At 72.4% G+C, this 56057-nt stretch carries 53 protein-coding genes and 1 pseudogene (1 of these 54 running past the window's edge); 32 read left to right on the top strand and 22 right to left on the bottom strand.

What is annotated here, in order from left to right; genetic code table 11:
• From eccCa to ACZ7IF_RS22845, 3 genes are all read left to right on the top strand, one after another.
• On the top strand, positions 1 to 1622 hold the 3' portion of the coding sequence (gene eccCa / locus ACZ7IF_RS22855; protein WP_470974122.1) for a type VII secretion protein EccCa. The gene continues 2389 nt to the left of window position 1, outside the view; only the last 1622 of its 4011 coding nucleotides appear in the window; its start codon lies off the left edge, out of view; its stop codon occupies positions 1620 to 1622.
• A gap of 4 nt (positions 1623 to 1626) precedes the next feature.
• Positions 1627 to 3039 carry a DUF6177 family protein gene (locus tag ACZ7IF_RS22850; RefSeq protein WP_470974119.1) on the top strand — a complete coding sequence of 471 codons (1413 nt, stop codon included), beginning with the start codon at positions 1627 to 1629 and terminating at the stop codon, positions 3037 to 3039.
• 151 nt (positions 3040 to 3190) lie between these two features.
• Positions 3191 to 3811 carry a hypothetical protein gene (locus ACZ7IF_RS22845; RefSeq protein WP_470974117.1) on the top strand — a complete coding sequence of 207 codons (621 nt, stop codon included), beginning with the start codon at positions 3191 to 3193 and terminating at the stop codon, positions 3809 to 3811.
• A gap of 28 nt (positions 3812 to 3839) precedes the next feature.
• Here ACZ7IF_RS22845 and ACZ7IF_RS22840 read toward each other — a convergent pair whose 3' ends face one another.
• Positions 3840 to 4517: a response regulator transcription factor gene (locus ACZ7IF_RS22840; RefSeq protein ID WP_470974114.1), complete on the bottom strand. Its 678-nt coding sequence runs from the start codon at positions 4515 to 4517 to the stop codon at positions 3840 to 3842.
• A 44-nt stretch (positions 4518 to 4561) separates the two neighbouring features.
• Complete coding sequence (locus ACZ7IF_RS22835) at positions 4562 to 5764, bottom strand: sensor histidine kinase (RefSeq protein WP_470974110.1); 1203 nt, start codon at positions 5762 to 5764, stop codon at positions 4562 to 4564.
• Between the two features lie 107 nt (positions 5765 to 5871).
• On the opposite strand from ACZ7IF_RS22835, the gene ACZ7IF_RS22830 reads away from it, so the two are divergent.
• A complete protein-coding gene (locus tag ACZ7IF_RS22830) occupies positions 5872 to 6864 on the top strand; it encodes an SAM-dependent methyltransferase (RefSeq protein ID WP_470974107.1) in 993 nt (330 codons plus the stop codon).
• 76 nt (positions 6865 to 6940) lie between these two features.
• Here ACZ7IF_RS22830 and ACZ7IF_RS22825 read toward each other — a convergent pair whose 3' ends face one another.
• Positions 6941 to 8491: a M28 family metallopeptidase gene (locus ACZ7IF_RS22825; RefSeq protein ID WP_470974104.1), complete on the bottom strand. Its 1551-nt coding sequence runs from the start codon at positions 8489 to 8491 to the stop codon at positions 6941 to 6943.
• A gap of 171 nt (positions 8492 to 8662) precedes the next feature.
• The gene (locus ACZ7IF_RS22820) at positions 8663 to 9787 is read right to left on the bottom strand and encodes a DUF5937 family protein (RefSeq protein WP_470974101.1); all 1125 of its coding nucleotides are present in this window, start codon (positions 9785 to 9787) and stop codon (positions 8663 to 8665) included.
• A 188-nt stretch (positions 9788 to 9975) separates the two neighbouring features.
• Here ACZ7IF_RS22820 and ACZ7IF_RS22815 point away from each other — a divergent pair, with 188 nt between their 5' ends.
• Entirely contained in the window at positions 9976 to 10185 is a 210-nt protein-coding gene (locus ACZ7IF_RS22815) for a hypothetical protein (protein ID WP_470974098.1), read from the top strand.
• Between the two features lie 572 nt (positions 10186 to 10757).
• Here ACZ7IF_RS22815 and ACZ7IF_RS22810 read toward each other — a convergent pair.
• Positions 10758 to 10976 (bottom strand): hypothetical protein, encoded by a 219-nt coding sequence (locus tag ACZ7IF_RS22810; protein ID WP_470974372.1) that lies wholly within the window; start codon positions 10974 to 10976, stop codon positions 10758 to 10760.
• Between the two features lie 868 nt (positions 10977 to 11844).
• Between ACZ7IF_RS22810 and ACZ7IF_RS22805 the strand changes: the two genes are divergently transcribed.
• Together ACZ7IF_RS22805 and ACZ7IF_RS22800 are read left to right on the top strand one after the other, a co-directional pair.
• Positions 11845 to 12453: a GNAT family N-acetyltransferase gene (locus ACZ7IF_RS22805; RefSeq protein ID WP_470974096.1), complete on the top strand. Its 609-nt coding sequence runs from the start codon at positions 11845 to 11847 to the stop codon at positions 12451 to 12453.
• Positions 12440 to 12577 (top strand): annotated as a pseudogene (locus ACZ7IF_RS22800) (NUDIX hydrolase); the annotation flags it as partial. The gene ACZ7IF_RS22805 and the pseudogene ACZ7IF_RS22800, both read left to right, overlap by 14 nt.
• A 112-nt stretch (positions 12578 to 12689) precedes the next feature.
• On the opposite strand, the gene ACZ7IF_RS22795 reads toward ACZ7IF_RS22800, so the two are convergent.
• From ACZ7IF_RS22795 to ACZ7IF_RS22785, 3 genes are all read right to left on the bottom strand, one after another.
• Positions 12690 to 13745 (bottom strand): hypothetical protein, encoded by a 1056-nt coding sequence (locus ACZ7IF_RS22795; RefSeq protein WP_470974093.1) that lies wholly within the window; start codon positions 13743 to 13745, stop codon positions 12690 to 12692.
• 357 nt (positions 13746 to 14102) lie between these two features.
• Positions 14103 to 14504 carry a hypothetical protein gene (locus ACZ7IF_RS22790; protein ID WP_470974090.1) on the bottom strand — a complete coding sequence of 134 codons (402 nt, stop codon included), beginning with the start codon at positions 14502 to 14504 and terminating at the stop codon, positions 14103 to 14105.
• 674 nt (positions 14505 to 15178) lie between these two features.
• Positions 15179 to 16312 (bottom strand): threonine aldolase family protein, encoded by a 1134-nt coding sequence (locus tag ACZ7IF_RS22785; RefSeq protein ID WP_470974087.1) that lies wholly within the window; start codon positions 16310 to 16312, stop codon positions 15179 to 15181.
• 135 nt (positions 16313 to 16447) lie between these two features.
• On the opposite strand from ACZ7IF_RS22785, the gene ACZ7IF_RS22780 reads away from it, so the two are divergent.
• From ACZ7IF_RS22780 to ACZ7IF_RS22725, 12 genes are all read left to right on the top strand, one after another.
• The gene (locus tag ACZ7IF_RS22780; RefSeq protein ID WP_470974084.1) at positions 16448 to 17362 is read left to right on the top strand and encodes a Rossmann-like and DUF2520 domain-containing protein; all 915 of its coding nucleotides are present in this window, start codon (positions 16448 to 16450) and stop codon (positions 17360 to 17362) included.
• Positions 17359 to 18366, top strand: coding sequence for a pantoate--beta-alanine ligase (panC, locus tag ACZ7IF_RS22775; protein ID WP_470974081.1), 1008 nt, complete (start codon positions 17359 to 17361; stop codon positions 18364 to 18366). Before ACZ7IF_RS22780 ends, panC begins: the two co-directional genes overlap by 4 nt.
• Positions 18363 to 20093, top strand: a complete 1731-nt coding sequence (locus ACZ7IF_RS22770; protein ID WP_470974078.1) for an L-aspartate oxidase — start codon at positions 18363 to 18365, stop codon at positions 20091 to 20093. Before panC ends, ACZ7IF_RS22770 begins: the two co-directional genes overlap by 4 nt.
• A gap of 2 nt (positions 20094 to 20095) precedes the next feature.
• Complete coding sequence (gene nadC / locus ACZ7IF_RS22765; protein ID WP_470974369.1) at positions 20096 to 21064, top strand: carboxylating nicotinate-nucleotide diphosphorylase; 969 nt, start codon at positions 20096 to 20098, stop codon at positions 21062 to 21064.
• A gap of 3 nt (positions 21065 to 21067) precedes the next feature.
• Positions 21068 to 21877, top strand: a complete 810-nt coding sequence (locus ACZ7IF_RS22760) for a type III pantothenate kinase (RefSeq protein ID WP_470974075.1) — start codon at positions 21068 to 21070, stop codon at positions 21875 to 21877.
• A 156-nt stretch (positions 21878 to 22033) separates the two neighbouring features.
• Positions 22034 to 22786: a GntR family transcriptional regulator gene (locus ACZ7IF_RS22755; protein ID WP_470974072.1), complete on the top strand. Its 753-nt coding sequence runs from the start codon at positions 22034 to 22036 to the stop codon at positions 22784 to 22786.
• Positions 22787 to 22923: 137 nt separating this feature from the next.
• Entirely contained in the window at positions 22924 to 23115 is a 192-nt protein-coding gene (locus ACZ7IF_RS22750; protein ID WP_405980117.1) for a DUF397 domain-containing protein, read from the top strand.
• Positions 23116 to 23234: 119 nt separating this feature from the next.
• A complete protein-coding gene (locus ACZ7IF_RS22745; RefSeq protein WP_470974366.1) occupies positions 23235 to 23819 on the top strand; it encodes a hypothetical protein in 585 nt (194 codons plus the stop codon).
• Between the two features lie 14 nt (positions 23820 to 23833).
• A complete protein-coding gene (locus tag ACZ7IF_RS22740; RefSeq protein ID WP_405980119.1) occupies positions 23834 to 24001 on the top strand; it encodes a hypothetical protein in 168 nt (55 codons plus the stop codon).
• An 81-nt stretch (positions 24002 to 24082) separates the two neighbouring features.
• Positions 24083 to 24562: a BlaI/MecI/CopY family transcriptional regulator gene (locus ACZ7IF_RS22735; RefSeq protein ID WP_470974069.1), complete on the top strand. Its 480-nt coding sequence runs from the start codon at positions 24083 to 24085 to the stop codon at positions 24560 to 24562.
• A gap of 9 nt (positions 24563 to 24571) precedes the next feature.
• Positions 24572 to 25105: an amino-acid N-acetyltransferase gene (locus ACZ7IF_RS22730; protein WP_470974066.1), complete on the top strand. Its 534-nt coding sequence runs from the start codon at positions 24572 to 24574 to the stop codon at positions 25103 to 25105.
• A gap of 165 nt (positions 25106 to 25270) precedes the next feature.
• On the top strand, positions 25271 to 25606 hold the full coding sequence (locus ACZ7IF_RS22725; protein ID WP_470974063.1) for a histone-like nucleoid-structuring protein Lsr2: 336 nt from the start codon (positions 25271 to 25273) through the stop codon (positions 25604 to 25606).
• Here the strand turns inward: ACZ7IF_RS22725 and ACZ7IF_RS22720 are convergent.
• The gene (locus tag ACZ7IF_RS22720) at positions 25585 to 26181 is read right to left on the bottom strand and encodes an SCO3374 family protein (protein WP_470974060.1); all 597 of its coding nucleotides are present in this window, start codon (positions 26179 to 26181) and stop codon (positions 25585 to 25587) included. The two genes, ACZ7IF_RS22725 and ACZ7IF_RS22720, sit on opposite strands and share 22 nt — an antisense overlap.
• Positions 26182 to 26632: 451 nt before the next feature.
• On the opposite strand from ACZ7IF_RS22720, the gene ACZ7IF_RS22715 reads away from it, so the two are divergent.
• Both ACZ7IF_RS22715 and ACZ7IF_RS22710 read left to right on the top strand, forming a co-directional pair.
• Positions 26633 to 29158, top strand: a complete 2526-nt coding sequence (locus ACZ7IF_RS22715; RefSeq protein ID WP_470974057.1) for an ATP-dependent Clp protease ATP-binding subunit — start codon at positions 26633 to 26635, stop codon at positions 29156 to 29158.
• A 413-nt stretch (positions 29159 to 29571) separates the two neighbouring features.
• Positions 29572 to 30186, top strand: a complete 615-nt coding sequence (locus tag ACZ7IF_RS22710; protein WP_470974054.1) for a M23 family metallopeptidase — start codon at positions 29572 to 29574, stop codon at positions 30184 to 30186.
• Between the two features lie 15 nt (positions 30187 to 30201).
• Here the strand turns inward: ACZ7IF_RS22710 and ACZ7IF_RS22705 are convergent, their stop codons facing one another.
• The 7 genes from ACZ7IF_RS22705 to ACZ7IF_RS22675 form a co-directional block, all read right to left on the bottom strand.
• Positions 30202 to 31308 carry a LamG domain-containing protein gene (locus tag ACZ7IF_RS22705; protein WP_470974051.1) on the bottom strand — a complete coding sequence of 369 codons (1107 nt, stop codon included), beginning with the start codon at positions 31306 to 31308 and terminating at the stop codon, positions 30202 to 30204.
• A 34-nt stretch (positions 31309 to 31342) separates the two neighbouring features.
• Complete coding sequence (cseC, locus tag ACZ7IF_RS22700) at positions 31343 to 32656, bottom strand: two-component system sensor histidine kinase CseC (RefSeq protein ID WP_470974048.1); 1314 nt, start codon at positions 32654 to 32656, stop codon at positions 31343 to 31345.
• Positions 32657 to 32666: 10 nt separating this feature from the next.
• Positions 32667 to 33380 (bottom strand): two-component system response regulator CseB, encoded by a 714-nt coding sequence (cseB, locus tag ACZ7IF_RS22695; protein ID WP_470974045.1) that lies wholly within the window; start codon positions 33378 to 33380, stop codon positions 32667 to 32669.
• Between the two features lie 34 nt (positions 33381 to 33414).
• Complete coding sequence (locus ACZ7IF_RS22690; protein ID WP_470974042.1) at positions 33415 to 34068, bottom strand: hypothetical protein; 654 nt, start codon at positions 34066 to 34068, stop codon at positions 33415 to 33417.
• 38 nt (positions 34069 to 34106) lie between these two features.
• Positions 34107 to 34667 carry a SigE family RNA polymerase sigma factor gene (locus ACZ7IF_RS22685; RefSeq protein ID WP_007264805.1) on the bottom strand — a complete coding sequence of 187 codons (561 nt, stop codon included), beginning with the start codon at positions 34665 to 34667 and terminating at the stop codon, positions 34107 to 34109.
• 224 nt (positions 34668 to 34891) lie between these two features.
• Positions 34892 to 35800, bottom strand: a complete 909-nt coding sequence (locus ACZ7IF_RS22680) for an HhH-GPD family protein (protein WP_470974039.1) — start codon at positions 35798 to 35800, stop codon at positions 34892 to 34894.
• Positions 35801 to 35823: 23 nt separating this feature from the next.
• Positions 35824 to 36444: a phosphatase PAP2 family protein gene (locus ACZ7IF_RS22675; RefSeq protein ID WP_470974037.1), complete on the bottom strand. Its 621-nt coding sequence runs from the start codon at positions 36442 to 36444 to the stop codon at positions 35824 to 35826.
• A gap of 160 nt (positions 36445 to 36604) precedes the next feature.
• Between ACZ7IF_RS22675 and ACZ7IF_RS22670 the strand changes: the two genes are divergently transcribed.
• Positions 36605 to 37402, top strand: a complete 798-nt coding sequence (locus ACZ7IF_RS22670) for a hypothetical protein (RefSeq protein WP_470974034.1) — start codon at positions 36605 to 36607, stop codon at positions 37400 to 37402.
• A 40-nt stretch (positions 37403 to 37442) separates the two neighbouring features.
• Here the strand turns inward: ACZ7IF_RS22670 and disA are convergent, their stop codons facing one another.
• Together disA and radA are read right to left on the bottom strand one after the other, a co-directional pair.
• Positions 37443 to 38567: a DNA integrity scanning diadenylate cyclase DisA gene (gene disA / locus ACZ7IF_RS22665; RefSeq protein ID WP_362474486.1), complete on the bottom strand. Its 1125-nt coding sequence runs from the start codon at positions 38565 to 38567 to the stop codon at positions 37443 to 37445.
• Positions 38568 to 38835: 268 nt separating this feature from the next.
• Positions 38836 to 40251: a DNA repair protein RadA gene (gene radA / locus ACZ7IF_RS22660; RefSeq protein WP_470974031.1), complete on the bottom strand. Its 1416-nt coding sequence runs from the start codon at positions 40249 to 40251 to the stop codon at positions 38836 to 38838.
• Between the two features lie 352 nt (positions 40252 to 40603).
• Here radA and ACZ7IF_RS22655 point away from each other — a divergent pair, with 352 nt between their 5' ends.
• Positions 40604 to 42325 carry a BACON domain-containing protein gene (locus ACZ7IF_RS22655; RefSeq protein ID WP_470974028.1) on the top strand — a complete coding sequence of 574 codons (1722 nt, stop codon included), beginning with the start codon at positions 40604 to 40606 and terminating at the stop codon, positions 42323 to 42325.
• Between the two features lie 16 nt (positions 42326 to 42341).
• On the opposite strand, the gene ACZ7IF_RS22650 is transcribed toward ACZ7IF_RS22655, so the two are convergent.
• A complete protein-coding gene (locus ACZ7IF_RS22650; RefSeq protein WP_470974025.1) occupies positions 42342 to 43169 on the bottom strand; it encodes a DUF3109 family protein in 828 nt (275 codons plus the stop codon).
• A 61-nt stretch (positions 43170 to 43230) separates the two neighbouring features.
• On the opposite strand from ACZ7IF_RS22650, the gene ACZ7IF_RS22645 reads away from it, so the two are divergent.
• Positions 43231 to 44157: a Ppx/GppA family phosphatase gene (locus ACZ7IF_RS22645; protein WP_470974022.1), complete on the top strand. Its 927-nt coding sequence runs from the start codon at positions 43231 to 43233 to the stop codon at positions 44155 to 44157.
• A 63-nt stretch (positions 44158 to 44220) separates the two neighbouring features.
• Here the strand turns inward: ACZ7IF_RS22645 and ACZ7IF_RS22640 are convergent, their stop codons facing one another.
• The gene (locus ACZ7IF_RS22640; protein WP_470974019.1) at positions 44221 to 44985 is read right to left on the bottom strand and encodes a hypothetical protein; all 765 of its coding nucleotides are present in this window, start codon (positions 44983 to 44985) and stop codon (positions 44221 to 44223) included.
• A gap of 66 nt (positions 44986 to 45051) precedes the next feature.
• Between ACZ7IF_RS22640 and ACZ7IF_RS22635 the strand changes: the two genes are divergently transcribed.
• From ACZ7IF_RS22635 to ilvD, 3 genes are all read left to right on the top strand, one after another.
• Positions 45052 to 45876: a sugar phosphate isomerase/epimerase family protein gene (locus tag ACZ7IF_RS22635; protein WP_007264795.1), complete on the top strand. Its 825-nt coding sequence runs from the start codon at positions 45052 to 45054 to the stop codon at positions 45874 to 45876.
• On the top strand, positions 45873 to 46490 hold the full coding sequence (locus ACZ7IF_RS22630; RefSeq protein WP_470974016.1) for a TetR/AcrR family transcriptional regulator: 618 nt from the start codon (positions 45873 to 45875) through the stop codon (positions 46488 to 46490). The genes ACZ7IF_RS22635 and ACZ7IF_RS22630 overlap by 4 nt, the downstream gene beginning before the upstream one ends.
• 133 nt (positions 46491 to 46623) lie before the next feature.
• A complete protein-coding gene (gene ilvD, locus ACZ7IF_RS22625; RefSeq protein ID WP_470974013.1) occupies positions 46624 to 48474 on the top strand; it encodes a dihydroxy-acid dehydratase in 1851 nt (616 codons plus the stop codon).
• 103 nt (positions 48475 to 48577) lie between these two features.
• On the opposite strand, the gene ACZ7IF_RS22620 is transcribed toward ilvD, so the two are convergent.
• Complete coding sequence (locus ACZ7IF_RS22620) at positions 48578 to 50689, bottom strand: protein kinase domain-containing protein (protein ID WP_470974010.1); 2112 nt, start codon at positions 50687 to 50689, stop codon at positions 48578 to 48580.
• Positions 50690 to 50795: 106 nt separating this feature from the next.
• Here ACZ7IF_RS22620 and ACZ7IF_RS22615 point away from each other — a divergent pair, with 106 nt between their 5' ends.
• The 5 genes from ACZ7IF_RS22615 (at position 50796) to proC (ending at position 54263) form a co-directional block, all read left to right on the top strand.
• The gene (locus ACZ7IF_RS22615) at positions 50796 to 51098 is read left to right on the top strand and encodes a peptidase (protein WP_470974007.1); all 303 of its coding nucleotides are present in this window, start codon (positions 50796 to 50798) and stop codon (positions 51096 to 51098) included.
• Positions 51099 to 51186: 88 nt separating this feature from the next.
• A complete protein-coding gene (locus ACZ7IF_RS22610) occupies positions 51187 to 51714 on the top strand; it encodes a hypothetical protein (RefSeq protein WP_470974004.1) in 528 nt (175 codons plus the stop codon).
• Positions 51715 to 51782: 68 nt separating this feature from the next.
• The gene (locus ACZ7IF_RS22605) at positions 51783 to 52628 is read left to right on the top strand and encodes an ABC transporter ATP-binding protein (protein WP_470974001.1); all 846 of its coding nucleotides are present in this window, start codon (positions 51783 to 51785) and stop codon (positions 52626 to 52628) included.
• Complete coding sequence (locus tag ACZ7IF_RS22600; protein ID WP_469113494.1) at positions 52625 to 53362, top strand: ABC transporter permease; 738 nt, start codon at positions 52625 to 52627, stop codon at positions 53360 to 53362. Before ACZ7IF_RS22605 ends, ACZ7IF_RS22600 begins: the two co-directional genes overlap by 4 nt.
• A 91-nt stretch (positions 53363 to 53453) precedes the next feature.
• Positions 53454 to 54263, top strand: coding sequence for a pyrroline-5-carboxylate reductase (gene proC / locus ACZ7IF_RS22595; RefSeq protein ID WP_470973999.1), 810 nt, complete (start codon positions 53454 to 53456; stop codon positions 54261 to 54263).
• Between the two features lie 48 nt (positions 54264 to 54311).
• On the opposite strand, the gene trpS is transcribed toward proC, so the two are convergent.
• Positions 54312 to 55310 (bottom strand): tryptophan--tRNA ligase, encoded by a 999-nt coding sequence (gene trpS, locus ACZ7IF_RS22590; protein WP_470973996.1) that lies wholly within the window; start codon positions 55308 to 55310, stop codon positions 54312 to 54314.
• Between the last annotated feature and the right edge of the window lie 747 nt (positions 55311 to 56057).

Here is a 56057-nt window from a genome sequence, read left to right as displayed (position 1 = left end):
AACGCGGACTCCAGCTCGGCACCGCCCGGCGCAGCCCGCTCAGGGTGCCGCTCGGCGTCCTCGACGACCCCGCCCGCCAGTGGCGCGGCCCCTGGGAGCTGGACCTGACCGTCGCCGGCGGGCACACCGCCGTCACCGGCGGCCCCCAGTCCGGCAAGACCACCCTGCTGCGCACCCTGGCCCTGTCGCTGGCGCTGACCCACACCCCGCAGGAGGTCGCCGTCTACGGCCTCGACCTCGCCGGGGGCGGCCTCGCCGCGCTCGCCGGGCTCCCGCACGTCGGCGGGATCGCCGGGCGCGCCGACCGGGAACGGGCCGCCCGTACGGTCGCCGAGGTACGGGCCATGCTCGCCACCCGCGAGGAGCTGTTCCGCGAGCACTCCATCGACTCCGTCGACCAGCTGCGCCGGCTGCGCTCCCAGGGCCGGCTCACCGAGCTCGCGTCCACCGACATCGTGCTGCTCGTCGACGGGTACGGGGCCCTGCGCGAAGAGTTCTCCGAGCTCGACGACGCCGTCACCGACCTGCTCAAGCGGGGCGGCGGCTACGGCATCCACGTCGTCGCGGGCATGCTCCGCTGGAACGACGTCCGGATCGCCAACCAGTCCCTCTTCGGCGGCCGCGTCGAACTGCGCCTGGGCGACCCCTCCGACTCGGCCATCGACCGCAAGCTGTCCGAGACGATCTCCCCGGACACCCCGGGCCGCGTCCTCACCGACGGCAAGCTCTTCGCGCAGACGGCCCTGCCGCGCATCGACTCCCGGGCCGGGAACACCGACCTGGCCACCGCCCTGGAGGAGGCCGCGGGCACCGTCCGCGCCACCTGGCACGGCGAACTGGCCTCCCCCGTACGGGTCCTGCCCGCGCGGCTGGCCGCCGACCGGCTGCCCACCGTCGACGAGGAGCCGTACCGGATCCCGGTCGGCGTGGACCAGGACGTCCTCGCCCCCGTGCTCCTCGACCTCTTCGGCCAGGACCAGCACCTGCTGATCCTCGGCGACAACGAGTGCGGCAAGACCAACCTGCTCGCCCTCGTCGCCCGCCAGCTCATCGCCCGCTACGGCGAGGAGGAACTGGTCTTCGCCGTCTACGACCCCCGTCGCGGGCTGCGCGGCGTGGTCCCCGAGCCCTACCGGGGCGGGTACGCGCACAACGCGAAGATCGCCACGGCCCTGTCCGTCGGCATCGCCAAGGAGCTCGACAAGCGACTCCCCGAGGACGGCATCGACCCCGACGCCGAACCGGGCGAGGGCCCCGGCTTCGCCGGTCCGCGCATCGTGGTCCTCGTCGACGACTACGACATCCTCACCACCGCCGGACAGCAGCCGCTCCAGGCGTTCGTCCCCTACCTGCCCTCCGCCCAGGACATCGGGCTGCACTTCGTGATCGCCCGGCGCGTCGCCGGCTCTTCCCGGGCCCTGTACGAGCCCCTGATGACCACCCTGCGCGAGTCCGGCACCACGGCCCTCGTGATGAACGGCGAACGCTCCGAAGGCCAGTTGTTCCCGCAGCTGTACGCGAGCGCCCAGCCGCCCGGCCGCGGCACGCTGGTCCGGCGCGGCCGCCCGCACCAGATCGTGCAGACCGCCCTCGCCGACTCCCCCAACCAGGAAGCGCCCTGACACCGTGACCAAGGACGTCATCGCCCTCACCGCCAAGATGCCCGACACCACCGCGCTGATGGTGGCCCTGACGGCGGGCGGCGCGGACCTCGACGCCCAGGCCGTCGGGGACGGCGCCGTCATCCAGCTCCTGGGCGCCGGCGGCCGGCCGCTGGTCTCGGTCGAGGCACCCGTGCTCGTGCAGGTCCCCGGCGAGGTGGAACGGCTCCTCGGAACGCCCTCGGCCACCCCCGTCTGGTGGACGGAGACCCGCGCCTCCACCGCCGTACCCGAGGCGGCCCCCCTCGCCGGGGCCGTCGCCGGACGCCTCGCCGAGGTGCTCGGCGGGGCCGTCTGGCCCGAGGGCGCGGGGCACGTGGCGGTGGTACCGGTCACCTCCGAGGCCTCGGCGGCCCCCGCGCCCGTCGGAGCGCTCCCGACCGTGGACGTGGTCACCGAATCCACCGCCGTGGTGCTCGCGGACCGGCCGGTGATCGGGCTGACGGCCTGGCTGTCGGACGTCCTGCGCACCACGGCCGGCTTCGGCGCGGCCCTGCACATCGTCACCCCCGACCACTGCCGGCTCAGCCTGCCGCTGCGCACCGCGCTGGCCGGGGCACCGAACCGGTGGGTGGTCCAGGACCCCGAGTCCGGGTACTACGACGGCCTGTCCGGTGCCGTGCTGGCCTGGCAGGACGGCACCTTCGCCCCCGCCCGCGACGAGGCGGGCAGGCCGCGCCCGGCCGCCGCGTTCCGGCGGGCCGAGGCGTCGGGGGAACGCCGGCTGACCGTGCAGTTCCGCACGGAACACCCCGCCGAGGAAGGGCTGCTGGTCGGCCGCTCGCTGGAGGCCGCCTGGCGCACCCTGACCGGAGGGCCGCCGGCGGGCTGGGGCACCGCCGAGCCGGTGAACCTGCCGTGGTCGCCGCGCCAGCTCACCGGCCTGGCCCGGGGCCGGGCGCCCGAGCCGACGCTGGTCACCGCCGTCGGGTCGCCGGAGCGGCCCGCGCTGGCCACCGTACGCGTGACCCGCACGGCCGCCGGGGTCGAGGAGGACATCACCCTGTCCCTGGGGTACGGGCCCTCCGAGGAGGTGCCGACGGCCGCGCTCGCGGAGCTGGCGGAGGAACTGGTCGCCGGGCACGGCCTGGTCAGCATGCTGGCCTCCGTCGGGCCCGGGCGGCGGGACCTGAGCCTGACCCCGCGGGTGGCCGTGCCGGCGGTGCCGGTGTCCTTCACCCTGGGCGCGGCCGGCGTCGCCGAGGCGACGCTGACCCAGGCGCGGCGGCCCCCGCTGGAGGTGAAGCCCGTCCAGGTGGGCCCGCAGCGCAGGCCCGGGCTGCACTACCCGCTGGGCGACGGGAGCGACCCGGCGGCGTGGGAGGCGCTGTCCACGCTGCTGACCCACCTGCGCACGGCGGTGCCGCCGCTCCCGTAGTCGGGGTGGCGGCGGGCCGGACGTGGGGTTGTGTACGGCAGCCGGGGTAACTCCGGGCTGACAATATGAATCTGACGGTTGCTCTGGGTAGTGCAGGTCCGGACGGACCCTCGACCCGGTCCGCGTCTCGCAACCGAAGGACAGCACGCCCATGAAGCTCTCCCGCGCCGCACGCGTCGCCGCCCCCGCCCTCGCCGCCCTGGCCCTCACCATGGCCCTCGCGGGCCCGGCCGCGGCCGACCCGGCACTCGTGTCGCGCAACGGCGGCCAGATCCTGTTCACCGCGCAGCCGGGGGAGACGAACACGGTCACCTTCGGCATCAACGGAGGGGCCCTGGAGGTGGTCGACTCCACGGCCGTCCTGATCCCGGGACCCGGTTGCGCCAGGTTCAACAACGACCTCCATATCGTTCGCTGCGGCCTGGCGGCCGGGGTGACCCGCATCCTGGCCTCGCTGGGCGACCGGGACGACACCGCCACCAACAACACGCCCGCAGCGAGCGACATGATCGGCGGGGAGGGCCAGGACCGCCTCATCGGCGGCAGCGGCCCCGACCGGCTCATGGACTCCGACGGCTGGAGCGCCTCACCCGGTACCACCCCCACCTTCGACGGCAAGGGCGGCAACGACACCGTCATCAGCCGCAACGGCGGCCTCGACCGGATCGACTGCGGAGAGAACACCGGCGACCTCGACTTCCTGCTGGCCGACTCCGCCCTCCTCGACTCCGTCGTCATCCCGAACAACTGCGAGTTCATCCAGCGCGGCTGACCCGCCCCCGGGGGCGGCCGCGGTGGGACTACCCCGCCCCGCCGCCCCCGGCGCGCACCAGCCCCGTCTCGTACGCCAGCACCACCACCTGCACCCGGTCGCGCAGGTCCAGCTTCGTCAGGATGCGGCCCACGTGCGTCTTGACCGTCGCCTCCGACAGCACCAGCCGGGCCGCGATCTCCCCGTTCGACAGCCCCTGCGCCACCAGCAGCATGACCTCGCGCTCGCGGTCCGTCAGCCGCTCGATCTCCTTGTTCTCCGGCTCCGCCGCCGTCGTCGGGAGCATCGGCGCGAACCGGTCCAGCAGCCGCCGCGTCGTCGAGGGGGCGACCACCGCGTCGCCGCTGTGCACCGACCGGATCGCGGCCAGCAGCTCCGCCGGCGGCACGTCCTTCAGCATGAAGCCGCTCGCGCCCGCCTTCAGGCCCGAGAACGCGTACTCGTCCAGGTCGAAGGTGGTCAGGATGATCACCTTCGGGTGCTCCTCCGGCTCACAGATGCGCCGCGTCGCCTCCACCCCGTCGAGCTTGGGCATGCGCACGTCCATCAGGACGACGTCGACCGCCGTGGCCCGCAGCACCTCCAGCGCCTCCAGGCCGTTGCCCGCCTCGGCGACGACCTCCATGTCCGGCTGGGCGGCCAGCACCATGCGGAAGCCGGTGCGCAGCAGCACCTGGTCGTCGACCAGCATCACTCGGATGGACATGCGTGAGTACCTCTACCTCTTCTTGAGCGGGGGCTGAGCGGGGGCTAACTCTTCTTGAGCGGGAGCAGGGCACTGATCCGGAAACCCCCGCCGGGGCGCGGGCCCGCGTCCAGGGTTCCTCCGACCATACCGATGCGCTCCCGCATGCCGATCAGACCGTGTCCGGCGCCGTCCGCGCCGCCGTCCTCGTACAGTTCGTGCGCCGCGCCCCGCCCGTCGTCCTCGACCAGCAGGCCGAGCCCGTCGTCGAAGTAGACCAGCCGCACGCTCGCCTTCGCGTCGGGGCCCCCGTGCTTGCGCGTGTTCGTCAGCGCCTCCTGCACGATCCGGTAAGCCGTCAGCTCCACCCCGCTGGGCAGCCTGCGCGGCGCGCCCTCCACCTCGAAGTCGACCGTCAGCCCGGCCGCCCGCACCTGCTCGACCAGCACCTCGATCTGCTCCACGTCGGGCTGCGGCACGTAGTCCTCGGACTCCTGCGGCTCGCCCGTGCGCAGCACGCCCAGCAGCCGGCGCATCTCGGCCAGCGCCTGGCGGCCGGTGCCGGAGATGGTCTGGAGGGCCTCCTTGGCCTGGTCGGGCGCCACGTCCATGACGTACGCGGCCCCGTCGGCCTGGACCACCATCACCGAGACGTTGTGCGCGACGACGTCGTGCAGCTCGCGGGCGATCCGGGCGCGCTCGGCGGCCACCGCCACCTTGGCCTGCGCCTCGCGCTCCTTCTCCAGCCGCTGGTTTCGTTCCACGAGCTGGGCGTAATAGGCGCGGCGGGTGCGCAGTGAGTCGCCCATCACCCAGGCGAGGGCGAAGGGGACCATCATGAAGAGGACGAAGAGGACCTCCTCCGTGACGCTCGCGCTCTTGTCGACGCCGAAGCGCAGGAAGTACAGCGGCGAGGCCAGCAGCCCCGAGACCAGCGCGGCGCGCGAGACCCAGCGCGGGACGTCGGCGGCGGCCACCGTGAACAGGACGACCAGCATCGCGACGTCGCAGAACTGCATCTCCTGCCCGATGGCCAGCTGGCAGACGCCGGCACCGGCCGTCAGCCAGAACATCGGCACGGTCCACCTGCGGCGCAGGGCCAGGGCGGCGGTGAGCGCGCTGACGACGGGCACGGTGGCCAGCCGCAGGGCGGTGCTCTGCCCCTCGGCCCCGGCCACGTTCATCATCGAGATCCCGAAGAAGAGGACAGCCCAGAAGCTGTCGACGCCCGTCGGGTGTCTGCGGATGAAGTCGTAGAGGCGCTGCACGTAACCCAGAGTAGGGAAAGGAGATAGGTGCTGGAGTCAACCACAGGTGCGATCCCTGCGCCGGGCGAGTACTCCCCAAGGTGGAGGGTCGCCTTAACCTGTGGGTGATGAGCGCTGAGGGTGAGGTCAGGGGGCCGGTCCGGTGGCGGGCCGCGATGGAGGCCGCGCTGTACGGGCCCGGCGGTTTCTACGTGCGGCCGGGCGGGCCGGGGCCCGCCGGGCACTTCCGGACCTCCGTGCACGCCTCCGCCCTGTACGCGGGGGCCGTGGCCCGGCTGCTGGAGTGGGTGGACGGGGCCCTGGGCCGGCCCGGGCGGCTCGACCTGGTCGACATGGGGGCCGGGCGGGGCGAACTGCTGGCCGGCGTCCTCGCCGCCCTGCCCGCGGAGACGGCGGCGCGGGTGCGCCCGTACGCGGTGGAGCGCGCGGCGGAGCCCCCGGGGCTGGACCCCCGCATCCGCTGGGTGGCCGAGCCGCCCGGGGGGACGACGGGGCTGCTGTTCGCGAACGAATGGCTGGACAACGTACCGCTGGAGATCGCCGAGGACGGACGGTACGTCCTGGTCGCCCCCGACGGTACGGAGACCCCCGGCGGACCCCTGGAGGACGCCGACCGGGCCTGGCTGGAGCGGTGGTGGCCCGGCGCGGCGGGGCCCGGCGGCGGCCGGGCGGAGATCGGCCGGGCCCGCGACGAGGCCTGGGCGGCGGCCGTCGCCACCCTGGACCGGGGCCTCGCGGTGGCCGTGGACTACGCGCACACCCGCGACGCCCGCCCCCCGTACGGCACCCTCACCGGCTTCCGCGGGGGCCGCGAGACCGCACCCGTCCCGGACGGCGGCTGCGACGTCACCGCGCACGTCGCGCTCGACGCCTGCGCGGGACCGGGCGCCGGCCTGCTCACCCAGCGCGCGGCCCTGACCGCCCTCGGCGTCTCGGGCGGCCGGCCGCCGCTGTCCCTGGCCTCGACCGACCCGGCGGGCTACGTCCGCGCCCTGTCGGCGGCCGGCGAGGCGGCGGAACTCACCGCGCGCGGGGGCCTGGGCGACTTCGGCTGGCTGGTCCAGCCGGTCGGCATCGGACCCTGGCCGGACACCCCCTAGGGCGGATCTTTCGGGTCACGCACGAGGGGCCGGCGTCCCTGACGGGACGCCGGCCCCTCGTGCGTGCCGCTGGTTCCTACTCCGTGACGTCGTGGTCGTGGCCCGGGCGCAGACCGCCGCCGTTGCCGGAGCCGGTGGACGGCTTCGGGGTGACCGGCTGCGACAGCGGGGCCAGGTCGAAGGCGTAGTGGCCGACCGCGTTCGCGATGACGTCGACGTTGATGTCGAGCGCCTTCTGGTCGATGTTGTCGATGTTGTCGCCCTTGCCGTGGTAGTTCACGTCGTAGGCGACGCCCGCCTGACCGCCGAACTTCGCGGCCTGCGCGGCGGTCTTGATGCCCTCGGCGCCCGTGTCCGTACCGCCCGAGGGGATGCCGGCCTCGATGAACGGGCCGTAGTCCGAGCGGCCGGTGAAGTCACTGCCCTCGTGCGGGATGTTCTGCGAGTCGAGGAAGTCGGTGATCCCCTTCTCCAGCTGCGCCGAACCCTCCGGGCCGGGGCCGGAGCCGACCTTGTCGGAGTCGTCGCCGTCGTAGACGAAGTACGCGGCGTTCGGCGAGGCGATCATGTCGAAGTTGAGGTAGAGCTTGATCTGCTTCTTCTGCTCGGGCGTCAGCGAGGCCACGTAGGCCTCCGAGCCGAGCAGGCCGAACTCCTCCGCCGACCACCAGGCGAACTTGACCTTGTTCTTGATCTTCGACTGGCTGCTCGCGAGGCGCTGCGCGACCTGGAGGATGCCCGCCGAGCCGGAGCCGTTGTCGTTGATGCCCGGACCGGCCGCGACCGAGTCCAGGTGCGCGCCGAGGAAGACGGTGTTGTTCGCGTCGCCGCCCTTGGTCTCCGCGACGACGTTGAACGTCTTGCGGTTCTCGCGCAGCTCGCGGACGTCCAGGGTGAGCGAGACGGGACCCGCGGCCGCCTCGGCGGCGAGCTTCTCGCCGTCCTCCTGGGAGATGCCGCCGGTGGGGACCTTGCCGGCGTTCGCGTCGCCGAGGGTGCCGTTGAGGGCGCCGGCGGTGTTGTTGTAGATGACCGCGCCGACCGCGCCGGCCGCCGCCGCGTTCGCCTGCTTCGCCGCGAAGGTGCAGCCGCCGCGCTTGACGAGGGCGATCTTGCCGGTGAAGGCGCCGGGCGCGAAGTCCGTGGCCTCGCAGCCGTTGGTGCCGTCGGCGTCGACGGGGGCGACGGCGACGGGGGCGGTGATGCCGCCCTCCGGGCCGCTGGCCGTGTACGTCATCAGCTTGAGCGGGACGTCGCGGCCGGTCGCGCCGTTGACCTTCAGCTTCTCGGAGATCGTCTCGACGTACACGAAGTCGAACTCGTGGCGGGAGACCTGGTACCCGGCGCCCTTCAGCACGGCCTCGACGTACTGCGCCGACTGGGCGTGGCCCTTGGAGCCGGCCACGCGGTTGCCGTTGTTGTAGTCGGCGATCGACTGGAAGACCTTGAGGTGGTTGTTGGCGCCCTTGCCCGTCGAGTCCTTGACCAGTTTCCTGGCCAGCGCGTCACCCCGGGCGGCGTCGCTCTGCGGGCTCGTCGCACCGGCCGGGCCGGCGAGGAGCAGCGGGGAGACGAGTGCCACGGCCGCGAGGGCGGCGGTCGCAGTGGCTATACGGCGAGAGGGCATGAAGGTCCTTTCACAGCAGGAAGCGCCTGTGGGGGAGTGGTGGACGCACGTTAGACACCAAGAGGCGGCCGTCGCCAGACTTTTCACTGCTTCCGGTTTGTGAAATCCGGATATCGGTCCCTCTGGGGAGGGGCGAAAACCGGCCACCGTCCGATCGTCGGGCAGATCCGCTCAGCGCAGGATTCCCTCGATGAAATCGGAACCTATCCGTGCGACAACGGACAGATCCAACTGATGCTGTACGTACCGCCCCTGACGCCGGGTGTGCATCAGGCCCGCCTTCTTCAGCACGGCCAGGTGCCGGGACACCTCCGGCGCGGATATCCCGTAGACGCGCGCCAGCTCGCTGGTCGTGTACGGGGCGCGCGCCAGACTGCGGCACAGCATCATCCGCATGGGGTGCGCCAACGCCTCCATCCGCCGCTGGAGCAGCTCCACCGAACCCGGCTCGGAAGCCAGTTCGGGCGAGTCCAGCGGGTAGTGCACCACCGGCCGCCAGCCCGGCGCGTGCAGCACCAGCAGGTGCGGCCAGCCGAAGTTCGTCGGGACGAAGAGCAGCCCCGGCCCGATCCGCGGATCGGTGGCCGTGGCCTGGCCGTTGACCATCTTGTCGGCGGTGATCACCGTCAGCCCCTCGTCGACGCTCAGCGCCGGGGACACCTCCCGCAGCACCGCCGGCAGCCCCTTGCGCCGCAGCACCTCCGCCTTGTGCCGGGCGTCCGCCGTCTGCCGCGGCTCTATGCGCCGCCAGGTCTCGGCGAAGAAGGCCTCGTCGCAGTCCTCCAGCAGCCGCCGCATCCACACGCGCACCCCCGCCGGGTCGTCCAGCAGCCGGATCGAGAACTCCAACTGCCGCGGCCCGCGCGCCGCCGCCGTCTCCAGCGCCTTCGCCCGCGCCGCCGCGTCCTTCAACGGGTGCGGCCCGCCGCCCTCGTTGTAGAGCGCCAGCCAGCAGTGCTCCAGCGCGGCCATCACGAACCGCTCGTCGTCCATCAGGTCGAGCACGTCCAGCTCCTCGGCCAGCGTCGCCCCGGGGCGGCCGCTACCGCCGGGGATGCCGGCGAAGGCCATGAAGATGTCCGAGAAGGAACTGCGCCACATGAATTCGGCCTCAAGGAGCCGGTCGGCGAGGCAGGGGTCGAGCGAGGCTGTGGTGGCCCTCGTCCAGGACTGCAGCCCCGGGTGATGGGCCGGCTGCGAGAGCGCGTGCAGGGTCATGCAGAGCTCGGCGAGCGGTGACGGCGCGAAGCCGATCTGCTCCGCGGGGAGCCCGGCGATGTCGATGGTGACGCTCATCGCCCCATTGTGGCCTCCCGCCCGGGCCGCGGGCGGGCCGGGGCAGGGCGGAGGGGTACGGGCGGCCGTGCGCCCGTACGAGGGGTTGCGAGAGGCCCGGGCGGGGCATCGCCGCAGGTGGGGGGCGTCGATTGACGGGGAACGTCAATCGGCGAGCGCGCCGCGCCCAACGGGGTGAGGGTGGATGCATGACAGCGATCGAGCAGTACCTCCTGGACACCTACCGCGCGGCCCAGCACGGCACCCCCGTGCCCCCGCCCCCGGGCCGCGACGACGTCGCCACCCTGCGCGCCCTCCGCACCCAAGCCCAGTTCACCGCCGTCCTGGACGGCCGCCCGGCCACCCACCCCTGGCTCCACGCCCTGACCCGCCGCCTCCACCGGCCGGGACCGTGCTGAGGGGTACGCCGCCTCGCGGTGCGGGCCCGCTGTCTCCCCCTCGACGGGTCGGGGGCGGGTAGGTGGTTGCCCACCCGCCCCCGTCTGCGGCTCCGGGGGCCGGGGGGCGGTGTCGTGCCTGGGCGGGATCAGAGCCGGTTTGGGGGCTTCCCGTCAGTCCCATCGTCCTTCCGTGTCGTGCCGGTCCCTCAAGAGCGCTCCCTGCGGTCGCGTCGCTGCGCGATGTCGCTTCGCTCCACTCTTGACCGACCGTCCCGCCCCGGAAAGACAAAGGACTGCCGGGAAGCCCCCAAAAGAACGGCACGGTCCAAGGGCAGGGGACGGGTCTCTCAGCGATGAGGCGAGGGGCCGGGCGCCGGCCTGCCGGGCATCCGGGCCCCTCGATGGCCTGGCCCAGCGTCGGGGGCCCGGCTGCCTGCACCAAAAGACGATCAGAGCGCCCTGCGGTGCCCCCAAGCGCACCAGATCGCTACACGCTCCTCGGATATCGGCGTCCGGCTGCCGTCCGGGGCTGATACCCGCACCAAAAGACGACCAGAGCAGCGCGGGGAGCGCACGGACGCGTCGGATCGCTACGCGCTTCTCGCATCTCGGCGGCCGTCGGCCGTCTGGGGCTGGTCATGGACGGGTTCGACGTTGGCGACGGCGGTGGTGAACTCGCGCCCCGACGCGCCTCGGATGTACGCCAGCTCCATCCAGTGCTCGATGCCGGTGTCGGAGACGTTCTGGTTGATCACCGCCATCAGCTCTCCCTCGACGCCGGAAGCGATGTCCCGGACGCGTCGTCGCAGGAGCCGATGGGGGACGTACGTTGGCCACGGACCTCATGACAGGAGCGATGCGGTCGCCCGCCAACCAGGTGCTGTTCGCGGCCAGAACTGCGAGGGGCTGGTTCTCGCAAGAGCGGGCAGCCCAGGAGATCAGCGAGGCCGGCGCCCAGGCACTGGGTCGGCGTGGATACACCATTAGGGTCCGCACCTATCGGGCCTGGGAGTCGAAGAGCCCGCCGTGGCCGCGCTCGGACCAGGCGACGGCGCTGCGCGCCGCATTCGGTGTGGGCCCGGAAGCACTCGGCTTCGCCGCGGCATCGGGGCTGGTGCCTGACAGCCCTGCGGGCGGTCAGGGGACGATCCCGCCCGTGGCACGCCGAACAGCACTCAGCGCGGGCGCGGCCGCCATAGGCCTGCCCTGGCTCCCCCCGTCATCCACCGCCGTCGCCACCCCGCACCGCGTCAGCCGTGCGAGGCCGATTTCCTTCAGGCGACAACCGCCGACCTCGACGTCATCGACCAGCAGGGCCAGGCCCGCGTGTATTCCTCCGAGGCCCTCAACACCGCCATGCTCGCGGGCAACGATGAACTTGCCACGAGGACCCTGTCGAACATGGCCCGTCAGTCAGTCGACTTGGATAAACCACGCGAGGCAGTCCGCTTCGCCCGTAACGCGGAGAGTTACGCAGCCAAATGGGCTGCCCCTCCCCGAGTGACGGCACTCCTCGCTGTCCGTGTCGCTCAGGGCTACGCCCGACTCGGGGACGAGGTCGCGTACCCGACGCCAGCTCGTGTTGGTCCGGGAGGGCCTACGCCCGCACCAAGGTACGCAACAGGCCGGGGAGACCATGGACCTGCTCACCACCCATGTCGCATGAACGGAGTTCCCATGCCTGCGCGGATGCTTCCCGAGATCACCTTTGCCCGCCACGCCCCCGACCAGGCCCGCTCCAGCACCGATCGGCTGCTGGCCGTCTACGCCGAGGTCTACGACGCCCCTCCCTACGCAGGCGACCCGTTCTTCTCGGTGGAGACCTATGACTCGCGCCTCCAGGCCGCTTACGGCATGGAGGGCTTCGAGGTGGTCACGGCGCACCTGCCGGACGGCACCATGGCCGGATACGTCCACGGCGTGACCCTGACCACGGACCGTGCCTGGTGGGATTGCCTCCTGCGGGAGGGGAAGGTCCCGGCGGACGCCGAGAAGGCCGCCGAAGCGGGTGACGTGTTCTGGCTGAGGGAGCTCATGGTCCTTCCCGCTCACGCCGGCAAGGGCATCGGCCGCGCCCTGCACGACGCGCTGGTCCGTGGCCGCCGGGAGCGCTGGACCACCCTGACCTGCATCATCGACAACGAGCCCGCCCGCTCCGCCTACCCCCGCTGGGGCTACGAAGTGATCGGCCGCATCAAGCACGCCCCCGAGTCCCCGGTCTACGACGCCATGGTCCTCGCTCCTGCGAGCAGCGAACCATCCAGGGAGAGCAATGCCCAGGCGTGACCATGAAGACGATCCCGGCGCCCCGCCGGCGAACAGCCTCGTGCCTGCCGCCTCCGCCGCTGTGGTGGACGAGGACGGCCGAGTCCTGCTTCAGCGCCGGACCGACAACGGGATGTGGGGAGTTCTCCATCTGCCTCCTGGTCCGCCCCACCGGCGGCACCCTCCGCACGTCGGACACTGGCGCGCGGGGCGCGGTCCAGTCGTCCGATGAGGGTGCCGAGAGGGGCCACGCCGCCTCAGTTCAGACAGCCGGGCACCGGCGGGGCGCTGGGGGTGCAGTTGGTGGTGAGGTTGTTCTCCACCGGAGTGGCGACGAGGGTCACGGTGCCGCCGGAGTTGAAGATGCCGCCGGGGGCGTTCCTCGCGTAGTTGTAAGTGACCGAGCTGTTCCTGATGGTGGCGGTGGCGGGGTCGGTGCCGCCGGGGGTGACGAAGTTGGCGATGCCGCCGCCCTGCCCGTTGTCGCCCACATGCCTGTTGGCGAAGACGGTGACCCTGTCCAGGGTCATCACGCTGTCCCGGTTCAGGATGCCGCCGCCGTGACCGTTGTCGCTGGCCGTGGTGTTGCCGCGCACGAGGGTGTCCGCGATGGTCGACGTCGCCCTGAAGAGGTGGAGGCCCCCGCCGTCGTCGCCGGCGGTGTTCTCGGTCACCGTGCTGGACGTGATGGTCACCGTGCCGCGCCCGTCGATGCCCCCGCCGCTGTCCCGGGCGGTGTTCCCGGTCACGGTGGTGTTCGAGAGGGTCGTGGTGCCGAGGGAGAACAGCCCGCCGCCGTTGTTGGCAGTGGAGACGTTGAAGCTGAGGGTGCTGTTGCGGAGGGTGAGTGTGCCGGAGCTGACGATGCCTCCGCCCGCTCCTGCCTGGGTGGTCGCGTTCCTGGTGACTTGTACCGAGTTGAGGGTGAGCCGTCCGCCGTCATTGGCGATTCCCCCGCCGCCCTCCCCGCCCGAGGCGTCCAGGCCGTCGCGGATCGTCAGGTTGTTGAGGGTGAGGTTCCCCCCGGATCCTTCGGCCTTCAGGATGCGGAAGCTCGCTGCCGAGACGCGTCTGATGGTGCTGCCGTTGCCGAGGACGTTGATCTCGCTGGTGACGATCGGCAGGCCGTTCTCGGGGTCGCCCGGGTCGCCTGCGGTCAGTGTGTAGGTGCACCCGGGCGAGAGGATGAGGACGGCAGGACCAGGGGTCGTGTTCGCCGTGGTGATGGCGTTCCTGAGGGCCGTCGGACTGCAGGTGACGAACTGCTGCGCGTGGGCGGGGACCGGTACGGCGACGACGGCTGCGCAGGCCATGGCCGCGGTGATGCCCGCAAAAGCTCCAAATTTCGGCATATACGGAAAATAAGCAAAACGGAAGAGTCGTCCCGGAGGTCCTCGGTCAACGCGCCGTACAGGTGCCCCGTGCGGAGCAGCCGGTCCCGGACGGGCTCCTGGTCCTCACGTGGTGTGGGTATCAGCCACGGACGGTCGTCGGACGCCGAGACGGAAGGAGCGCGTAGCGATCGGCTGCGCCTGGGTGCGCCGCAGGGCGGTCTGGTCGTCCTTTCGTGCGGGTAGAGCCGCCGCCCGGTCCCGAAGGAGGTAGAAGAGGCCCGGATCCGGGACGTGGCCCTCATTTCACCCGTTGCCGACACCGTTCAGGCGATGCGACTAAGGGCGTCTGGTCAGAATGCAGTGGGGATCGTCGTTGTCTTCGTCGCCCACTCGGGTCCAGAGCATCAGCGTCTGTCCTTGCCGCCAAACGGCAAGGGAATCTCTGACTTCATCCCCCTCGGGGCCTTTTTCGTCGAACGTCCGCGAGATGCCGGCCCCTGTCCTGCTGGTCCAGGTACCCGATCCCGACCGGGGTCCGTCCCAGTTCCAGTCCGAGGCGCCCATCCAGTCGCCGCACACCTGGTTGGCGATGAACGTTCCATCCGACTTCAGCGTCAGGGTGCCGCCGTAGGCGTCGGTCCACGTGGTCGCGAGCTCGGCCGGCTGCAGCGCGACGGATTCGCCCTGGGGCGGCGGCCGGTTCCAGATCCTGCCGCAGGCCGTGAGCGCGAGAGCCACGGCAAGGAGAACAAGCACGGACCGGCAGGAACGCAACACACTCCACCCCCAGCGTTTCTGCAGGTCGCGTACGCGACCGGGGAGATCAAGGACGTATGCCGCAGCCTGGCACAGTCTTTGAACACGTTCAAGTCCGAGTGGTCGCCGACGGCCGGCAGGCGCCGAGAAGACAGGAGCGCGTAGCGATCCGACGCGCCCATCCGTTTCCCGCGCTGCTCTGTTCGTCCTCTGGTGCGGGTATCAGCCCCGGACGGTCGCCGGACGCCGAGAGGACAGGAGCGCGTAGCGATCTGGTGCGCCTGGGGGCTCCGCAGGTCGCTCTGATCAACCTCTCGTGCGCATTGCCGCCCCCGCCCCGGAACCTCGGCTCTTGAGGGCCCGGATGCCCGGCCTGCCGACGCCCGGCCCCGTCGCCTGATCACTGAGAGAACCCGCCCCTCCTCCTCTGGACCGTGCCGTTCTCTTGGGGGTTTCCCGGCAGTCTTTCGGCTTTCCGGGGCGGGCCGGTCGGTCAAGGGTCGCCGAAGGCGATCACGCAGTGACGCGACCGAAGGGAGCGCCCTTGAGGGACCGGCCCGACACGGAAGGACGATGGGACTGACGGGAAACCCCCAAAGCTGCTCTGAGACCGCCCAAGGGGATCCCCCCCGCCGCCAGGCGGCGCGGCGTACCCCCTACACCCGCGCCAGGAACCCCGCCGTCGCCGCCCGGACGTCCGCCGGCGTCCACGTCAGGCCCGGCTCCGTGACCTCCAGCTCCGTCACCGCCAGGCCCGGCGGGCCCTCCGCCGTCCACCGCCGGAAGAGCACCGTGCCCGTTTCCTCCGCCAGGCGGGCGCCCACCTCCGTGAGGCGGTCCGCCTCGTACGGGAGCCACACCTGGAACTGGTGGGTGTGCGGCACCTCCGGGTGGATCCGGGACCACGGGAGGTCCGCCTCCGCGAAGGCCTCCCGCAGTGCCGCGGCGACGACCCGGGCCTGCTCCACGTACGCCGGCAGCCGCGGCAGCTCCCGTTCCAGCCCGGCCAGGGCCGCCAGGGCCTGGGGGAACTGGCGGAAGACCTGGCCCCCGTACCGGTGGCGCCACACCCGGGTCTCCTCCACGAAGTCCCGGGGTCCGGCCAGGCAGGCCCCGCTCAGCCCGCGCAGCGACTTGTAGAAGGAGACGTACACCGAGTCCGCGAGCTGCGCGATCTCCGGCAGCGGCCTGCCGAAGTGGACGGTGGACTCCCACAGCCGGGCCCCGTCGAAGTGGACGACCGCGTCCCGCTCCCGGGCGGCGTCCACCAGCTGCTCCAGCTCCTCCCACGCGGGCAGCAGGAACCCGGCGTCGCGCAGCGGCAGCTCCAGCATCAGCGTGCCGAAGGGCTCGGGGTGCTCCCGGACCTCCTGCGGGGTGGGATGGCGCGGCTCCGTCACCGGGTGGGTGGTCCGCAGTCCGGCCAGCGCCGTCAGGGCGCCGCCCTCCCACCGTTCCGGGTGGCTCATCGGGTGCAGGGCCACGACCGGGTTGCCGGTGCGCCCCGCCCAGCAGCGCAGCGCGATCTGCTGGGCCATCGTCCCCGAGGGGAAGAACGCCGCGTCCTCGGTACCGAGCAGCTCCGCGACCCGCCGCTCCAGGTCGGCGACGACCCCGTCGCCGTAGATGTCCGCCGGGGCGTCCAGGTCGTACGGGGCGCCGGCGAGCCCGGCCAGCAGCTCCCGGACCGTCTCCTCCCGCCCGCCGTGCGTGAGGGCCCGGCGGGCCCCTTTCCAGGCCGCCACGAGCCGCTTCGTCAGCTCCGCGTCATCGCTCATGCCCCTGATCATCGCCGACGCCCCCGCCCCGCAGGGCCCCCTTTCCGCACCCGGCGGGCCTGACCGGCACCAGGCCGCCGAAAGGGCCTAGCATGGCGACGTATCGTCCGGTACCCCTCGCGGACTGGAACGGAAGGCCCTCACCGCGTGAACTCATCCCAGGAACCGCGTCCCGCCCGGCTCACCATCGGAGTCGTCGGCGCGGGCCGTGTCGGCCCCGCGCTGGCCCGTGCGCTCCAGCAGGCCGGGCACCGCCCCGTCGCCGTGTCCGGGGTCTCCGACGCCTCCCGGCGCCGGGCCGAGCGGATGCTGCCGGACGTGCCGCTGGTGTCTGCGGCGCAGGTGCTGGAGCGGGCCGAGCTGGTGCTGCTCACCGTCCCCGACGACGCCCTGCCGGGCCTGGTGGAGGGCCTCGCGGAGACCGGCGCCGTGCGTCCCGGGCAGCTCCTCGTGCACACCTCGGGGCGTTACGGGGCCGCAGTGCTGGACCCCGCGCGGCGCGCGGGCGCGCTCCCGCTGGCGCTGCACCCCGCGATGACCTTCACCGGTACCGAGGTGGACGTGCAGCGCCTGGCCGGGTGCTCCTTCGGCGTGACCGCCCCCGAGGAGCTGCGGCTGGCGGCGGAGGCCCTGGTCATCGAGATGGGCGGGGAGCCCGAGTGGATCGCGGAGGAGAGCCGTCCGCTCTACCACGCGGCCCTCGCCCTGGGCGCCAACCACCTGGTCACCCTGGTCGCCCAGGCCATGGAGCTGCTGCGCACCGCGGGCGTCGAGCACCCGGACCGGATGCTCGGCCCGCTGCTCGGCGCGGCCCTGGACAACGCCCTGCGCTCCGGCGACGCCGCCCTCACCGGGCCCGTCGCCCGCGGTGACGCGGGCACCGTCGCCGCGCACGTCTCGGAGCTGCGCAGGCACGCTCCGGCCACCGTCGCCGGGTACCTCGCGATGGCCCGCACGACCGCGGACCGCGCGCTCGCGCACGGCCTGCTCAAGCCCGAACTGGCCGAGGACCTGCTCGGCGTGCTCGCGGACCCCGCCGACCCGAAGGATTCCGAGCGATGACCGGCCCGCTCCAGCTGCTGAACACCGCCGAAGAGCTCCACAAGCTCCCGCGCACCGGCCGCCGGGCCGTCGTGATGACGATGGGCGCCCTGCACGAGGGCCACGCCACGCTCATCCGCACGGCGCGCGAGGAGGTGGGACCGGACGGCCAGGTGGTGGTGACCGTCTTCGTCAACCCCCTCCAGTTCGGGGCGAACGAGGACCTCGACCGCTACCCGCGCACACTCGACGCCGACCTGCTGATCTCCGAAGGGGCGGGCGCCGACGCGGTGTTCGCGCCCTCCGCCGACGAGGTCTACCCGGGCGGCGACCCCCAGGTGCGGATCACCGCCGGACCGATGGGGGAGCGGCTCGAAGGCGCCACCCGCCCCGGCCACTTCGACGGCATGCTGACCGTCGTCGCCAAGCTGCTCCACCTCACCCGCCCCGACCTGGCCCTCTTCGGCCAGAAGGACGCCCAGCAACTTGCCCTGATCCGGCGCATGGTGACCGACCTGAACTTCCCGGTCGAGGTGGCCGGCGTACCCACGGTCCGGGAGGACGACGGGCTCGCCCTGTCCTCCCGCAACCGCTACCTCGGCCCGGTCGAGCGCCGTACCGCCCTGGCCCTGTCCCGCGCCCTGTTCGCGGGCCGCGACCGGCTCGCCGCGCAGGCCGCGCTGTGCGCCCGCGCGGAGGCGGCGCCCGCCAGCGACGAGCGCGCCACCGCCCTGGCCCGGCTCGGCGAGATCCGTGCCTCCGCCGACGCGCACGCCGTGTCGGCGGCGGCCGGCGGCGGCACCGGGCTGCCGGACGCCGTACGGGCCGCAGCCCGGCACGTGCTGGAGGAGGCGGGCCGGCACGAGCCGCCGCTGGTCCTGGACTACCTGGCCCTGGTGGACCCGGAGGACTTCACCGACGTCGGCCCCGACTTCACCGGACAGGCCGTGCTGGCCGTCGCGGCGAAGGTCGGCACGACCCGGCTGATCGACAACATCCCATTGGAGTTCGGAGCACACGCGTGAGCACCACAGGCAACCCAGGCACCGCCGGTACCGGCATACGGCTGCACGCCCCCGCCCCCGGCTGGGCCGTCGACGCGGACGTCGTGGTCGTCGGTTCGGGCGTCGCGGGCCTGACGGCGGCGCTGCGCTGCGCCGCCGCGGGCCGCCGTACGGTCGTGGTCACCAAGGCGCGGCTCGACGACGGCTCCACCCGCTGGGCGCAGGGCGGCATCGCGGCCGCCCTCGGCGAGGGCGACACCCCCGAGCAGCACCTGGACGACACGCTGGTCGCGGGCGCGGGCCTGTGCGACGAGGCGGCCGTACGGCTGCTGGTCACCGAGGGTCCCGACGCGGTGCGCCGGCTCATCGCCGCGGGCGCGGTGTTCGACACCTCCTCCGAGACCGGCGAGATAGAGCTGACCCGCGAGGGCGGCCACCACCGCCGCCGCATCGCGCACGCGGGCGGCGACGCGACCGGCGCGGAGATCTCCCGCGCCCTGGTCGAGGCCGTGCACGCGGCGGGCATCCGCACCGTCGAGAACGCGCTCGTCCTGGACCTGCTCCAGGACGCGGAGGGCCGCACGGCCGGCGTCACCCTGCACGTGATGGGCGAGGGCCAGCACGACGGCGTCGGCGCCGTCCACGCGCCCGCCGTGATCCTGGCGACCGGCGGCATGGGCCAGGTGTTCTCCGCGACGACCAACCCGGCCGTCTCCACGGGAGACGGGGTGGCCCTGGCGCTGCGCGCCGGCGCAGAGGTCTCGGACCTGGAGTTCGTCCAGTTCCACCCGACCGTGCTCTTCCTCGGCCCGGACGCCGAGGGCCAGCAGCCGCTGGTGTCGGAGGCGGTGCGCGGCGAGGGCGCGTACCTGGTCGACGCGGACGGGGTCCGCTTCATGGTGGGCCAGCACGAGCTCGCCGAGCTGGCGCCGCGGGACATCGTCGCCAAGGGCATCATGCGCCGCATGCAGGAGCAGGGCGCCCGGCACATGTACCTGGACGCGCGGCACTTCGGCGCCGAGATGTGGGAGAACCGGTTCCCCACGATCCTGGCGGCCTGCCGGGCCCACGGCATCGACCCGGTGACCGAGCCGATCCCGGTCGCCCCGGCCGCGCACTACGCCTCGGGCGGCGTACGCACCGACCTGCAGGGCCGTACCACCGTGCCCGGCCTGTACGCGTGCGGCGAGGTGGCCTGCACCGGCGTGCACGGCGCGAACCGGCTGGCCTCCAACTCCCTGCTGGAGGGCCTGGTCTTCGCCGAGCGGATCGCCGAGGACATCGCCGCCAACCCGCCCGTGGGCAGCGGCCCGGGCATACCGGTGCCCGCCACCGGTCCGCTCCAGCCGGCCGAGGCCCGGTACGAGGTCCAGCGCATCATGACGGACGGCGCGGGCGTGCTCCGCTCCGCCGGTTCCCTCGCGGCGGCCGCCGAGGCGCTGGAGACCCTGTACGCGACGGCCCTGGGCGAGCTGGAGAGCCGGGGCAAGACCGCCGTGCCGGGCGTGGAGACCTGGGAGGCGACCAACCTGCTGTGCGTGGCCCGCGTCCTGGTGGCCGCCGCCCAGCGGCGCGCCGAGACCCGCGGCTGCCACTGGCGCGAGGACCACCCCGACCGGGACGACGCCGACTGGCGCCGCCACCTCGTGGTGCGGCTCTCGCGCACCGAGCGGCGGGCGCTGGTCGTCACCCCCACCGACTCCGCGGACTTCCCGTCCGTACACCACCCCCTCAGCCTGGAGAAGTGACCGTGAGCACCCCCGAACTCCCCCTGATCGAGCAGAACGAAGGCGGCTGCGGCGACGACTGCGGCTGCGGCGACGGCGAGGAGAGCGGCCTCGACCCGGCGCTCGCCCAGCTGCTGGTTGACGCGGGCCTGGACCCGATCGAGGTCGAGGACATCGCGCACATGGCGCTGTCCGAGGACCTGGACGGCGGGGTCGACGTCACCACCGTGGCGACCGTTCCCGAAGAGGCCGAGGCCATCGCCGACTTCGTGGCCCGCGAGGCCGGCGTCGTGGCGGGCCTGCGCATCGCCGAGGCCGTGTTCTCCGTCGTCTGCACGGAGGCCTTCGAGGTCGAGCGGCACGCCGAGGACGGCGACAAGGTCGAGGCCGGCCAGCTGCTGCTGTCGGTGCGCTCCCGCACCCGCGACCTGCTGACCGCCGAGCGCAGCGCCCTGAACATCCTGTGCCGCCTGTCCGGCATCGCGACGGCCACCCGCCGCTGGGCGGACGTCCTGGAGGGCACCCAGGCCCGGGTCCGCGACACCCGCAAGACCACCCCGGGCCTGCGTTCGCTGGAGAAGTACGCGGTCCGCTGCGGCGGCGGCGTCAACCACCGCATGTCCCTGTCGGACGCGGCGCTGGTCAAGGACAACCACGTGGTGGCGGCGGGCGGTGTCGCGCAGGCCTTCAAGGCCGTCCGCGAGGCCTTCCCGGACGTGCCGGTGGAGGTCGAGGTCGACACGATGCACCAGGTCCGCGAGGTCGTGGACGCGGGCGCCGACCTGATCCTGCTGGACAACTTCACCGTCCCGGAGACGGAGGAGGCCGTGACCATCGTCGCGGGCCGCGCGGTCCTGGAGTCCTCGGGCCGGCTGTCCCTGGAGACGGCCCGCGCCTACGCGGAGACCGGCGTGGACTACCTGGCGGTCGGCGCGCTGACGCACTCCTCGCCGATCCTGGACATCGGCCTCGACCTGCGCGAGGCGGAGTAACCGATGCTGCTCACCATCGACGTGGGCAACACCCACACGGTCCTGGGCCTGTTCGACGGCGAGGAGATCGTCGAGCACTGGCGGGTCTCGACCGACCCGCGCCGCACGGCGGACGAGCTCGCCGTCCTGCTCCAGGGCCTGATGGGGATGCACCCGATGCTCGGCAGCGAGCTGGGTGACGGGATCCACGGCATCGCGATCTGCGCGACGGTGCCGTCGGTCCTGCACGAGCTGCGCGAGGTCACCCGCCGCTACTACGGCGACGTGCCGGCGGTGGTGGTGGAGCCCGGCGTCAAGACGGGCGTGCCGATCCTGATGGACAACCCGAAGGAGGTCGGCGCGGACCGCATCGTCAACGCGGCCGCGGCCGTGGAGCTGTACGGGGGCCCGGCGATCGTCGTCGACCTCGGTACGGCGACCACCTTCGACGCGGTCTCCACGCGGGGCGAGTACGTGGGCGGGGTGATCTCCCCGGGCATCGAGATCTCGATGGAGGCGCTCGGGATGCGCGGCGCCCTGCTGCGCAAGATCGAGCTGGCCCGGCCGCGCAACGTGATCGGCAAGTCCACGGTCGAGGCGATGCAGTCGGGCGTGGTCTACGGGTTCGCGGGCCAGGTCGACGGGATCGTGCACCGCATGGCCAAGGACCTGGTGGGCCCGGACGGCGACCCGGACGACGTCCGCGTCATCGCCACCGGCGGGCTGGCCCCGATCATCCTCGGGGAGACCACGGTGATCGACGAGCACGAGCCGTGGCTGACGCTGATCGGGCTGCGGCTCGTGTACGAGCGCAACGCGCCCAACTTCGAGTGACACGGCCGCCGGTGGGGTCCCGCGCACGCGGGGCCCCACCGTGCGGTAGCGGACCGTCATGCGGAATCCTCAGCTTGAACCTGATCGGTTAGCTTGTCGGCGTCGGACGCACACCCTCGCGAAGCGGCACAGCCGAGACGGCACAGGACGGCCCAAATGCCCCGTAAATCACCGTACTTGCAGGTGGTCGCATCACTCCGGACCCGCATCGAGGCGGGTGAGTGGGCGATCGGCGACAGACTCCCCTCGCGCGCCCGGTTCGCGGAGGAGTACTCCGTCGGGCAGGGCGTCACCCAGCGGGCCATGGAGCAGCTGATCATCGAGGGCTTCCTCGAAGGCCGCGCCGGCTCCGGCACCTACGTGCGCACCCCGCGCCGGCGCATGCGGATGCTCCGCACCCGCCGCCGCGTCCCCGGCTCCGGCAACACCTTCCGCTCCGAGGCCGCGGCGCACGGCATCGCCGCGTCCTGGGACTCCAAGACCCTCCCGCAGGTCCCGGCGCCCGAGCGGATCGCCGCCCGGCTGGCCATCGAGCCCGGCTCGCCCTGCGTGATGACCCGCTACGAGTTCATGGCCGACGGCAGCCCCGCCGAACTCTCCGAGTCCTGGGAGCCCCTGGCCATCACCTCCGGAACCCCGATCGTGCTCCCGGAAGTGGGCGAGCTGCGCGGCGCCGGGGTCGTGGCGCGAATGCGCTCCATCGGCATCACCGTCACCTCCGTGGTGGAGGTGCCCCGCCCCGCCCGGGCCAACCAGAACCAGGCCAACCTCCTCGGGATCAGCCTCGGCGCCATGATCACCGAGGTCGAGCGCACCTACCTCGACTCCGACGGCCGCCCCGTGGAGACCGCCGACCTGGTCATCCCCGACTCCCGCTACGAGATCGCGTACGCCTTCCCGGTGGAGTGACCAAGGGCGCGTATTGTGAACGGCCGTACTTTCCGACGGCCGGGTTTTTTTACCGGAACCGGCCGGAGTGTGCCTCTCGTGGAGATAGCGTCACGCTCGAGAAGCACCGCGACCTCGTCCACTGCGGAGGAGACACCATGACCGCGAACGCCCGACCCGACTGGCGCAAGTCGTCCTACTGCGGCGACGGCGACGCCTGCGTCTACGTGGCCGCCGCGCCCGGCACCCTGGTGCGCGTGGCCGACCGGGCCGACCCGGCGCACCTGGTGATGGCGACCACCCACGCCGCCTGGGCGGAATTCGTGAAGGCCGTCAAAGAGACCGGCTGAACCGCCCGGAGGGGGCGGCGTGGATTTCCGCCGCGCCGCAATCCCGCACCCTCAGGGGATTTTGTCCGATTAGCGCGTATCTTCGCCCCATGCCCACGCCCTACGGATCCCGCGGCGGCATGGCGTTCAGCGCCGCCGAGCTGCACGTGCTCAGGCGTTCCCTCGCCCACGCCCTCCAGTCCTCCACGGCCCCCCTGACCGCTTCCGAGGTCCAGGACTGCCTGCACCTCGCGGCGTCGGTGGACGACGCCGTCCTGGAGGCGGGCCGGCTCAGAGCCTTCCTGCTCGACGACCTCGCCCGCTACAGGGCCGCCCTCCCCGGGAGCCTGTCCGGCTATCTGGAGCTCCTCCAGGACGCCCTGGCCGCCGGGTACGAGCCCCGGCCCGACGACCTGGCCGCCCTGCGCGCCCTGCGGGCCAACCCGGTCGCGGGCGCCGTTCTGGAGCGGGCCCAGGCCGTCGCCGAGCGCTCCGTACGCCGCAGGCTCGCCACCGGGACCGCGCCCGCGGCCGCCCCGGCGCCGCGCACCCGGCTGCTGGCCCTGGCCGGCGGCAAGGAGCAGCCGGCCCCGCAGCCGACCCCGCCGTCGAAGCCCGCCCCGCAGCCGACCCCGCCGGCCCGCCCGGTGCCCACGCCGGGCGAGGTCTTCCCGCCGCGCCGCAAGCCGAGCCCGCCCCCGGCGGCCGGGCGCGCGGCGGTATAGCTACGCTGGGGGGCATGGACTACGTCTCCGCGCTCGTGCCCCCCTTCGTCATGGCCGCGTTCTTCATCGCACTCGTAGTGACGATCGTGAAGACCCAGGGCGGGGCCAACAAGGCCAAGGAAGACGCGGCCGTCGAAGCCGCGATCGCCCGCGCCGAGGCCGGCCAGCAGTCGCAGAAGTGAAGTAACCCCGGCCGGGGTTTTCCACCGCGCGTTGCGGCGAATAGTCGGGCAATTCGCCGCAATCGGCACTATTGTGCTGCTGTGCCTCGCCCCTTGGGAGAACTCGAAGACGCAGTGATGACGCGGGTGTGGCAGTGGAACCGCCCGGTCACCGTTCGGGAAGTCCTGGAAGACCTCCAGCAGGAACGGTCCATCGCGTACACCACGGTCATGACCGTTATGGACAATCTCCATCAGAAGGGCTGGGTCCGCCGGGAAGCCGAAGGCCGCGCCTATCGATATACGGCGGTCTCCACCCGCGCCGCCTACTCGGCCGCACTGATGAACGAGGCCTGGTCGACCAGCGACAACCCGGCGGCCGCTCTCGTCGCCTTCTTCGGCATGATGTCCCAGGAACAGCGCGAAGCCCTCCGCGACGCCGTACGCATCGTCCAGCACGACGAACCCGAACCCGGACCCGAGCCCGGCCCCGGACCCGAGAGCGGACCGGCCGGCGAGGACCCGTCGGGGCCCGCGCCGGAAGGGGACTCCGGCGCGCACGGGGGCGACCCGGGGCGATAGCGTCCGGGTATGGGAGAGCTTTCCACCACAGACGACGCGAAAACAGTGACGATCCGCCGCGCGCGCACCAGTGATGTTCCGGCGCTGCGCCGCCTGCTCGACCAGTACGTGCAGCAGCGGATCCTCCTCGACAAAGCCCCCGTGGTCCTTTACGAGGACATCCAGGAGTTCTGGGTCGCGGAACGCGACTCCGACGGGCAGGTGGTGGGCTGCGGGGCCCTCCACGTCATGTGGGAAGACCTCGCCGAAGTGCGCACGCTCGCCGTCGACCGCGACTTGAAGGGCGCCGGTGTCGGGCACCGGGTGCTCGCCAAGTTGTTGGAGACAGCCCGCCGCGTCGGGGTGAGCCGGGTATTCTGCCTGACCTTCGAAGTGGACTTCTTCGCGAAGCACGGCTTCGTCGAGATCGGCGAGACCCCGGTGGAGACCGATGTCTACATGGAGCTCCTGCGTTCCTATGACGAGGGAGTCGCCGAGTTCCTCGGTCTCGAACGAGTGAAGCCGAACACCTTGGGCAACAGTCGGATGCTGCTGCACCTCTGATCGATCGCAGCGGCTATTACGGGCCCCCGTCCGCCCGTGGCCTATGTCCGAATCGCGCACGTTTCCCGCCTTGTTGAGCCCCTGAACCTCTCGACGGGGGTTTGTGTTTTCCAGGCAAAAGCGGTTTCCTTTCCGCGTACTGCATTTTCGATGAAAGGAAATCCGGTGGCACAGAAGGTTCAGGTCCTTCTTGTCGACGACCTCGACGGTGGCACGGCGGACGAGACCGTGACGTTCGCTCTGGATGGCAAGACCTACGAGATCGACCTCACCACCGCCAACGCTGAAAAGCTCCGCGGTGCGCTGGAGGACTTCGTGAAGGCGGGCCGCCGCACCGGCGGGCGTGCTTCCACCGGCCGCGCCAAGGGCCGCGCCGCCGCCCCGGGCAGCCCGGACACCGCCGAGATCCGCGCGTGGGCCAAGGCCCAGGGCCTCAGCGTCAACGACCGCGGCCGGGTGCCCGCCGAGATCCGCGAGGCCTACGAGAACGCCAAGGGCTGAGGCGTACGCCGCCCCAGGCGGGCGCGGTGGCATTCCGTCGCCGCCGCGGCCACCAGGCGTACGAGATCGGGCCCGGCCGGCTCCGCACAGAGCCCGGGCCCGGCCCCGGCGCCCTGCCCCGGACCGGGCAGGGCGGGCAGCGATGCCTCGCATCCCAGCTCGGGGGGCCGCAGCCACACGGCGGCCCCCCGAGGGCTTTCTCCCGGTGCCCGTCCCGGCGGCACGGGGGCGGTGATCCTGCCCCCCGCGCCCAGGGCGGTCAGATCCAGCGCCACCCCGCCCCACTCCAGCCAGTCGAGCAGCCCCTCCAGCTCCTCCGCGCCGCCCGGGGCGATCAGGAAGCGCATCCTGCGCCCCGTCACGGCCACCGGACCGGTGGCGGCGAAGCCGGGCCGGCGCAACAGCGCGGCCCCGGCGTCCGAGGGGAGCTCCAGCACGTCGAACCGGATCCCGGTGACCAGCTGCGGGGGCGGCCCCCCGGCACAGGTCCAGCCGAGCACCCGCTCGTACCAGGTGCGGGTGTCGTCCTCGGACGGGACGCGGGGCGAGGGGACGCTCACGGTGCTGAGGGACATGACCGGAGCAACTCCGACGACGGCCGACGGGTTACGCGACGCGCCCGCACCAATGCGGAGTGTAAACATCGGTCGGCCGGAGTCCCACATTCGGGACACAAGCGTGTTCGCCCGTAGCGGAGGGAACCATGCGTACCGGCATGGAGTGTCAGTCCTTACGGGTAAGACATTCCTAGTGGATCGGGGCGACACGCTGATTTGAGCGTGTTCCGTTCGCCATCGGCGTACACCTGTGACGGGTATCTGCCTGGCCTGCGGGAACATCGTCTCGCACCATCGAGTTGGAGCAGTAGTCGGCTCTTACAGCCGGTTTTCCTCACCGACGTGGGGGTGAGCCGTGGACGGATGTCGGCAGTTGGAATGAGCTGTCCCGTCCCGCGGGACTAGCATGCGGAAGGACAGGGCGGGGACCGACCCCGAACTGCCCGACCGCTCTGAGGAGCGATAAACGATGTTCGAGAGGTTCACCGACCGCGCGCGGCGGGTTGTCGTCCTGGCTCAGGAAGAAGCCCGGATGCTCAACCACAACTACATCGGCACCGAGCACATCCTCCTGGGCTTGATCCATGAGGGTGAGGGTGTCGCCGCTAAGGCCCTGGAGAGCCTCGGGATTTCGCTCGAGGCTGTTCGCCAGCAGGTTGAGGAGATCATCGGTCAGGGCCAGCAGGCCCCGTCCGGCCACATCCCCTTCACCCCGCGGGCGAAGAAGGTCCTGGAGCTGTCGCTCCGAGAGGCCCTCCAGCTCGGCCACAACTACATCGGCACCGAGCACATCCTGCTCGGCCTGATCCGCGAGGGCGAGGGCGTCGCGGCCCAGGTCCTCGTGAAGCTGGGCGCCGATCTGAACAGGGTCCGGCAGCAGGTCATCCAGCTGCTCTCCGGCTACACCGGGGGCGGCAAGGAGTCGGCCACCGCAGGCGGCCCGGCCGAGGGCACCCCCTCGACCTCGCTGGTCCTCGACCAGTTCGGCCGCAACCTCACCCAGGCTGCCCGCGAATCCAAGCTCGACCCGGTCATCGGGCGCGAGAAGGAGATCGAGCGGGTCATGCAGGTCCTGTCCCGCCGGACCAAGAACAACCCGGTCCTCATCGGCGAGCCCGGCGTCGGCAAGACCGCCGTCGTCGAGGGCCTGGCGCAGGCGATCGTCAAGGGCGAGGTCCCCGAGACCCTCAAGGACAAGCACCTCTACACGCTCGACCTGGGTGCCCTGGTCGCCGGTTCCCGCTACCGCGGTGACTTCGAGGAGCGCCTGAAGAAGGTCCTCAAGGAGATCCGCACCCGCGGCGACATCATCCTGTTCATCGACGAGCTCCACACCCTCGTGGGTGCGGGTGCCGCCGAGGGCGCGATCGACGCCGCCAGCATCCTGAAGCCCATGCTGGCCCGTGGTGAGCTCCAGACCATCGGTGCCACGACGCTGGACGAGTACCGCAAGCACCTCGAGAAGGACGCGGCCCTCGAGCGCCGCTTCCAGCCGATCCAGGTGGCGGAGCCTTCCCTCCCCCACACGATCGAGATCCTCAAGGGCCTGCGCGACCGCTACGAGGCCCACCACCGCGTCTCCATCACGGACGAGGCCCTCGTCCAGGCGGCGACGCTGGCGGACCGGTACATCTCGGACCGCTTCCTGCCGGACAAGGCGATCGACCTGATCGACGAGGCCGGCTCCCGGATGCGCATCCGCCGGATGACCGCGCCGCCGGACCTCCGCGAGTTCGACGAGAAGATCGCGGGCGTCCGCCGCGACAAGGAGTCGGCCATCGACTCCCAGGACTTCGAGAAGGCGGCTTCGCTCCGTGATTCGGAGAAGCAGCTGCTCGCCGCGAAGTCCAAGCGCGAGAAGGAATGGAAGGCCGGCGACATGGACGTCGTCGCCGAGGTCGACGGCGAGCTCATCGCCGAGGTCCTTGCGACCGCGACCGGCATTCCCGTCTTCAAGCTGACCGAGGAGGAGTCCTCGCGCCTGCTGCGCATGGAGGACGAGCTCCACAAGCGCGTCATCGGCCAGAAGGACGCCATCAAGGCCCTTTCGCAGGCGATCCGCCGTACGCGGGCCGGCCTGAAGGACCCGAAGCGCCCCGGTGGCTCGTTCATCTTCGCCGGTCCGTCCGGTGTCGGTAAGACCGAGCTCTCCAAGACGCTCGCCGAATTCCTCTTCGGCGACGAGGACGCGCTGATCTCCCTCGACATGTCGGAGTTCAGCGAGAAGCACACGGTTTCCCGCCTCTTCGGTTCGCCCCCCGGCTACGTGGGCTACGAAGAGGGCGGCCAGCTGACCGAGAAGGTCCGCCGGAAGCCGTTCTCCGTCGTCCTCTTCGACGAGGTCGAGAAGGCGCACCCGGATATCTTCAATTCCCTTCTCCAGATCCTGGAGGACGGTCGCCTGACCGACTCCCAGGGCCGGGTCGTGGACTTCAAGAACACGGTCATCATCATGACGACCAACCTGGGTACGCGGGACATCTCCAAGGGCTTCAACCTGGGCTTCGCCGCCCAGGGCGACGTCAAGACCGGTTACGACCGGATGAAGGCGAAGGTCAACGAAGAGCTCAAGCAGCACTTCCGGCCCGAGTTCCTGAACCGTGTCGACGACACGGTCGTCTTCCACCAGCTCAGCCAGGAAGACATCATCCAGATCGTCGACCTGATGATCGCCAAGGTGGACGAGCGCCTCAAGGACCGCGACATGGGCATCGAGCTCAGCGGTGACGCGAAGCAGCTCCTGGCCAAGCGCGGCTACGACCCGATCATGGGTGCGCGCCCGCTGCGCCGGACCATCCAGCGCGAGATCGAGGACCTGCTGTCGGAGAAGATCCTCTTCGGCGAGCTGCGCCCCGGTCACATCGTGGTCGTCGGCGTGGAGGGTGAGGGCGAGGAAGCCAAGTTCACCTTCCGCGGCGAGGAGAAGTCGGCCCTGCCCGACCTCCCCCCGATCGAGGCCACGGGCTCAGGCCCGGACCTGTCGAAGGGCGCGTAAGCACCAGCCGCTCGCGGCAGCTGTACCAAGGGGCGGCCCCGGGACCCACAAGGTCCCGGGGCCGCCCCTTTGGGCTGGGGGGTGTGGCTCGGGGTTGCAGGCCTTGGTCTTCGGTGGGCCGGGGCAAACGCCCCGGGGGCGGTGACAAGCCGCACAGGGCAAAACGGACCTACTAGGAACTCTCGTAGGTTTTGGTGTCCTGGTTTGTCCCTGTGGAGGCCCAGTACGGGCGCCGTCAAGAGTGTGGAGATCCACCGCGCGGCTACGAGTCGGGGTAGTAAAAGGGACGTTTGGGGAAGTCCGGGGGCGCGGGTTACCAAGGTGGGGCAAGCCCGGCAGTGGCGGTTCGGTCCGCAGCGCCGGGATCTTTCTTGCCCGAACACTCCCTTGTCCCCGGCCCCGGAGGTCTCCACATGTCCGCGAAGCGCGTCAGCACCCGCCGCACCCGTATCGCCCTCGCCGCCACCGGTCTCGGTGCGCTGCTGGCTCTCGGGGCCGGGACGACCGCCGCCTTCGCAGACGAGGCCCCCAGCACCCTGTCCGCCTCCGTCGAGGTCGCCGCCGTCCAGGCCCAGGCCGAGGCGCAGGCCGAGGCGGCCGCGAAGACCGCCCTGTGGGCCAAGCCCGTCGACAGCTACACGCTGTCCGCGACCTTCGGCAAGGGCGGCAGCATGTGGACGCACAAGCACTCCGGCCAGGACTTCGCCGTCCCCACCGGCACCCCGGTCAAGGCCGCCGGCGCCGGCACCGTCGTGAAGGCCGGCCCGAACGGCGGCGGCGACGGTCCCGCGTACGGCAACGCCATCGTGATCAAGCACGCGGACAACACGTACTCCCAGTACGCGCACCTCTCGAAGATCCAGGTCAAGATCGGCCAGAAGGTCTCCGCCGCCCAGAAGATCGCGCTGTCCGGCAACACCGGCAACAGCAGCGGCCCGCACCTGCACTTCGAGATCCGCACCACCCCGAACTACGGCTCCGCCGTCAACCCGGTGGCCTTCCTGCGCAACGCCGGCGTCACCGTCTGATCATCCTGATCCGGGTCAGATCAGCCAGGAGTGGGTGGGCTTGGTCTTCCCGATCTTGTTGTTCTTCAGGCCCGTGACCTGCTCCTGACCGAGCGCCTGGTCGAAGATCCGGATGTGGTCCAGCGGCCCGTCCCACGCGGCGCTCCAGATCCCGTGGTGGCGGGCCCGGCCCAGCTGGAGGGGGCCGGGACCGGCCCAGATGCCGGATACCTGCGCCTGGCCGGCCTGCTTGTCGTCCACCCACAGGGCGATGGTCTTCTTCTGCGCGTCGTAGGTCCCCGTCAGCAGCGCCCACTGCCGTGTGGTGTCCACGTTGTCCACGACGACCTGCTGCGCCGTGGCCGCCTGGCCCTTGTCGCCGGTCTGTACCCGGAACACCCAGGCCTTCTTGCCGTTCACGACTTCGAAGCCCAGCTCGAAGGAGTACGAGTCCCCGTCGCCCTGGCTCACCGCCATGCGCGAGCCGGTCTCGGCCACGTTGTAGGCGCGGGTGGAGACGGTGAAGCTCTTCGTGACGTCCACGGCCGCCTCGGCGCCCTGGGCGTAGGAGTCCGGGGTGCCCTTGAAGCGGACCTCGGTCCGCTTGGCCAGTTCGCCCAGGGAGGCGCCGGGCCCCAGGGCTATGCCCATCTTCCCGCTGCGGTCGCGCAGCAGGTTCGGCTCGCCCGGCACGGTGGGGGAGTCGTCCTCGGGGGTCTTGCCGTCCGGGGACTGCGAAGAGGGGCCGCCGGACGCGCTCGGCGAGCCCGAGGCGGCGACCGCCGGCGGGTTCGCCGGGTCGTCGTCGGAGCCGTTCAGTACGAAGAACCCCGCGCCGCCCGCCACCAGGACGACCGCGAGCGCCCCGATCCCGATGGTCAGCCGCTTCCGCTTGCGCTGCTGAGCCTCGGTGGCGTCGGCCATCGCCTGCCAGTCGGGCGTGGACGCGGAGGCGGGGGCAGCGGCGGAGGGAAACGGTTCGTCGGGCTGGGCCGCAGGCGGGCCGAAGCCGCCGCCGGCCGGCTGTCCCTGCGCGGGGCCCGGCTGGTAGGGATTCGGCGTCTGCGGCGGGAATCCGTAGCCGCCGCTCCCCGAGGCGGGGCCGGGCTGGGGGCTGTTCGGGCGATCCGTACCGTCAGTCATGGCACGGATGCTAGAACATCGCCGGGAACGGCCGTCAGCCCGGGAGCTGGATGATCGGGAAGCTTCCCGTCGCCGTCGGGGCGTGCTCCGGCAGCCACAGCACCGCGACCGCGCCCGCGGCGGCGCCCTCGTTCTCCGCGCCGCCCCGCGCCGCGACGTTGCGGAACGTCAGCCGGGCCCCCAGTACCCGGGCCTGCCCCTCCGCGATGGTCAGGCCGAGCCCGTGGCCGACGCCCGCCCGGTCCGTGGACCCGGTCCGGAAGCGGCTCGGGCCCTCGCGGAGCAGTGCCTCGGGGAAGCCCGGCCCGTGGTCCCGGACGCGTACGACCCGGCCCTCCACGTCGACCTGGACCGGGGCCCGTCCGTACCGCATGGCGTTGGCCAGCAGGTTGCCCAGGATCCGCTCCAGCCGGCGCGGGTCCGTGCTGACGATCTCGTCCGCGACGACCCGTACCGAGGCGGCCGGCATCAGCGAGGCCACCCGCCGGGACACGAATTCGCCCAGTGCCACCTCCTGGAGCTCGGCCCGCTCGGACGCGCCGTCCAGCCGGGCCACCTCCAGCACGTCCTCGACGAGCGCCCGCATGGCCTGCGCGCGGTCGCGCACCAGCTCGGTCGGCCGGCCCGGAGGCAGCAGTTCCGCCGCCGTGAGCAGGCCCGTCACCGGGGTCCGCAGCTCGTGCGCGATGTCCGCCGTCACCCGCCGCTCGGCCTCCAGCCGCTGCTGGAGGGCGTCCGCCATGGCGTCCACGGCCCGCGCCAGGTCGTCGGTCTCGTCCCGTACGACACCGCCCACGGCGTCCCGTACGCGTACCTCGGGGTCCCCGTGCGCCACCCGCTGCGCGGCGGCCGCGGCCTCGCGGAGCCGGCGCGAGATCTGGCCGCCGATGAGGACGCCCATCGCCGAGCCGCCGATCACCACGGCCAGGGAGCCGACGACCAGGGCCCGGTCGAGGTCGCGCACCATGTTGGCGCTCTCGCGGAACTCGTGGTGCATGGACAGCACCTGCCCGTTGCCGAGCGGTACGGCCGCCCACACCTCGGGAACCCGCTTCTGGTACTCCTGCACGTAGGTGCCGCGCCGCCCCGAGCGGGCCTTCTCGCGCAGCTCGGCGGGCAGCTCGGGGTCGTTGATCTTGGCGCCCCAGATGGGCTTGCGCCCGGCGTCGGGGGTGCGGGCGATGTACTGGACCCGCTCCAGCTCCTGATCGCGGGCGCTCTCCATCATCGACACGCGGGCAGCGCTGTGCACCACCAGGCTCAGGGCGAGCGCGGTGAGGGCGCCGACGGCGGCGATGGCGAGCGTGATCTTCCAGCGGATCCCCGTACGGAGGGTGATGCGCCTCATGCGGTTCTACTCATGCCTTGAGCTTGTATCCGAAGCCGCGGACCGTCTCGATCCGGTCCTGTCCGATCTTGGTGCGCAGTCGCTGTACGTGGACGTCCACGACCCGGGTGTCGCCGCCCCAGTCGTAGTCCCAGACCCGTTCGAGGAGCCGGTCGCGGGACAGGACGGTGCCGGGCGCGGAGGAGAACTCCAGCAGCAGCCGCATCTCGGTGGGGGTCAGGGCGACGGGGGTGCCGGCCTTGCGGACCTCCATGCCCTCGGTGTCGACCTCCAGGTCGCCGAAGGACAGCACTCCGCGCTCGTCGGAGCCGTCCGCGTCGGAGGAGCCGTTCGCGCCGTTGTGCGAGCCTCCGGCGTGGCCGAAGCGGCGCAGCACGGCGCGGATGCGGGCGACGAGGACGGAGCCGTCGAAGGGCTTGGTGACGTAGTCGTCCGCGCCCGCCTCCAGGCCGAGGACCACGTCGATGCTGTCGGCGCGCGCCGACAGCATGATGACGGGGACGGTGGACTCGTCGCGGATGCGCCGGCACAGGCTGACGCCGTCCATGCCGGGCACCATCACGTCGAGCAGGGCGATGTCGGGCCGGTCCGCCCGGAAGGACTCCAGGCCGGACAGGCCGTCGGGCATGGCGGTGACCACGAACCCGTCGCGTTCCAGCGCCAGGGTCGTGGCCTCGCGGATGACGTCGTCGTCCTCCACGAACAGCACGTGGGTCTCGGCCATGCCCAGCCTCACTCCGGTTCCATCGTCGGTGCGGTCAGTCGTTCTTCTGCGAGACGGCCGGGGCCGGCTGCATCCCGGGGTTGTACACGTTGCTGTACTCCGAGTGCACCCGGTCCTGCTCGGCGAACCGCTCGCCGTTCCAGCGGTACGTGATCACGTCCTCGCCGGACGGTTCGGAGGGCGCGGCGTCGTGCCCGTACACGGGCTTGCTGACGACCAGGTCGCCCCGGTCGATCTCGGCGTAGACGGGCTTCTGCTCGTCCGCGAACACATTCTCGTACTTGGCGCCGTCCGAGCGGTACACGTACGAACCGCGCCCCAGGGCGTCGGCGCAGGACAGGACGTTGACCACGACGTCGACGACGGTGTTGCCGGTGATCTTCCCGTAGCTCACGTCGATCGGGTACTCCTTGCCCGTGCAGGGCTTGAGGTCCCGCTTGATCTCGGCACTGACCTTGGGGTCGGCCTTCAGCAGGGCCACCGGGTCGATCCGCTTGACCGGGCTGCCGGTGGACGCGGCGGCGGAGTGCCCCGGGGCCGGCGGCTTGGAGGGGCCGCCGGTGGGCTGGTTGCTGCGCGCCACCGGATCGGTGCGCGCGGGCCCGCCGTCGCGCAGTCCGGTGCCCCCGGCGGAGCACCCGGCCGCGAACAGCACTGTGCCGACGAGGACCGTGGTCCCCGCCGACATGAGTACCAGCGAGCTTCTGCCGCTCAGGCTTTGGCCATTCAGGCCGCGCACCGCTCCCGCCCCTCGTAGCGCGTGGTGTGGTCACCGCGTTCCAGGGCGCGCATGTCCAGGTCCCGGCTCTCCAGCTCCTGACGGAGCCTGGCCAGGGCGCGGTGCAGTGTGCTCTTCACGGTTCCCGCCGACATACCGAGCGCCGCGGCCGTCTCCTCGGTGCTCATCTGCTCCCAGTGTCGCAGCACCACGACACTGCGCTGCTTGGGCGCGAGCACCTTGAGGATGTCCATGAGCAGGGCGCGGTCGGCGCGCTGGTCGGAGCCGTCCTCGACGGAGGCGTCGGGGAGCTGCTCGGTGGGGACCTCGTCGAGCTTGCGGGCCCGCCACCATTCGGTCCGCGTGTTGATCATGACGCGGCGCAGGTAGGCGTCGGCGAGGGACTTGTCGGCGATGCCGTCCCAGCGGCCGTAGGTGCGCACGAGGGCGGTCTGGAGGAGGTCCTGGGCGTCCGTGGGGTCCGGGACCAGGCGCCGCGCGCTGCGCAGCAGGGCGTCCTGCCGGGTGCGTACGTACTCCTCGAACTCGAGTACCTCTCCGTGCGCCATACAGACCGCCTCCACTGCGTCCCCGTCTCCGCTGCCTTACGGATCCGAAGTTACGGAGGGGTTGTCACGGCACTGTGCGGGTCAGCCTGCGGTGGGCGCACGGACACCCGTAGGTTGTGTAACAGCGCCCGTGAGCTGCGGTTTCCCGGCCTGAAACGGAATGTTCGAGTCAACTTCGAGTGAATTCCGAGGGAGCGGAGCCGCCGGTCGCTCCCCCTCGGGATTCAGCTCTGCGGCAGCCGGTACATCCCGTGCGCGAGGGGCTCCACCAGCCCGTCCGACACCAGCCCGTCCAGTGCCCGGGCCCGCTGCACCGGCTCGTCCCACACCGTGTCCAGCACCGCCTGCGGAACCGGGCCGACCGCCTCCCGGAGCACCGCCAGCAGCTTGCCGCGCACTTGGCGGTCGGTACCGGCGTACGTCTGACCGCGCCGCGGCGGCCCGTCGTGCGCGGGCTTCCCCGCCAGGCGCCACGCGCACAGCCCGGCCACCGGGCAGCGGGCGCAGTCCGGGCTCTTGGCGGTGCACACCAGCGCGCCGAGCTCCATGGAGGCCGCCGCCCAGCGGGCCGCCGTCGGCTCGTCCTCGGGCAGCAGCTCCCGTGCCAGCCGGCGTTCGGCGGCGGTGGTGGCGTTCGGCGGGTACTCGACCCCGGTCGCGGCGCGCGCGAAGACCCGGCGCACGTTGGTGTCCAGCACCGCGTGCCGCTGCCCGTACGCGAAGGAGGCCACCGCGGCGGCCGTGTACTCGCCGATCCCGGGCAGCGCGAGCAGCTGCGCGTGGTCCCGGGGTACGTCGCCGCCGTGCCGTTCCGTTATCGCCGCGGCCGCGCCGTGCAGCCGCAGCGCCCGCCGGGGGTAGCCCAGGCGCCCCCAGGCCCGTACGGCCTCGCCCGGCGCCTCGGCGGCCAGGTCCGCGGGCCGGGGCCACCGGGCGAGCCACTGCTCGTACACCGGCAGCACCCGGCTGACGGGCGTCTGCTGCAGCATGAACTCGCTGACCATCACCCCCCAGGGGCCGGCCTCGGGGCGGCGCCAGGGAAGGTCGCGGGCGTGCTCGTCGAACCACGCGATGACGGGGGTGTGCAGCGCGGAGGTGTGTGGTGCGGAGGTGTGTGATGGGGATGCAGTCATGACAGACGGCATCCTGGCACGTTTCAGGGCCGGCGCGCGGGGCCCGGACCGGTGAACCAGACGGCGACGCGGTTGCCGCTCCCCTGAACGGCGGTGGTGAGCCTGATCATCGGACCGGTCAGCGCCGCCACGGCCAGGACGGCCAGCGAGGCGCCCAGCAGCAGGCCCATGCCGACGTCGTGGGGGTAGTGCACCCCGACGAAGACGCGGGAGAAGGCCATCAACAGCCCCATCGGGACCGTCAGCCACGCGAGGCGGGGGACGGCCAGCGCCAGGGCGACGGCGGCGGCGCCGGCGATGGCGGAGTGGTTGCTGGGGAAGGACCAGTCGCCGTAGGGCGGGCACGGGATCAGGGAGGCGGCCGCCCCGGCCACCGCACGGCAGGGCCGCTCCTCGTCGACGGTGGACTTCACCAGCTCGGACGCGACGTACACGAGCGCGGTGACCAGCGGCGCGAGCACGGACAGGGCGAGGGCCCGCGGCTCTCCGCCCTGCTTCCCGCGCGCACGCCACCAGACGGATATGTAGAGCAGGCCGAACACGAGGAGGCCGTACTCGGTCCAGACCTCGACCACCTTCTGCACCCAATGGGGCGTGGTGTGGGCGAAGTCGGTGATGTCGCGGTAGAGGTCGGAGCTGTCCATGGTCACTGACCGTACTCGGCGCCCTGTGGCGGCCGCGTCAGCCCCCTGGCCGGATACGGCCGGTCCCGACTAGTCCCGCAGGATGATCATCGGCAAAACCTGCCGGATGTGCGGCATGTGGGGCGCTGAACGCGGCACGAGTTCTCGTAAGGTTCGGTGCGTGGGATCTCTGCGCAATCCGGTCGGGCCGCTCCCCTCCTCCATTTACTGGCGGCGGAGGGCCGTGCTGGCGTCCGTCGCCGCGTTCGTCGCGCTGCTCGCCGTATGGTTCGTCAGTTCCGGTGGCGGCAAGACGAGTACGAACGGCAAGGGCGGCGGCGACGGCTCCGGACCCGTGCGCACCATCACCCCGGGCCCCTCCGGTTCCGGCCCGGCGATCAGTCAGGCCCCGGGCGGCCGCGCGGAGTCGGGCGCCGGCACGGGTGCCACGGGCCCGGCCAAGAACGGCGACGCGGGCGGCACCGGAGCCAACTCCGGTGCGGGCACGGGCTCCTCGTCCTCCGGCGGCTCCGCGGGCTCCTCCCCGGCCCAGGTCCCGGCGGACTCCCCGCTGCCGACGTGCCCGGCGAGTGCGCTGCAGTGGGAGGTCAAGAGCGTGAAGAACGAGTACGAGACGAACGAGAAGCCCCGCCTCGAACTGCTCGTCCGCAACACCTCGGGCAGCACCTGCAAGTTCGGACTCGGCCCGAAGCAGGCGGTCGTGACCATCTTCCAGACGACGGGCGCCAAGGCCGTCTGGTCCTCCGCCGACTGCCCGACGGGCGCGGCCAACGCCTTCTACCGGCTGCCGGCGCAGGGCGAGACGAAGCAGTCGGTGGAATGGGACCGCAAGCCGAGCGCGGCGGACCAGTGCCAGAACCCCCCACAGGGGACCCCGGCCCCCGACACCTACGTGGTCGAGGTCAAGTCCCCGGGCCTCCCGGTGGCCCGCACGTCCTTCGTCCTGAAGCAGGACTGACCCTTCGTGACGCGCCGCGCGGGCGGCGCGTCACGAGGTGCTACACGTAGCGTTCGAGGATCGAGGACTCCGCCAGGCGGGACAGCCCCTCGCGGACGCTGCGCGCACGGGCCTCGCCCACGCCGTCCACCGTCTGGAGGTCGTCCACCGACGCCGCCAGCAGCTTCTGCAGCCCGCCGAAGTGCTCCACCAGCCGCTCGATGATCGCACCCGGCAGCCTCGGCACCTTCGCCAGCAGCCGGTACCCGCGGGGCGACACCGCCGAGTCCAGGGTCTCCGGCGAGCCCGTGTACCCGAGCGCCTTCGCCACGATCGCCAGCTCCAGCAGTTCCGGATGCGTCAGCGCGTCCAGCGCCGGCAGCGCCTCCTCCACCGTGCGGGAACGCTTCGCCGTCGGTTCCGGAACGTAGTCCCGGATCACCAGCTCCCGTTCCTGCTCGATGCCGACCGTCAGCTCGTCCAGCTGGAGCGAGAGAAGTCGCCCGTCCGTGCCCAGTTCGACCACGTACTCGGCGATTTCCGTCGCGATCCGGCGGACCATTTCCAGCCGCTGCGCGACGGCGGTCACGTCGCGGACCGTGACCAGGTCCTCGATCTCCAGCGCCGACAGCGTGCCCGCGACCTCGTCCAGGCGGAGCTTGTACCGCTCCAGCGTGGCCAGCGCCTGGTTCGCCCGTGACAGGATCGCCCCGGACTCCTCCAGGACGCGCCGTTCCCCGTCCACGTACAGCGCGATCAGCCGCATCGACTGCGACACCGACACCACCGGGAAGCCGCACTGCTTGGAGACGCGGTCCGCCGTGCGGTGACGGGTGCCCGTCTCCTCCGTGGGGATCGACGCGTCGGGCACCAGCTGTACGCCGGCCCGCAGGATCTTGGTGATGTCCTTGTCGAGGATGAGCGCCCCGTCGAGCTTGCACAGCTCGCGCAGCCGGGTCGCGGTGAACTCCACGTCCAGCACGAAGCCGCCGGTGCACATCGCCTCGACGGTCTTGTCCATGCCCAGGACGATCAGGCCGCCCGTGTTGCCGCGGACGATCCGCTCCAGCCCGTCGCGCAGGGGCTGACCAGGCGCGACCGCGCTCAGCGAGGCGCGCATCAACGCCTCGTGCTTGGAGCTCGCGCCGGACTTCCCGGGTGCTGCTGCCCCGTCCTTGGCTGCCACTGCACTCCTCCGGTCGCGGGTTGCGCCGCCGCGTACGGCCGGGCGGACCAGCACAAAGTCTACCGGCGCACGCTGTGCGCCCGCCGGGGCTTGGCCCGTACCGCCGCCACGAGGGCCCGTACGGGCCCCGCGGCCCGCCCGTCGGGGGACCCCGCCGGGCGGCGGGCCCGATCCGCGTCCGGCTCACGCCAGCCCGCTGACCTGCCGTTCGGCCCGTCGGTGGAGTGAAGGATTCCGCTGGTGGGCCGGCCCGTCCGCCGGGCGGGGCCTACTCCGCCGCCGCCCGCTCCCTGGCCGGCGTACGCGAGCGCCCGCGCGGCAGGACCCGTAGCGCGTCCCCCATGTCCGCCACCTCGGTCACCTTCATGCCCGCCGGAACCTTCCCCGGATCCGCCGGGACCAGCGCGTGCGTGAAGCCGAGCCGGTGCGCCTCGGCCAGGCGCCGCTGCACGCCGGTCACCCGCCGCACCTCGCCGGCCAGGCCGACCTCCCCGATGGCGACCAGGTTCTTCGGCAGCGGCACGTCACTGGCCGCCGAGGCCAGCGCCAGCGCGATCGCCAGGTCGGCGGCCGGCTCCGTCAGCTTCACCCCGCCCACGGTCGCGCTGTAGATGTCCCGCTTGCCCAGGGCAGTGATCCGCCCGCGCTGCTCCAGCACGGCCAGCATCATCGAGACGCGCGAGGTCTCCAGGCCCGAGGTGGTGCGGCGCGGGGACGGGATCTGCGAGTCGACGGTGAGCGCCTGCACCTCGGCGACCAGCGGGCGCTTGCCCTCCAGGGTCACGGTCAGGCAGGTGCCCGGCACCGCCTCGGCGCGCCGGGTCAGGAACAGCCCGCTGGGGTCGGCGAGCCCGGTGATGCCCTCGTCGTGCAGCTCGAAGCAGCCGACCTCGTCCGTGGCCCCGTAACGGTTCTTCACGCCGCGCACCAGGCGCAGCCGCGCGTGCCGGTCGCCCTCGAAGCTGAGGACCACGTCCACGAGGTGCTCCAGCAGGCGGGGGCCGGCGATGGCGCCGTCCTTGGTGACGTGGCCGACGAGCAGGGTGGCCATGCCCCGCTCCTTCGAGGCGCGGATCAGCGCCCCCGCGACCTCGCGGACCTGGGCCATGCCGCCGGGCGCGCCGTCGATCTCGGGGGAGGCGATGGTCTGCACGGAGTCCAGGACCAGCAGCGAGGGCCGCACCGCGTCGAGGTGGCCCAGTACGGCGGACAGGTCGGTCTCGGCGGCGAGGTAGAGGTGGTCGTTCAGGGCGTTGATCCGGTCGGCCCGCAGCCGCACCTGGCTCGCGGACTCCTCGCCGGTGACGTAGAGCGTGCGGTGGTCGCCGGTGGCCGCCTTCGCGGCGACGTCCAGCAGCAGCGTCGACTTGCCGACGCCCGGCTCACCGGCCAGCAGCACCACCGCGCCGGGGACGAGGCCGCCGCCGAGTACGCGGTCCAGCTCGTCCACGCCGGTGCTGCGGGCGGTCGCGGTCCTGCCGTCGACCTGGGCGATGGGCAGCGCGGCGGCCGAGACGCGGCCGGCCGCGGTGGTCCGTACGGCGGGCGCGCCCATCTCCTCGACGGTCCCCCACGCCTGGCACTCGGGGCACCGGCCGAGCCATTTCGCGGTGGTCCAGCCGCACTCGGAGCAGCGGTAGGACGGCCGGTCCTTGGCGGATGAGCGAGATGTACGGGCAGCCATGCCGCCCACGGTAGCCGTCGCCACCGACAACGCCCGACCGGTCCGCCAGACGGGCGGTCGGCGGCGCACCGGATCCCGGTCGGCGCGGGCCGGCGTCAGGACCGCTGTCAGCGGAGTGGCGATCTGTTCACCCTTAAGGGCTAAAAGCCCGGAAGGCTTCCGGAGGGTCACCGGCGCGCCGCCTACGGTTCGCCGAGTGAACAGCAGCGACCAGGGAGACCCCGTATCGCGCACCGGCGCACACCCGGCGCACGGGCGCACGACCCGAGCAGACCGGACGGGCCCGGTGGGCGACACGGGTGGTGCGGAGGGTGCGCCCGTTGCCGGTGGTGCGTCCGATGCGCTAGGGGCAGTGGATGCGGGTGGTGCCGCTGATACCGGTGACACCCTCCGGCTGGAGTTCCCCGCGGCGGCTCCGGAGCCCCCGCCCTTCCGGCACGAGCCCTACCTGGACGGGCTCTTCACGTACTGTCTGTCGGTCCTGTGCGATCACGACGCCGCCGCCGACGTGCTCGGCGACGTCCTCGCCGTGGCCGAGCGGCACCCCGGCCGATGTCCCGAGGAGGGTGACCGGCGGGCCTGGCTGTACGCACTCGCCCGCTGGGCCTGCCTGCGCCGGCTGACCGAACGGCGGCGCGTACGCCAGGGGGCGCATTCCGCCCGGCGCGCGCCGGAGCACAACGACCCCGGGCATGCGCCCCGGGCGCACCGCCCGCTCGACGTGAGCGCCTACCGCCGTACCGAGCTCGCCCGGCTCGCCTGGCCCGAAGCCGCCGGCACCACCCCCGAGCAGCGCGAGGCCCTCGAACTCGCCGTCCGCCACCGCCTCGGCGTCACCGAACTCGCCGCCGTCCTCGGCACCGCCCCCACCACCGCCCGGGACCTGCTCTCCGGTGCCGCCTGCGAGGTCGAACGCACCCGCGCCGCCCTCGCCGTCGTCGAGACCGCCAACTGCCCGGCCGTCTCCCGCATCACCGGCGACGACGACGGCGGCTTCGGCCAGGTGCTGCTGTCCGCGACCCTGCGCGCCGAGCTCGTCCGCCACGTCGACGACTGCCCGCGCTGCCGCCGCGTCGCCGAACGCGTCGGCGCCGGCGCGCCCTGGCCCGGCTCCGGCGGCGTCAACGCCGCCCTCCCCCTCGTCCCCGCCCCCCGCACCGCCGTCCACGCCGCCATGCTGCGCTCCGGCCGGCGCCGCGGCGGCCGCCCCGGCCCGCGCTTCGACCGCACCGGCTTCCCCATGGACCCCAAGGACCGCGCCGCCCGCCGCGACCGGTTCCGGGCCCGGGCCGTGACCACCACCGTCGTGGCCACCGTCGTCGCAGCGCCCGTCCTCGCGCTGTGGGCCGCGTACCGGGGCGCACCCGCCACCGGCGAACCCGTCGGGGGCGACGGCACCCGCATCTCGGCCAGCGAGTCGCAGATCCCGCCCCCGTACGCCGCGGGCCGCCCCCTCACCGGGTACGAGAACACCGGGAACACCGCCCACACCACCGGCGAGCCCGGCTTCGCCCCCGGCAGCGAAGCCCCCGACGTCTCCGTCGAGGTCATCAGCGCCGGCGCCCCGGCCACCCCCGAGGCCGACGGCCCCGGCGCGCCCGGCCGCCTCACGGTCGCCGCCGCCACCCGCGGCGCCACCACCCTGCTCACCCTCACCGCCTCCGGCGGCAGCCCGGTCGACTGGCGGCTCTGGTCGGACGCGCCCTGGCTGCGGGCGAGCCAGACGGCGGGCACCCTCGCGCCCGGAGAATCGGTCACCCTCCGGATCACCGTAGACACCGCGGCCCAGCCGGTCGGCGCCTGGACGGCCCGGGTCGGCGTCGACCCCGGCGGGGCGGTGGTCTCGCTCCAGGGCCGCGGCCGCCCGGCACCCACCACCGAGCCGACCCCGCCCGCCCCGGACCCCACCCCGACACCCCCGGCCCCGGACCCCACGCCGACCCCGACGCCCACGCCCCCGGACCCCACGCCGACCCCGACGCCCACGCCGACCCCGACGGACACTGCGACCCCGGCGCCGTCCTCAGGAGGAACGGTTTCCCCGGACCCGGGCCCGGGCGCTTCGGGGGGCTGAGGGGGCGAGCACCGCCCTACTGCGGGTCGGCGGGGTGCGGGGCCATCGGCAGCAGCGAGGCCAGCCGCGCCTCGCACAGCTTCACCAGCTCCCCGTAGCCCTCCTTGCCCATCAGCTCCGTCAGCTCCGCCCGGTACGACACGTACACCGGGTCTCCGGCACCGTGCGCGGACGTCGCCGACGTGCACCACCAGTGCAGGTCGTGGCCGCCCGGGCCCCAGCCGCGCCGGTCGTACTCGCCGATCGACACCTGGAGGACGCGGGTGTCGTCCGGCCGGTCGATCCAGTCGTACGTCCGCCGGATGGGCAGCTGCCAGCACACGTCCGGCTTGGTCTCCAGCGGCTCCTGTCCGCTCCTGAGGGCCAGGATGTGCAGGGAACAGCCCGCGCCGGCGGGGAAGCCGGGCCGGTTCAGGAAGATGCAGGCGCCGTCCCAGCGGCGGGTCTGCTTGTCCCCGTCGTCGTCCAGCTGGGTCCAGCCCGACTCGCTGCCGACGTCGTGGAACTGCCACAGCTCGGGCGTGAGGCGGGCGACGTGCTCGGCGACCCGCTTCTCGTCGTCCTCGTCGGAGAAGTGCGCGCCGAGGGTGCAGCAGCCGTCGGACGCGCGGCCCGCCTGGATCCCCTGGCAGCCGCTGCCGAAGATGCAGGTCCAGCGGGAGGTCAGCCAGGTCAGGTCGCAGCGGAAGACCTGCTCTTCGTCGGCGGGATCGGGGAATTCCACCCAGGCCCGGGGGAAGTCGAGGCCCTTCTCGTCCGAAACCTTGGCCTTGGGACCGGCCTTGGGACCGGCCTTGTTCTTGTTCTTGTTCTCGCTCTTGCTGGCCTTCTTCGTATTTGGCACAAGCCCAGCCTAAGCGCCCCTTCCTCCACCGCTCCGCGTTCGGCCCAGTAGCGTTTCCCGTATGAGACTCGGTGTCCTTGACGTGGGTTCGAACACGATCCATCTGCTGGTGGTGGACGCGCACCCCGGCGCGCGCCCGCAGCCCGCGCATTCGCACAAGGTGCAGCTGCGCCTCGCCGAGCTGCTCGACGAGCGCGGCGCGGTCAGCCCGGAAGGCGTCGAACGCCTCGTCTCGGCGATCGCCGGTGCCGTGCAGGCGGCCGAGGACAAGGGCTGCGAGGACGTGCTGCCGTTCGCGACGAGCGCGGTGCGCGAAGCCCCGAACGCCGACGAGGTCCTCGCCCGGGTCAAGGAGGAGACCGGCATCGAGCTGCCGGTGCTCAGCGGCGAGGACGAGGCCCGGCTGACCTTCCTGGCGGTCCGGCGGTGGTTCGGCTGGTCGGCGGGGAAGCTGCTGGTCCTGGACATCGGCGGGGGCTCGCTGGAGATCGCGTTCGGCATCGACGAGGACCCCGACGCGGCCGTGTCCCTGCCGCTGGGCGCGGGCCGCCTCACCTCGGCCTGGCTCCCGGGCGACCCGGCGGACCCGGCGGACGTGCGGGCACTGCGGCGGCACGTCCGGGCGCAGATCGCGCGGACGGTCGGCGAGTTCAGCCGCTTCGGGGCGCCGGACCACGTGGTGGCGACGTCGAAGACCTTCAAGCAGCTGGCCCGCCTCGCGGGCGCGGCCCGCGAGGCCGACGGCCTGTACGTGCAGCGCGAGCTGACGCGGAAGTCCCTGGAGGAGTGGGTGCCGCGCCTGACGGCGATGACCACGACCGAACGCGCCGCCCTCCCGGGCGTCTCGGAGGGCCGCGCGGCCCAGCTCCTGGCGGGCGCGCTGGTGGCGGAGGCGACGATGGACCTCTTCGGCGTGGACGAGCTGGAGATCTGCCCCTGGGCCCTCCGCGAGGGCGTCATCCTCCGGCGGCTGGACCACCTGCCGTAGGACCGGGGCGAGCGGTACGGGGCCCGCGCGGTCCACGGCGTACTCGCGCTGGGTTTCCGGGTGCTATCGGGCGGGGTCGTCCGCCGCCGCGTCCCACGCGCCCGGGCTGCGGCGGTGGTTGCGGTGGCCCGCTGCGAGGACCTTGCGGAGTCGGAGGAGGTGCTCCGTGGTCGGGGGGAGGGGGAGGGAGTCGAGGAGGGCGAGGGCTTCCGCGGGGTGCAGGTCGCCGTAGATGTCGTGGTAGCTCGCGCGGAGGGCCCGGAAGAGGGGGTCGTGGAGGGCCGGGAGGCGGGATGCCGTGCGGTAGGCCGGGTGCTTGGCCTCCCAGGGGACCGGGCCCGAGTCGGTCAGGACGCGGGCCGCGCGGCGGAGGGTGGCGGGGGTGGGGGTCCGGACGATGGCTTCGATGTCGTCGCCCAGGACTTCCGCGAAGGCCGTGGCGGAGGTGGTGCGGTCCTCGAACCAGTCGACCCAGAGGGAGTAGCGGATGGGTTCGGGGTCCCGTTCCGCCTCCAGGCGGGTGCGGAAGCCGGCCCAGAGAGGGCCGATGGGACGCGGGCCGCCGTACAGGTTGCCGCAGTAGGCGAAGCGGATCTCGCAGGTGACCCAGTAGTCGTCCAGGAGGTCCACGAGGGCGAGGGCCATGTCGGTCTGGGCCGACTCGTCCAGGTGGTCGTCCGTGAAGACCTCGCCGGAGCGGGAGTGGGCGATCTCGTTCGCGGAGAAGGCGAGGCCCGGGCGTTCGGTGTCGGTCCAGCCTTCGGCCGTCTCCACCACGCCCTGCTCCGCCAGCCAGCGGCGGGCTTCGGACATCGTCCCGGTTTCCATTCGAAAAGTATGACGAAAGTGCCACCGCTTACGGTCCGCCGGGGAGGGGCCCCGTAATCTGTCACCGTGGCAGATCCGCTCCGTATCCCGAACAGCCGGACCCCGAAGGTCGCCCTGTCCACCGCCTCCGTCTACCCGGAGTCCACGGCGACCGCCTTCGAGATCGCCGCCCGTCTCGGCTACGACGGGGTGGAGGTCATGGTCTGGACGGACCCGGTGAGCCAGGACGTCGACGCGCTGCGCCGCCTGTCGGACCACCACCAGGTGCCGATCCTGGCCGTGCACGCGCCCTGTCTGCTCATCACCCAGCGCGTGTGGTCCACCGATCCGTGGACCAAGCTCCAGCGGGCGCAGGCCGCGGCGGAGCGGCTGGGGGCTTCGACCGTCGTGGTGCATCCGCCGTTCCGCTGGCAGCGGCAGTACGCGCGGGACTTCGTCTCCGGGATCTGGCGGATGGCGGACGAGACGGACGTGCGCTTCGCCGTCGAGAACATGTACCCGTGGCGCTACCGGGACCGCGAGATGCTCGCGTACGCGCCCGAATGGGACGTGACGAAGGACGACTACCGGCACTTCACCGTCGACCTGTCCCACACCGCCACCGCCCGGACCGACGCCACCGCGATGATCGACCGGATGGGGGACCGGCTGGCGCACGTCCACCTCGCCGACGGCAACGGATCGGCGAAGGACGAGCACCTCGTCCCCGGACGCGGTACGCAGCCCTGCGCCGAGCTGCTGGAGGGGCTGGCCCGGAGTTCCTTCGACGGGCACGTGGTGATCGAGGTCAACACGCGGCGCGCCATGTCCTCCGCCGAGCGTGAGGCCGACCTCGCCGAGGCGCTGGCCTTCACGCGGGCGCACCTCGCCAAGCCGGCCGGGCGCCGGTGACCGAGCCCGCGAAGCGGCGGCGCGGCCCCGGCCGGCCCCGCCAGGACGAGGCCGACGACGGCCCCGGCACCCAGGAACGGATCCGGCTGGCGGCCCGCGAGGTGTTCGCGGAGCGCGGGTACGACAAGACGTCCGTGCGCGGCATCGCGAAGGTCGCCGGGGTGGACCCGGCGCTGGTGCACCACTACTTCGGCAGCAAGGACGACCTGTTCGCCGCCGCCGTGGAGGTGAGCCTGGAGCCCGCCCTGGTGGTTCCGGCCATTCTCGGCGAGGGCCCCGACGGCATCGGGGAGCGGCTGGTCCGGTACTTCCTGGGGGTGTGGGAGAACCCGGTCACCCGGGTGCCGCTGCTCGCCGTGATCCGGTCGGCGCTCACGCACGAAGCCGCCGCGAAGGTGCTGCGCACGCTGGTGCTGCGCCGCCTGCTGGAGCGGATCGCCGCCGATCTGGACGTTCCGGATCCGACGTTCCGGGCGGAACTGGCCGCCTCGCACATGGTCGGGATCGCGATCCTGCGGTACGTGGTCCAGGTCGAGCCGCTCGCGTCCGCGGACCCGGAGGACATCGTGGCCCTGGTGGCCCCCACCCTCCAGCGCTACCTGACCGAGGGATGACCGAGGAATGACCCCCGCGTCCCGGCATCCGGACGAGGTGTCCGGATCGCGGGCGGTGGGCGTAGCCTCGTAACCGAGCCATATCCGCAGTCGCGGCTGACCGTACAGCCGCACTCATGGGGAGTGAAACCGCATGCCCGAGCTGAGGTCCCGCACCGTCACCCACGGCCGCAACATGGCAGGCGCTCGTGCGCTGATGCGCGCTTCGGGCGTAGCGAGCGAGGACATCGGCAAGCCGATCATCGCGGTCGCCAACTCCTTCACCGAGTTCGTCCCCGGCCACACCCACCTGGCGCCGGTCGGCCGCATCGTCTCGGACGCCATCCGGGCCGCCGGCGCGATCCCCCGCGAGTTCAACACCATCGCGGTCGACGACGGCATCGCCATGGGCCACGCCGGCATGCTGTACTCCCTCCCCTCGCGCGACCTGATCGCCGACAGCGTGGAGTACATGGTCGAGGCGCACTGCGCCGACGCCCTGATCTGCATCTCCAACTGCGACAAGATCACCCCCGGCATGCTGATGGCCGCACTGCGCCTCAACATCCCGGTCGTCTTCGTCTCCGGCGGCCCGATGGAGGCCGGCCAGGCGACCCTGGTGGACGGCACCGTCCGCAAGCTGGACCTGATCGACGCCATGGTCGACGCCTCCAACGAGAACGTCTCGGACGAGGACGTCCTGCGCATCGAGGAGAACGCCTGCCCGACCTGCGGTTCGTGTTCGGGCATGTTCACCGCCAACTCGATGAACTGCCTCGCCGAGGCCATCGGCCTGGCCCTCCCGGGCAACGGCTCGGTCCTCGCCACGCACACCGCCCGCCGCGCCCTGTACGAGGACGCCGGCCGCACGGTCGTGGAGATCACCAAGCGCTACTACGAGGGCGGCGACGAGTCCGTCCTCCCGCGCAACATCGCCTCCCGCGAGGCCTTCGAGAACGCCATGGCCCTGGACATCGCCATGGGCGGCTCGACCAACACGATCCTGCACCTGCTGGCCGCCGCGCAGGAGGCGGGCCTGGACTACGACCTCAAGGACATCGACGCCGTCTCGCGCCGCGTGCCCTGCCTGGCCAAGGTCGCCCCGAACGTCGCACCCGGTGGCACGTACTACATGGAGGACGTGCACCGCGCCGGCGGCATCCCCGCCATCCTCGGCGAACTGCACCGCGGCGGGCTCCTCAACAAGGACGTGAGCACCGTCCACTCCAAGGGCCTGGACGACTGGCTCGCCGAGTGGGACGCCCGCTCCGGCACGGCGTCCGAGACGGCCATGGAGCTGTGGCACGCGGCCCCCGGCTGCAAGCGTTCCGCGACCGCCTTCTCCCAGTCCGAGCGCTGGGAGAGCCTCGACCTCGACGCCGAGGGCGGCTGCATCCGCTCCGTGCAGCACGCGTACTCCAAGGACGGCGGCCTCGCCGTGCTGCGCGGCAACCTCGCGGTCGACGGCTGCGTGGTGAAGACGGCCGGCGTCGACGAGTCGATCTGGACCTTCGAGGGCCCGGCGGTCGTCTGCGAGTCGCAGGACGAGGCCGTCGAGAAGATCCTCCGCAAGGAGGTCCAGCCGGGCGACGTCGTCGTCATCCGCTACGAGGGCCCGCGCGGCGGCCCGGGCATGCAGGAGATGCTCTACCCGACGTCCTTCCTCAAGGGCCGCGGCCTCGGCAAGGTCTGCGCCCTGGTGACGGACGGCCGCTTCTCGGGCGGCACCTCGGGCCTGTCCATCGGCCACGCCTCCCCGGAGGCGGCCTCCGGCGGCGACATCGCGGTGGTGCGGGACGGCGACCGGATCCGCATCGACATCCCGAACCGGTCGATCGAGCTGCTGGTCTCCGAGGAGGAGCTGGCCGCCCGCCACGCGGAGCTCGGCGGCGTGTACGCGCCGAAGAACCGCGAGCGCACGGTCTCGGCGGCCCTGCGCGCCTACGCGGCGATGGCCACCAGCGCCGACAAGGGCGCGGTCCGCGACGTCTCGAAGCTGGGCTGAGCGCGCCCGTCCCCGTGAACCCCGCCGGTGTGGCCCACCACCCGGCGGGGTTCCGCGTTCGCGCTCCCTGACGCGTTCCTCGCCCGTCCGGCGGTGGCCGGACCTACCACCCTGCCGGGTTCCGCGCGTCCACCGCGAAGACCGTGCCGTCGGGGGCGGAGGCGTAGACGTGGCCGTCGGCGACGGCCGGGGCGGGGACAGCCGCCGCGACGGTGCTCTGGTCCGCGGCCATCCGCGCTCTGGTCTGCCCGATGAGCTGACCGGAAGCCGAGCCGACGGCGAGCAGCCGCCCGTCCGACGCCGTCAGAAGGATCCGTCCGTCGGCGAACACCGGCCGGGAGGCGACCGCCACACCGGTCTCAAGCCGCCAGAGCTCCCTGCCCGAGCCGATCGCCACGAGTCCGCCCCGCCCGGAGAAGGCGTAGACCGTTCCGTCAGGGCCCACTGACGCTTCCGCCTCGTACAGCGGCGCCGACAGCCGCACCCGCGCGATCGCATGCGTAGCCATGTCCACCCGCACGACCGCTTCGGTCTTGCTGCCCCCGTCGTTCCCGAGGAAGTACATCCCGCCCGCGGCGGCTCCGACGGGCCGCAGCCTGCCGGCGGTCCGCGTCTGCCAGCGCACGGCTCCGCTGCCGGCTTCCACCTCGATGAGCTGGGTCGTACCGCTGTCCTCGGGGGTGGCCGCGTAGACGACCGGGGAACCGGACTTGCCCACGCCGCCCCACCAGGCGGCCGCCCCGCCGACACCCTGCTTGGTCCATCGCTGGGCGCCGCTCGCCGCGTCGAGGGCGGTCACGGTTCCGGTCGTCGCGACCGTCAGCACCAAGGGGCCGGCCGTCACCACGCGGGTGCCGCCCGGTACCTGCCGCTTCCAGCGCTCCGTACCCGAGCCCGGATCCAGCGCCTGGAGCATCCCGCTGCCGGGTGCCACCGTGAGGACCACCCCGCCCGCGTGCAGGAGGGCGCCGTTCGCCACCGCATCAGGAGGTGCGGCGGCGTGCACCGACCACATCACCGAGCCGTCCGCGGGGTCGAGCCGGGCGGCGGCGAACCCCCGGCCCGAGCAGTAGAGCCCTCCGGTCTCCGTCGAGCACGACACGGAGTGCGAGCCCAACGATGCCGACCAAGGCGCGAAGGCCTTGCCCGCCGCCTTCGACGCGTGTGCTGCGGGCGGCCCCGCAGTCCGGGCCCCGGGACCGAACTGCGTGTAGCCGACGACGGCGCCGACTGCGAGCACCAGCCCGGCCCCTGCCGCCAGCAGCGCTCGCTTGCGGCGGCGCGGGCGTTCGGCCTGGAGCCCGTCAGCAGGTGTGATCCGCTGTCGCAGGTGGGTGACCTGCTCCTCCGCCACGGGTCTGCGCGGGTGCGGTATGAACGCCTGGGTGTCCTCGCCGGTCCGGTACGCGATGGCGCGCATCTCCGCGATCAGTGCCTCGGCGGTCGGCCGCTCCGCCGGGTCCTTGGCCAGGCACCGCGCCACGATCGGCACGAGCCGGGCCGGCAGCCCCGTCAGGTCGGGCTCGCTGTGCACGACCTGGTACGCCACGAGGTAGTGGCTGTCGGAGTCGAAGGGCCCGCGCCCGGTCGCCGCGTGCACCAGCACCGCGCCCAGCGCGAACACGTCCGCGGCCGTCCCGACCTCCCGGGGCCGCTGGAACTGCTCCGGCGCCATGAACGGCGGCGTCCCGATCAGCTTGCCGGTCTCCGTACGCAGGTCGCTGTCGGCCGGGCGCGAGATGCCGAAGTCGATGACCCGCACCCCGTCCGGGGCCATCAGCACGTTGCTCGGTTTCAGGTCCCGGTGCACCACCCCGGCGCGGTGGATGTCCCGCAGGGCCTCCGCCAGCCCGGCGGCGAGCCGCGTCAGCTCGACGGGGTCCAGCACGCGTTCCCGTACCCGCTCGGACAGGGTGGGGGCGTCGATGAAGAGGGTGGCCATCCAGGGCCGCTCGGCATCCGGGTCGGCGTCCACGACGGGCGCCGTGAAGGCGCCGCTCACCCGCCGCGCGGCCGCGACCTCCTGCCGGAACCGCGCCCGGAACTCCGGATCCACCGCGTGCTGGGCGTGTACGACCTTGACTGCGAGTTTCAGTCCGGAGCTGGAGGCGGCCAGGTGGACGACGCCCATGCCGCCGGAGCCGAGCACGGATTCGAGCCGGTACTGGCCGGCGTATTCCGGAAACCCGGCGTAGTCCGCGCGCCGCGACTGCACCGCTCACCACCCCCGCCGGAGCCTAGTCGATGGCCCGTGGCAACATCCAAGGGCTTGCTACCCTGCGCGCGTTGCGCAGCGCAGCACCCATGGGGGGAGATTTCACATGTCCGTCGAGAACGATTCCAGCCAGGCGCAGAGCCTTGCCGCCACCTCTGGTTTCCCGACATACCCGCTCGCGCCCGGCTACCGGGTCAACGTTCGCAGTGGCCCGGGCACCAGCTACGCGGTCATCGAAACCCTGCCCGTCGGCGGGTACGTCACGATCCGCTGCCAGTGCCCCGGCACCACGGTCTCGGGCCCCTACGGCACCACGGACCTGTGGGACTGCATCGGCAACGGCCAGTTCGTCTCCGATGCCTACGTGAAGACGGGGAGCGACGGCTACGTGGCGGGCCGCTGCGGCTGACCCGTCCCCGCCCGGCCCGGGCAAGGTCACCGTTCTGCCAGGTGAGACACCCCCGGCGGGTCCCGCCCGCCGGGGGATAATCGGCACCGTGAGCGACGACCAGCAGCGAGACCAGAGCCAGAGCCAGGGCCCCGCCGCGCCGGCCCCCGGCCCGCAGCCCGAGCCGATCCGGTTCTTCGGCACCTCCTGGGTGGACCACGACAACGGCTACGCCCTGCGCCGTGCCGGCGTGGCCGTCGGCTCGCTCGCCGCCGCCGTCATCGGCGCGTACCTCCTGCGCTTCGCCTACGAGGGCCTGGAGATCGGCGACGTCGGCCCCTTCCTCAGCATCTCCGTCGTCGTGCTCTTCGCGATCGCCAGTTCCATCGCCTTCGCCAAGACCTGGGAGTCCTTCGGCCGCCGCCCGCGCCCGTCCTCCGACGAGGCCGCCCTCAAGGGCCTGAAGACGATCGGGTTCATCGGCTCCCTCGTCGCGTACTTCCTGCGCAGCCTGTCCGAGGCCCCCGGCGAGAAGCTCCGCCGCACCGAGTACGAGCGTGCCGTGGCCGAGTTCGGCCGCCGCCGCAGCGCCCGTACGGGCAACCCGGCCGCCCGCCGCCCCAAGCGGAAGAAGTAGGGGCCCCGCCCCTCTTCGGACGTCCTCCTGATTGACGCCCCGGCACAGCCGGGAGCATTATTCATCACATGATGAATAACCAGCCGGAGGAGCCGCCGCCTCCCGCCGTCCACGCCCACGGCCTCACCGTCCGCCGAGGCACCGGCCGCAACCCCCGCACCGTCCTCGACGGCATCGCCTTCGACGTCCCCCGCGGCCGCATCACCGGCCTCCTCGGCCCCTCCGGCTGCGGCAAGTCCACCCTCATGCGCGCCGTCGTCGGCACCCAGGCCCACGTCACCGGCACCCTCGACGTCCTCGGCCGCCCCGCCGGCCACCCCGGGCTCCGCTCCCGCATCGGCTACGTCACCCAGGCGCCCTCCGTCTACGACGACCTCACCGTCCGGCAGAACCTCGACTACTTCGCCGCCGTCCTCGACCCCGGCCGCGCCGCCGCCGAACGCCGCCGGGCCGCCGTCGACCAGGCCATCACCGACGTCGACCTCACCACCCGCGCCACCGCCCTCGCCGGCAACCTCTCCGGCGGCCAGCGCAGCCGCGTCTCCCTCGCCGTCGCCCTCATCGGCACGCCCGAGCTGCTCGTCCTCGACGAACCCACCGTCGGCCTCGACCCCGTCCTGCGCCGCGACCTGTGGAACCTCTTCCACGACCTCACCGCCCGCCGCGGCACCACGATCCTCGTCTCCTCCCACGTCATGGACGAGGCCGAGCGCTGCCACGGCCTGCTCCTCATGCGCGACGGCCGCATCCTCGCCCAGGACACCCCCGAAGCCCTCCGCACCCGCACCGGCTCCGCCACCGTCGAGGAAGGCTTCCTCCGCCTCGTCGACGAAGCCAACGCCCGGGCCGCCGTACAGACCGACCCCCAGACCGACGCCCAGGCCGACACCCTCGCAAGGGAGACCCCGCGATGAACGGCGCCCGCACCCTCGCCACCGCCGCCCGCGTCCTGCGCCAGCTACGCCACGACCCCCGCTCCATCGCGCTGATGCTGCTGGTCCCCGTACTGATGCTCACCCTGCTGCGCTACGTCTTCGACGGCAGCCCCCGCACCTTCGACAGCATCGGCGCGTCCCTCCTCGGGATCTTCCCCCTCATCACGATGTTCCTCGTGACCTCGATCGCCACCCTCCGCGAACGCACCTCCGGCACCCTCGAACGCCTCCTCGCCATGCCCCTCGGCAAGGCCGACCTCATCGCCGGCTACGCCCTCGCCTTCGGCGCCGTCGCCGTCGTGCAGTCCCTCCTCGCCACCGGCCTCGCCCTCTGGCTCCTCGGCCTCGACGTCATCGGATCCCCCTGGCTGCTCCTGCTCGTCGCCCTCCTCGACGCGCTCCTCGGCACCGCCCTCGGCCTCTTCGTCTCCGCCTTCGCCGCCTCCGAGTTCCAGGCCGTCCAGTTCATGCCGGCCGTGATCTTCCCGCAGCTGCTCCTGTGCGGCCTCTTCGCCCCGCGCGACACCATGCAGCCCGTACTCGACGGCATCTCCGACGTCCTGCCCATGTCCTACGCCGTCGACGGCATGACCCAGGTCCTCACCCACACCGACATGACCGCCGACTTCGTACGCGACGCCGTCGTCGTGGCGGCCTGCGCCCTGCTCGTCCTCGCCCTCGGCGCCGCCACCCTCCGCCGCCGCACGCCCTGACCACGGAGCGGACACCCCCTCGCCACGACGCGCACGGGTGCAAGGATGAGGGCGTACGTCCTGATGGTTCGTTCGGCGAGGTGAATCGGGCATGACCCAGACAGTCGCAGTCCTCGGTACCGGCAAGATCGGCGAGGCCCTGCTCAGCGGGATGATCCGCGGCGGCTGGCCGGCCGCCAAACTGCTCGTCACCGCCCGCCGCCCCGAGCGCGCCGAGGAGCTCCGCACCCGCTACGGCGTCGAGGCCGTCAGCAACGCCGAAGCCGCCAAGCGCGCCGACACCCTCATCCTCACCGTCAAGCCGCAGGACATGGGCAAGCTCCTCGAAGAGCTCGCCCCGCACGTCCCCGCCGACCGCCTGGTCATCAGCGGCGCCGCCGGCATCCCCACCGCCTTCTTCGAGGAGCGGCTCGCCCCCGGCACCCCCGTCGTCCGCGTCATGACGAACACCCCCGCCCTCGTCGACGAGGCCATGTCCGTCATCTCCGCCGGCAGCCACGCCACCGCCGCCCACCTCGAGCACGCCGAGGAGATCTTCGGCGGCGTCGGCAAGACCCTGCGGGTCCCCGAGTCCCAGCAGGACGCGGCCACCGCCCTCTCCGGCTCCGGCCCCGCCTACTTCTACTTCCTCGTCGAGGCCATGACCGACGCCGGCATCCTCCTCGGCCTGCCCCGCGCCCAGGCCCACGACCTCATCGTCCAGGCCGCCATCGGCGCCGCCGTCATGCTCCGCGACAGCGGCGAGCACCCCGTCAAGCTCCGCGAGGCCGTCACCTCCCCGGCCGGTACGACGATCAACGCCATCGTCGAGCTGGAGAAGCACGGAGTACGCGCGGCCCTGATCGCCGCCCTCGAAGCGGCCCGCGACCGCAGCCGCGAACTGGCCACCGGCAACAGCTGACGCAGGGCGGAGGGGCGACCCCGTACGCGGGCCGCCCCTCCCCCTCCTTCACGGAGCCAGCAGCCCGATGGCCTCGTACGCCCGGTCCACCACCGGCCGCGCGATGTCCCGCGCCCGCCCGGCCCCCTCGCGCAGCACCCGCTCCACCTCGCCCGGATCGGCCGCCAGCCCGGCGTGCCGCTCCCGCAGCGGCCGCAGCAGCTCCACCACGGCCTCGGCGACGTCCCGCTTCAGCGGCCCGTACTGGTCGTACCCCCCGGCCAGCTTCTCCGGGTCCCCGCCCGTGCAGGCCGCCAGGACGTCCAGCAGGTTCGCCACCCCGGGCCGCGCGGCCCGGTCGTAGACCACCCCGCCGTCCCCGCTGTCGGTCACGGCCCGCATCACCTTCTTGGTGATCACCGCCGGCTCGTCGAGGAGATAGACGATCCCGGCGCCGCTCTCACTGGACTTCCCCATCTTCGACGTCGGGTCCTGGAGGTCCATGACCCGCGCGCCCACGGCCGGCAGCGTCACCTTGGGCACGGTGAACGTCTGCCCGTACCGCTGGTTGAACCGCACCGCCAGATCCCGGGTCAGCTCCACGTGCTGCCGCTGGTCCTCGCCGACCGGCACCTCCTCCGCCGCGTAGGCCAGGATGTCGGCGGCCATCAGCACCGGATACGTCAGCAGCGACAGCCGTACGCCATTGCCGGAGGCCTCCGCCTTCGCCGCCTTCTCCCGGTACTGGATCATCCGCCGCAGCTCCCCGTCGGCGGCCGTGCACTCCAGCAGGTAGGACAGCCGGGTGTGCTCGCCGACGTGGCTCTGCACGAAGAGGGTGCACCGCCGCGGATCCAGGCCGGCGGCGAGGAACAGCGTCGCGGCCTGCCGGGTGAGGCGCCGCACCCGGGCGGGATCGTGCTCCGTGGTGAGCGCGTGCAGGTCCACTACGCAGAACAGCGCGTCGGAGGGCGCGTGCTCGGCCGCGACCCACTGCCGCAGGGCCCCCAGGTAGTTGCCCAGCGTCAGGTGCCCGGACGGCGTGATCCCGCTGAAGATCCTCGTCATGTCTGCTGCTCTCCCTCTGAGTGCGTGAGTGGTGGCGTGGTGCCGGAGCCACCGCGTCGGGCGACCGAGCCACTCCCGGGGGGAGAAACAGAAACGGCCGCCGTAGCGGCGGCCGTGAGCGCGTGCGTGCTCGCGTTGGGGGTCGGCCGCCGTCAGGCGGCCCACCAGCGAAGGCTGAGCGTGAGCACGTGCGTAGTCATGGGGGCAAGCGTAGACCTGGGGGCGTGAGGAGCACGTGAGGTTTTCCGGCCAGTCGCCCGCTGGTCAGCCTGGGGTTGACACACCTGTGCCCGATCCGTAAGGTTCTTCGAGTTGTCCGAAGTGAGCGCCGACCCCGGTCGGTCCCCGGACGGCCATCCCGCACTACGACATTCGAACGAACGACGTACTTCGTCGTCTCGTTTTCATGCGTATTTGCGAATGAGGAATCCGCGTTCCAGGACGCAGCCGCCGATTGGCTTCGGGGGCAAGGAATCCGCTACTGTCTCACTCGCCGGAAGGGCCCAACAGCCCGAAAGGCAAACCCCGCTGACTGGGGGTCAGGCCCGAAAGGATCTGATAGAGTCGGAACCGCCGGAAAGGGAAAGCGCGAAAGCGAAGGACCTGGAAAGCAAGCGAGAAAGACTCTGATAGAGTCTGAATCGCAAGAACGAAGAACGAAAGCCCGGAGGAAAGCCCGAGAGGGTGAGTACAAAGGAAGCGTCCGTTCCTTGAGAACTCAACAGCGTGCCAAAAATCAACGCCAGA

The sequence above is a fragment of the Streptomyces sp. NPDC037421 genome (genome assembly GCF_055602105.1).
The sequence above is the reverse complement of the archived record's forward strand: the minus strand, read 5'-3'. Positions and strand labels throughout refer to the sequence as shown.

Excerpts from the sequence above, each read along its gene's own strand:
- radA (WP_470974031.1), bottom strand. The coding sequence starts at position 40,251 with ATGGCTGCCCGTACATCTCGCTCATCCGCCAAGGACCGGCCGTCCTAC.
- cseB (WP_470974045.1), bottom strand. The coding sequence starts at position 33,380 with ATGGCCGAGACCCACGTGCTGTTCGTGGAGGACGACGACGTCATCCGC.
- ACZ7IF_RS22760 (WP_470974075.1), top strand. The coding sequence starts at position 21,068 with ATGCTGCTCACCATCGACGTGGGCAACACCCACACGGTCCTGGGCCTG.
- ilvD (WP_470974013.1), top strand. The coding sequence starts at position 46,624 with ATGCCCGAGCTGAGGTCCCGCACCGTCACCCACGGCCGCAACATGGCA.
- ACZ7IF_RS22785 (WP_470974087.1), bottom strand. The coding sequence starts at position 16,312 with ATGATCAGGGGCATGAGCGATGACGCGGAGCTGACGAAGCGGCTCGTG.
- ACZ7IF_RS22825 (WP_470974104.1), bottom strand. The coding sequence starts at position 8,491 with ATGCCCTCTCGCCGTATAGCCACTGCGACCGCCGCCCTCGCGGCCGTG.
- ACZ7IF_RS22820 (WP_470974101.1), bottom strand. The coding sequence starts at position 9,787 with ATGAGCGTCACCATCGACATCGCCGGGCTCCCCGCGGAGCAGATCGGC.
- ACZ7IF_RS22600 (WP_469113494.1), top strand. The coding sequence starts at position 52,625 with ATGAACGGCGCCCGCACCCTCGCCACCGCCGCCCGCGTCCTGCGCCAG.
- cseC (WP_470974048.1), bottom strand. The coding sequence starts at position 32,656 with ATGAGGCGCATCACCCTCCGTACGGGGATCCGCTGGAAGATCACGCTC.
- ACZ7IF_RS22685 (WP_007264805.1), bottom strand. The coding sequence starts at position 34,667 with ATGGCGCACGGAGAGGTACTCGAGTTCGAGGAGTACGTACGCACCCGG.
- ACZ7IF_RS22745 (WP_470974366.1), top strand. The coding sequence starts at position 23,235 with ATGGCGTTCAGCGCCGCCGAGCTGCACGTGCTCAGGCGTTCCCTCGCC.
- ACZ7IF_RS22675 (WP_470974037.1), bottom strand. The coding sequence starts at position 36,444 with ATGGACAGCTCCGACCTCTACCGCGACATCACCGACTTCGCCCACACC.
- ACZ7IF_RS22640 (WP_470974019.1), bottom strand. The coding sequence starts at position 44,985 with ATGGAAACCGGGACGATGTCCGAAGCCCGCCGCTGGCTGGCGGAGCAG.
- ACZ7IF_RS22740 (WP_405980119.1), top strand. The coding sequence starts at position 23,834 with ATGGACTACGTCTCCGCGCTCGTGCCCCCCTTCGTCATGGCCGCGTTC.
- ACZ7IF_RS22605 (WP_470974001.1), top strand. The coding sequence starts at position 51,783 with ATGATGAATAACCAGCCGGAGGAGCCGCCGCCTCCCGCCGTCCACGCC.
- ACZ7IF_RS22690 (WP_470974042.1), bottom strand. The coding sequence starts at position 34,068 with ATGTCGGCGGGGACCACGGTCCTCGTCGGCACAGTGCTGTTCGCGGCC.
- ACZ7IF_RS22755 (WP_470974072.1), top strand. The coding sequence starts at position 22,034 with ATGCCCCGTAAATCACCGTACTTGCAGGTGGTCGCATCACTCCGGACC.
- ACZ7IF_RS22715 (WP_470974057.1), top strand. The coding sequence starts at position 26,633 with ATGTTCGAGAGGTTCACCGACCGCGCGCGGCGGGTTGTCGTCCTGGCT.
- ACZ7IF_RS22750 (WP_405980117.1), top strand. The coding sequence starts at position 22,924 with ATGACCGCGAACGCCCGACCCGACTGGCGCAAGTCGTCCTACTGCGGC.
- ACZ7IF_RS22815 (WP_470974098.1), top strand. The coding sequence starts at position 9,976 with ATGACAGCGATCGAGCAGTACCTCCTGGACACCTACCGCGCGGCCCAG.
- ACZ7IF_RS22805 (WP_470974096.1), top strand. The coding sequence starts at position 11,845 with ATGCCTGCGCGGATGCTTCCCGAGATCACCTTTGCCCGCCACGCCCCC.
- trpS (WP_470973996.1), bottom strand. The coding sequence starts at position 55,310 with ATGACGAGGATCTTCAGCGGGATCACGCCGTCCGGGCACCTGACGCTG.
- ACZ7IF_RS22680 (WP_470974039.1), bottom strand. The coding sequence starts at position 35,800 with ATGACTGCATCCCCATCACACACCTCCGCACCACACACCTCCGCGCTG.
- ACZ7IF_RS22710 (WP_470974054.1), top strand. The coding sequence starts at position 29,572 with ATGTCCGCGAAGCGCGTCAGCACCCGCCGCACCCGTATCGCCCTCGCC.
- panC (WP_470974081.1), top strand. The coding sequence starts at position 17,359 with ATGACCGGCCCGCTCCAGCTGCTGAACACCGCCGAAGAGCTCCACAAG.
- ACZ7IF_RS22830 (WP_470974107.1), top strand. The coding sequence starts at position 5,872 with ATGAGCGCTGAGGGTGAGGTCAGGGGGCCGGTCCGGTGGCGGGCCGCG.
- proC (WP_470973999.1), top strand. The coding sequence starts at position 53,454 with ATGACCCAGACAGTCGCAGTCCTCGGTACCGGCAAGATCGGCGAGGCC.
- ACZ7IF_RS22720 (WP_470974060.1), bottom strand. The coding sequence starts at position 26,181 with ATGTCCCTCAGCACCGTGAGCGTCCCCTCGCCCCGCGTCCCGTCCGAG.
- ACZ7IF_RS22795 (WP_470974093.1), bottom strand. The coding sequence starts at position 13,745 with ATGGCCTGCGCAGCCGTCGTCGCCGTACCGGTCCCCGCCCACGCGCAG.
- ACZ7IF_RS22840 (WP_470974114.1), bottom strand. The coding sequence starts at position 4,517 with ATGTCCATCCGAGTGATGCTGGTCGACGACCAGGTGCTGCTGCGCACC.
- ACZ7IF_RS22845 (WP_470974117.1), top strand. The coding sequence starts at position 3,191 with ATGAAGCTCTCCCGCGCCGCACGCGTCGCCGCCCCCGCCCTCGCCGCC.
- ACZ7IF_RS22705 (WP_470974051.1), bottom strand. The coding sequence starts at position 31,308 with ATGACTGACGGTACGGATCGCCCGAACAGCCCCCAGCCCGGCCCCGCC.
- ACZ7IF_RS22645 (WP_470974022.1), top strand. The coding sequence starts at position 43,231 with ATGAGACTCGGTGTCCTTGACGTGGGTTCGAACACGATCCATCTGCTG.
- ACZ7IF_RS22730 (WP_470974066.1), top strand. The coding sequence starts at position 24,572 with ATGGGAGAGCTTTCCACCACAGACGACGCGAAAACAGTGACGATCCGC.
- ACZ7IF_RS22615 (WP_470974007.1), top strand. The coding sequence starts at position 50,796 with ATGTCCGTCGAGAACGATTCCAGCCAGGCGCAGAGCCTTGCCGCCACC.